The following is a 55324-nucleotide window of genomic DNA, read 5'->3' as shown; positions in this document are numbered from 1 at the left end:
GATCACCGCAATGGTGCCCAGGGCCGCGCCCAGCGCCAGTGCGCCGACGTCGCCCATGAAGACTTGTGCCGGATAGGTGTTGAACCACAAGAAACCCAGGCCGGCACCGATCAGCGCACCGCAGAAGACGATCAGCTCGCCCGCTCCTGGTACGTAAGGAATCAGCAGGTATTCGGCGAACTTCACGTTACCCGACAGGTAGCAGAAGATCCCCAGCGCGCCGCCAACCATCACGGTCGGCATGATCGCCAGGCCATCGAGGCCGTCGGTCAGGTTGACCGCGTTACTCGAACCGACGATGACGAAGTAGGTCAGGACCACGAAACCGATGCCCAGAGGAATACTCACGTCCTTGAGCATCGGAATCAGCAGGGTGGTTTCCACCGGACTCTGTGCGGTCATATAAAGGAAGATCGCAGCGCCCAGGCCGAACACCGACTGCCAGAAATACTTCCAGCGACTCGGCAGGCCACGGGAGTTCTTCTCGATCACCTTGCGGTAGTCATCGACCCAACCGATGGCGCCAAACGCCAGGGTGACCACCAGCACTACCCACACATAGTGGTTGCGCAGGTCGGCCCAGAGCAGGGTGCTGATACCGATGGCGGAAAGAATCAGCGCGCCCCCCATGGTCGGTGTACCGGACTTGGAAAGGTGGGACTGCGGACCGTCATTACGCACGGCCTGGCCGATCTGCCGGTTTTGCAGAGTACGGATCATCCACGGACCCAGGCACAGCGCCAAAGACAACGCAGTCAGTACCCCGAGAATCCCGCGCAGGGTCAGGTACTGAAAGACCGCGAAGCCTTTGTAGAACTGTTGCAGGTACTCCGCTAGCAGCAGCAGCATCAATGTTTCTCCGTGCTCGAGCCGCACAAAGCCGCGACGATGTTTTCCATCACCGCGCTGCGCGATCCCTTGATCAAAATGGTGGTATTTGGGTCTTGCTCGACGTTCAGGGCGGCAATCAGATCAGCCTGGCTGGCGAAGTGGCGCGCGTGTTCGCCGAAGGCGGCAACGGCATGAGCCATCATCGGGCCTAAGGCGTAGAGGGCCGAAACCTTGCCAGCGGCATATGCACCTACTTCGCGGTGCCCCTGCTCCGCCCACTCGCCCAACTCGCCAATGTCTCCGAGCACCAGGACGGTGCGGCCGGAAAAGCCGGCGAGTATATCAACGGCGGCACACATTGAGGTGGGGTTTGCGTTGTAAGTGTCATCGATCACCCGCAGGCCGTTCTTGGCCAGTTGGGCAACGGTGCGGCCCTTGACCGGCTGCACAGCGTTCAGGCCAGTGACGATGCCGAACAGCGAGACGCCCATGGCATGGGCTGCGGCGGCAGCAGCCAGGGCGTTGGCCACGTTATGGGTGCCAAGCAGGTTCAGTTGCACCCTATCCACGCCCTTTGGGCTGTGCAATGTGAAGGACGGGCAACCACGGGCATCACGACCGATATCCGAGGCATGGAAATCTGCTGCGCTGTTGTCCAGGGCAAAGCTCAGCACCTGGCGACCGGCGGCTCGGGTCTTCCAGATTGGGAAGGCCTTGTCGTCCAGATTGAGCACCGCGATCCCGGCGCTATCGAGCCCCTCGAGAATCTCGCCCTTGGCTTCGACGATTTTCTCCGGCCCGCCGAACTCACCGACGTGAGCGGTACCTGCATTATTGATGATCGCCACATGGGGGCGAGTCATGGCTACGGTGTAGGCGATTTCGCCGATGCGTGACGCACCCAGCTCGATCACCGCAGCGGTATGTTCGGGGGCCAGCTCCAGCAGTGTCAGCGGCGCGCCCAGATCATTGTTCAGGTTGCCCCGGGTTGCCAGCACTGGACCACGGGTACGCAGGATGCTGGCCAGCATCTCCTTGACCGTGGTCTTGCCGCTGGAACCCGTCACCGCAGCCACCGGCTGGGTAAAGGCGCCACGATTCAGAGCGCCCAATTGGCCGAGGGCCAGACGGGTATCCTTGACCAGCAACTGAGGCAGGGTGCTGTCGGGAACTTCACGTTCAACCAACGCGGCTACGGCACCTTTGCCTGCCACTTCGTTCAAGTAGTCATGGCCGTCAAAACGGGGGCCCGTCAAGGCAACGAACAACTGGCCCGCCTGAATCGCCCGACTATCGATACTGACACCACTGAAACGCACGTCGCCCGCGATCAAGCGGGCATCCAATGGGGCCGATACTTCACTGAGCAGCAAGGCTTTAAGCATGTGCCACCTCCCATGCGGTCAAGGCCTTGTCGGCTTCAGCAAGGTCGGAGAAGTCATGGCGCTGGCCATTGATCTCCTGATAATCCTCATGGCCCTTACCCGCCAGAACCACCACATCGTCTGCCGATGCGGCGGCGATCATTCGAGCAATGGCGAGGCCACGACCGGCAACAAAATCGACCTTGTCTACCGCGCTGAAACCAGCACGGATGTCGTCGAAGATCTGCGCAGGGTCTTCGCTGCGTGGGTTGTCATCGGTGACCAGCACACCATCTGCCAGGCGCTCTACCACCTCGGCCATCAGCGGACGCTTGCCACGATCGCGGTCACCGCCGCAGCCGAACAGGCAGAGCAGACGCCCCTTGGCGTGAGGGCGCAGGGCCAGCAATACTTTTTCCAGGGCATCCGGAGTGTGGGCGTAATCCACGACCACCAGGGGCTGAGTACCACCACCCAGGCGTTGCATGCGTCCGGCAGGACCTTCGAGCTTGGGCAGCACGGCGAGAATTTCGTCCAGTGCATACTCCAGGCCCAGCAAAGCACCGACCGCAGCCAGCACATTGCTCAGGTTGAAGCGCCCGAGCAGAGCGCTGCGCAGATGGTGCTCGCCCTGCGGAGTCACCAGGGTTGCGCGAACGCCGTCGTCGTCGAAGGTCGCCTCACGGCAATACAGATAAGCAGAGGCATCCTCGAGACTGTAAGTAATCAGCCGTGACTCGTGCTTGTCCGCTGCCAGCTGCCGGCCGAACTCATCATCGAGATTGATCACCCGGCAACGCAGGTCAGTCCAGTTGAAGAGCTTCGCCTTGGCTGCGCCATAGGCTTGCATGGTTCCGTGGTAATCCAGATGGTCACGGGACAGATTGGTCAGCACCGCAACATCGAATGCCAGGGCCGCCACGCGCCCCTGATCCAGGCCATGGGACGAGACCTCCATGGCCACCGCCTTGGCGCCGGCGTTTTTCAGGTCAGCCAGGCTCGCCTGCACAGCGATAGGGTTAGGCGTGGTGTGCAAGCCACTTTCCAGCGCGCCATAGAAGCCAGTGCCCAGCGTGCCCACCAAACCACAACGCTGGCCCAACAGATCCAGCGCTTGGGCGACCAACTGGGTAACACTGGTCTTGCCGTTGGTACCGGTCACGCCCAGCAGATTCAGTTGGCGGCTTGGATCACCATAAAAGCGTCCGGCAATATCCGACAGCTGCGCCGCCAGGCCCTTGACTGGAATCAGCGGCACATCAGTCAGCGGCAATACGGTTGCGCCTTCCACCTCATAGGCCACTGCAGCAGCACCGCGCTGCAAGGCGTCGGCAATATGCGCACGACCGTCAAACTTGGCGCCGGGTACCGCCAGGAACAAATCACCGGCACGTACATTGCGGCTGTCCAGCGTCAACTCGCGGATCAGCAGATCGCGACCAGCGTGGGCGAAAATCTTGTTCAGGCTAAGAGACATTAGCCGCGCCCTCCATTAGCTCGTACTGGGGTACCGGGCACCGCATTGGCCTGTTGCGTGGCCGGCAGATTATCCGGAGTGATGTTCATCAGGCGCAGGGTGCCGGACATCACTTTGCTGAACACCGGAGCCGATACCAGACCACCGAAGTAACCGGCCTTGCTCGGCTCGTCGATCACCACCACGATGGCATAACGCGGATCGCTCATCGGACCGAAACCGGCAAACAGCGAACGATAGGAATTCTCGGCATAGCCTTTGGTGCCGACCGAAGTCTTGCGCGCGGTACCGCTCTTGCCAGCCACGTGATAGGCCGGAACCTGGGCACGGAACACGCCACGGGGCGCCTCGATCACCTGCTGCAGCATGCCCTGCATGGTCTTGGCGACGTTTTCCGGAATCACCTGGGCGGTTTGCGGGGTCTTGTCGGATTTGATCAGCGTCAGTGGAGCGATCCGACCATTGTTGGCCAACGCGGAAAACGCGTGGACCAGCTGGATCGCGGTCACCGAGAGGCCGTAGCCATAAGACAGGGTCGCGGTTTCAGCCTTGCGCCACTCACGGTAGTTCGGCAGGTTGCCGACTCGCTCGCCAGGGAAGCCTAGGCCGGTGTCCTGACCCAGGCCAATCTTCTGTGCCAGACGAAAAATGGCTTCACCACCGATATCGAAGGCGATCTTGCTCATGCCGACGTTACTGGAGTTGATCAGGATGCCGGTCAGATCGAGCACCGGCCCTTCGGTCTTCGACACGTCACGAATGGTGTATTTACCCAATTGCAGGGTGCCCGGATAGACCTCGACAGTATCGCTGGGCTTCCAGCGCCCGGTTTCCAGAGCGGCACTCATGGAGATCGCCTTCATGGTCGAGCCAGGCTCGAACACGTCGATCATCGCGCGGTTACGCATCATCGCCGGCTGCAAGTTGCGGCGGTTGTTCGGGTTGTAGGTCGGCTGGTTGACCATGGCCAGGATCTCGCCGGTCTTCACGTCCATGATCACCAGGCTGCCGGCCTTGGCGCCGTTTTCGACAATGGCATTGCGCAGCTCACGGTTGGCCAGGTACTGCAGGCGCAGATCAATCGACAACGCCAAGGGCTTGCCGGCCTTGGCGTTCTTGGTGACCTGGACATCCTTGATCAATCTGCCGCGCCGGTCCTTGATCACCTGGCGCTTGCCGGGAACACCGGCGAGCCATTCGTCATAGGCCAGCTCGACCCCTTCGCGGCCACGGTCGTCAATGTCGGTAAAACCAACCATGTGCGCGGTCACTTCGCCGGCCGGATAGAAGCGCCGGAACTCCTCAATGCCATAGACGCCCGGCACCTTCAGATCAAGCACCGCCTGGCCCTGCTCCGGAGTCAGGCCCCGGACCAGATAGATGAATTCTTTATTGGCCTGAGCTTCAAGACGCTCGGCCAACGCCTTGGGGTCCTGACCAAGAGCCATGGCCAATGCTGGCCAGCGGTCCTTGGCCAACTGCATTTCCTTGGCATTGGCCCAAAGCGTGGTCACTGGCGTACTCACGGCCAGAGGCTCGCCATTGCGGTCGGTGATCAGGCCACGGTGAGCGGGAATAGGGATGTGCCGGACACTGCGCGCATCGCCCTGCCCCTTGAGGAAGTCACGGTCGACCACCTGCAGATCGATAATGCGCCAGCCAATCGCCGACACCATGATCGCCAGCAGACCCAGCACCACACGGAAACGCCAGGGGTAGAGAGCGCCTTCAAGTTTCATGGCGCCACCATGCGGACTTCAGCCGCGCCAGGGATATGCATCTTCAGCTGTTCGGTGGCCAGCACTTCGATCCGGCTATGAGCGGTCCAGGTGCTTTGCTCGAGAATCAACCGTCCCCATTCGGCCTGGGCCTTGTCGCGTACGCTCAACTCGCCATACAGCGTATTGAGTAACTGGCGATTCCAGTGGGCGCTGTAGGTAACCGCAATCGCGGAGACCAAAACGCCAACGAATAGCAGAAGCATGAAAAAGCTTCCGCCTGGAAGAGGCTTGGCGAAGAGCTTGCTCACCGAAGCTTCTCCGCAACACGCATGACCGCACTACGGGAACGGGGATTGGCTTTGAGCTCGGCCTCGGAGGCGAACTGCGCTTTGCCATGAATCTTGATTTTCGGCACGAAGGCTTCGAAACGTACCGGCAGGTTGCGCGGCAGATTGTCGGACTCGCCCTTCACCAGGCGTCGCATGAACAATTTGACGATGCGATCTTCCAGGGAGTGGAAGCTGATCACCACCAGGCGACCACCCACTTCCAGCGACTCCAGCGCCGCTTCAAGGCCGGCCTCAAGATCGCCCAGTTCGTTATTCACATGGATGCGCAATCCCTGGAAAGCCCGGGTAGCAGGATTCTTGCCCTTCTCCCAGGCAGGATTGGCGACTTTCAACACTTCGGCCAGATCGGCGGTGCGTTCGAAGGGCTGGATTTCACGACGCTCGACCACGGCCCGCGCCATGCGCCCGGAGAAGCGCTCTTCGCCGTACTCCTTGAACACACGGGCAATTTCCTCGACGGGCGCGGTGGCAATGAACTGCGCAGCGCTGATGCCACGAGTCGGGTCCATGCGCATGTCCAGAGGGCCATCATTGAGAAAGCTGAAGCCGCGCTCAGGATCGTCCAGCTGTGGCGAAGACACACCAAGATCCAGCAGAACACCACTGACCTTGCCTGCCAGGCCGCGCTCCGCGACCTCCGAACCCAACTCGGCAAAACTGCGCTGTACAACGACAAAGCGGCCGTCTTCGGCCGCTAGCGCTTGCCCGGTGGCAATCGCTTGGGGGTCCTTATCGAATCCGAGGAGCCGGCCCTCCGTTCCGAGCTTGCTGAGAATCAAGCGGCTATGCCCGCCACGGCCGAAGGTGCCATCCAGATAGCAGCCATCAGGGCGCACGGCGAGAGCCTCGACGGCTTCGTCAAGCAGCACGGTGATGTGGTTAAAGCCGCTATCAATAGTCACAGGATCAAATCACGCAGTTCATCAGGCATCGCGCCCGGTTGTTGAATAGCCGCCAGGTCAGCCGCCGAAACAGCATCCCAGGCATCCTCGTCCCACAATTGGAACTTGTTCAGTTGGCCCACCAGCATCGCGCGCTTATCCAACTTGGCATATTCACGCAGGCGCGGCGGCACCAGAAAACGACCACTGCCATCGAGTTCAAGATCGACGGCATTACCAATCAGCAAACGCTGCAAACGACGGTTTTCTTCGCGAAGCGAAGGCAATGCGCGCAGTTTGGTTTCTATCAGCTCCCACTCATCGAGGGGGTAAACACACAAACAAGGATCAACAGCGTCGATAGTGACGATTAATTGCCCGGAACTTCGCGAAACGAGCTCGTCACGATACCGGCTCGGCATGGCGAGACGGCCCTTCGCATCGAGACTGATAGCGTTAGCTCCGCGAAACACGTCAGCGTTTCTCCAAATTTTAGCGTTTTGCGCTCAAAAAACCCACTTCATGCCACTTTCTGCCACTTGCGCACACTATAGGAATGCGCCCACACCACCGTCAAGGCGCGCAGCGACGGAAAAGCCTTATAGAACGGAGATTTAGGAGACTAAGAGGAGAGATAACGAGAATTCGGAGGGCATTCCAGGGCATCAACTTCAAACAGCTCAATAAGCTGCAGCATGAAGTTAAAGTAATTTATTAAGAGTAAGATTTTTTCGGTATTACAGAAACGCTTCTGCTATTGATTCAAGCAGGGAGGGAAAAGGTGGAGAGTCGATCTGTAAGCCGGGTTCTGTCGAGGACAGTCATTCCTCTACGATGGCCATCACTGGACATCTTTAGCAACCTACCCGGTTCCAGCGCGGGCCACGCCTTGGAACCCTATTTGGTCTTGCTCCGAGTGGGGTTTACCTAGCCACGAACTGTTACCAGACGTGCGGTGCGCTCTTACCGCACCTTTTCACCCTTACCGGCACCGAAGTGCTTAGGCGGTTATTTTCTGTGGCACTTTCCGTAGACTCACGCCCCCCAGGCATTACCTGGCACTCCGCCCTATGGAGCCCGGACTTTCCTCCCCCCTCTAATTTTCATAGAGGGCAGCGACTGTCCAATCGACTCTCCGCCGCGCAGGTTAACGGCAGAGCGCCCCAAGAACAAGCGCTAAAAGCCTTTGGCCACCCTGCCACGCAATTTATTGTTCTTTCTGCTTATTCAGTGCTACCTGATACAGGACATTCTTGCGCTCACCCGTGATCTCGGCTGCCAGCGCCGCCGCCCTTTTGAGAGGCATCTCCTTAAGCAACAGATCAAGAATGCGCATCGACTCACTACTGATTGCTTCATCACTTTCCGGTGCAGTCCATCCCGCCACCAGCACCACGCACTCACCACGCTGCTGGTTGCTGTCAGCCTCTACGAACTGGCGCAATTCGGAAAGAGGCAGCCCCTTGAGGGTCTCAAAGGTCTTGGTCAGCTCTCGAGCCAACAGTGCCGGCCGCTCACCACCGAATACCGCTTCCATGTCTTGCAGACACTCAAGAATGCGATGCGGCGCCTCATAAAAAATCAACGTGCGGGGCTCTTCCTTGACCAACTCCAGGCGCCCACGCCGCCCAACGGCCTTGGCCGGCAGAAAACCCTCGAAGATAAACCGATCCGACGGCAAACCTGCCGCCGACAGTGCCGCGATCAATGCACAAGCCCCCGGCACAGGAACCACATTGATGCCTGCAGCTCGAGCCTGCCGTACCAAGTGATAACCCGGGTCGGAAATCAGCGGCGTGCCGGCATCGGAAATCAAGGCGACATCATCACCCGCCAATAAACGAGTAATGAAACGAGAGCCTTCATCACGCTCGTTATGCTCATGGCAAGCCGCCAAGGGCGTGGAAATGCCAAAGTGCTGCATGAGGCGCTGAGAGTGCCGGGTATCCTCGGCAGCGATCAAAGACACTTCGCGCAACAACTTAAGGGCCCGGGCACTGATGTCGTCCAGGTTGCCGATGGGCGTCGCCACCACATAAAGCGAACCAGCAGCGGTATTCAAAGCACCTGGAGCAGTCAAAGGGCACACCTCTAGATCGACAAAAGCACCATTGTAACGCGTTGAAGCCCTATCAATACGCCTGACGATCACTCAACAACCCAGCCCTTTGGGGCCTTTTAGGCACCACGGCAACATTTGCACCAGCTAAATAGACGGTTTATCACCAGCAACATCGCGCCCCGGCCAGCGCTTGGGTACAATTCCACGCTCATTTGATCGAGTATCAGGAACACTTACATGATCGCTTGCCTGCGGCTGTTTCTTGCCCTCTGCCTGGCTACCCTTTTGGTGGCTTGCGCCAGCTCGCCCTCTTCCAGCCTTGGCGAACTTCCACGGACACCGGATGCCAGCATCGAGCAATTGCTCGAACAGGCCGCCACCAGCAAAAGCCCGGACAAGGCAGCCCTGCTGCGCTTGAGCGCTGCAGACCTGGCATATCGCCAGGGCAACGCAGGACGCGCCGGACAAATCCTTCAGCAAGTGTCGCTGGATCAACTCAAACCTGCCCAGCAGATCTTCGCCAGCACCCTGGCCGCAGAGCTGGCCATGATCCGCAATCAGCCGAAAGCCGCGCTGACTGCGCTGAGCCATCAGAGCCTGCAGCATCTCAGCGAACTACCTGCAACTCAGCAGATCCGCACCGGCGCCGTTTATGCTCGCGCCCTGGAAGCAGACGGCCAAACGCTCTCTGCCGCCAAGCAGCGAATTCTTATCGCCCCCCTGCTGAAAGATGATGCCGCGGCAAAAAACCATGAGGCCATCTGGGCACTGATTGCTGCCCTGCCCACCGACCAACTGCAACCTGCAGGCAACGATGACCTGGCCGGATGGTTGAGCCTGGCCCTGGCAGTCAAGACCGCCGGCACTCTGGAGCAGCAACAGTCGGCCATTGATAACTGGCGCGCGCAGAACCCAAAGCATCCTGCGGCCATTCAACTGCCACAACCGCTGACCCAGCTCAAAGAGCTGGCTAGCCAACCCGTTTCGAAAATCGCCCTGCTTCTGCCACAAGATGGTCCCTTGGCTTCGGTTTCCAAGGCCCTGCGTGAAGGCTTCATGGCCGCTCACTACCAGGCTCAGCAAGCAGGACAAAAGCCGCCCAGCATTGAGTTTTACGACAGCTCGCGCTTGAGCTCCCTGGACGACTTCTATCGCAAAGCCCAGGCCGCAGGCGTGCAACTGGTAGTCGGCCCCCTGGAAAAACCATTGGTCAAGCAACTGGCCACACGCTCGCAACTGCCGATTACCACCCTCGCACTGAACTACAGCGAAGGCGAACAAGGCCCGGCGCAACTGTTCCAGTTCGGCCTGGCTGCCGAGGACGAAGCCCGTGAAGTCTCTCGTCGTGCCCGCGCCGATGGCCTGCATCGCGCCGCGGTACTGATCCCCAAGGGCGAGTGGGGCGATCGCGTGCTCAAGGCGTTCCGCCAGGATTGGGAAGCCAACGGTGGCAGCGTGATCGGCATCGAACGCGTTGACCAGCCTGTCGCCTTAGCTCAGCAAATTGCTGACCTATTCCGACTGCGCCAAAGCGAGAGCCGCGCCAAGAGCCTGCAGAGCACTGTAGGTACTCAAGTCGCCGCACAACCGTCGCGCCGCCAGGATATCGAGTTCATTTTTCTCGCCTCCACTCCACAGCAAGCACAGCAGATCAAGCCGACCCTGAACTTCCAGTACGCTGGCGATGTTCCGGTGTACGCAACTTCCAACGTGTTCAGCGCCAGCGGCGATCAGAATCAATACAACGACATGAACGGTGTAATGTTCTGCGAAACGCCTTGGCTGCTGGATGCCAACGGCCTTCTGCGTCGCCAGGTCACTGCACAATGGCCACAAGCTGGAGGCAGCCTCGGTCGCCTGTACGCAATGGGTGTCGACGCCTATCGCCTGGCGCCACGCCTGGGTCAGCTCAAGGCTCTGCCCGACAGCCGTATCGAAGGCGAATCCGGAAGCCTGGGCATGGCCGCCGGTCAGCGCATTGAGCGTCAACTGCCCTGGGCCAAGTTCGTCAACGGCCAAGTCACCCGCCTGCCCGACACACCGCGCTAATGACTCAAGGATCACGCCAGCAAAGCGGAAGAGATGCCGAGAGCCAAGCACTCCGGCATCTCCAACAGCACGGGCTGCGCCTATTGGCGCAGAACTGGCTGTGCAAACGCGGCGAGCTTGATCTGGTCATGCTTGACGGCGATACAGTAGTATTCGTCGAAGTCCGCTACAGACAACACACGCAATGGGGTGGAGCTCTGGGCAGTATCGATGGACGCAAGCGTCAAAAACTGATTCTTGCCGCGCAGATTTTCCTGCAACGCGAATCATGCTGGTCCAACCACCCCTGCCGTTTCGACGTGGTCGCCATTGAAGGCGCCCCGGGTGCAGAAGCCCGTTTGAACTGGCTACGCAATGCCTTTGATAGCTGAAAGACGCCTTCAGGCCGCACCCATTTTCACTCAACTTTTTTGCTCTTTGCTTTGCGGGCTGCACATTCACGTGCCACCAAGCCGCGCCACTTAAGGTCACACAGATGGACATGCAATCCCGAATTCGCCAGCTTTTTCAGGCCAGCATCGACACCAAGCAACAGGCGATGGACGTACTTGCACCGCACATCGAGCAAGCCAGCCAGGTCATGGTCAACGCCTTGCTCAATGAGGGCAAAATGCTCTCCTGTGGCAACGGTGGCTCCGCCGGCGACGCCCAGCACTTCTCCTCCGAGTTGCTCAACCGCTTCGAGCGTGAACGCCCCAGCTTGCCCGCCATCGCCCTGACCACCGACAGCTCGACCATCACGTCGATTGCCAACGACTACAGCTACAACGAAGTCTTCTCCAAGCAGATTCGCGCTCTAGGCCAACCTGGCGATGTGTTGCTGGCAATTTCCACCAGCGGCAACTCGGCGAACATTATTCAAGCCATCCAGGCCGCACATGATCGTGAAATGATTGTCGTAGCATTGACTGGTCGCGACGGCGGCGGCATGGCCTCACTGCTACTGCCTGAAGACGTGGAAATTCGCGTACCGGCCACCGTCACTGCACGTATTCAAGAAGTCCACCTGCTGGCGATCCATTGCCTTTGCGACTTGATCGACAGCCAATTGTTCGGGAGTGAAGAATGACCCTTAATCGCCTTGGCCTTCTGGCCTTGACCTTGTGCCTCGGCATCACTGGTTGCAGCTCGGTGATTACCGCCACCCGCGACAAACCAATCGATGACGATCGCGGCACCCGCACCTTCGGCAGCAAGATCGACGATTCGCTGATAGAGACCAAAGTCGCCGTCAACGTTGCCAAGGCCAACCCGGACCTGGAAAACAACTCGCACATTGTCGTCACCAGCTTCAACGGTATCGTCCTGTTGGCCGGCCAGACACCGCGCCCCGACCTCAAGGCGACAGCCGAACAGGCCGCCAGCGAGGTACAGCGAGTCAAGAAGGTGCATAACGAACTGCAGGTGCTGCCACCATCAGGATTCCTGGCACGGCAGAACGATGGCTGGCTGACCACCAAGATCAAGACACAGATGCTCACCGACGCCAGCATTCCCGCTTCACGGATCAAGGTGGTGACCGAGAACGGCATTGTCTACTTGCTGGGCTTGCTGACCCAACAGGAAGCCGCCCAAGCCACCAATTTGGTACAGGGCGTCTCCGGCGTACAGAAAATCGTTAAGCTGTTCGAATACATCGACTGAAAAAGCACTGCAGCAGATACAAAAAAGGCGATCCATCCGGATCGCCTTTTTTATTACTTGACCACTTTCAGGCTCGGCCGGCCGCTAGGTCGCGGCGGCTCACTGCCCGGTGGAGGCAGGTCATCATCCGGCTCAATATCGTCCTCCTCATCCAGAGGCGATTCCAGATCAAAGACCATGCCCTGCCCATTCTCGCGCGCATAGATCCCAAGGATCGCAGCAACCGGTACATGCAGGCTGTGAGGCACACCGCCGAAGCGCCCCTCGAAAGTTACTGCATCGTTATCCATATGCAGATGGCGCACGGCACTGGGAGAAATATTCAGAACAATTTGCCCATCGCTGGCGAAACCCTGAGGCACCTGTACAGCCGGGTAATCGGAGTTGACCAGCATGTGCGGGGTGCAATCGTTGTCCACAATCCACTCATAGAGCGCGCGGACCAGATAAGGTCGACTGGAGTTCATAGCGGCTCCTTAAGCCTCAGCGCATATCACGTTCGACACCAGACAAACTTGCCTGGAAAGCCTCACGCGCAAATTGGCGGTCCATATAATCAAGCAGCGGCTTGGCCTGCCGCGGCAGTTCGATACCCAGGATTGGCAACCTCCAGAGTATGGGCAGTAGGCAGCAGTCCACCAGGCTTTGTTCCTCACTGAGGAAAAATGGCTTATCGGCGAACAGCGGGGAAACCCCTGTCAGACTTTCGCGTAACTCCTTACGCGCCTGCACCCGGACCGCCTCCTTGGTCCGCGAATCCAGAATCAGATCCACCTGCCCGCACCAATCACGCTGGATCCGATGGATCAGCAAGCGACTGTTGGCACGCGCAACAGGGTAAACCGGCAGCAATGGAGGATGAGGGTAACGCTCATCCAGGTATTCCATCACCACTGTCGATTCCCACAACGCCAGGTCCCGATCGACCAGCGTCGGCAAGCTCCCGTAAGGGTTCACTTCGATCAGTTTCGGCGGCTGACGCCCCGCCTCCACACTGATGATCTCGGCGCTGACACCCTTCTCCGCAAGCACAATGCGCACCCGGTGGGAATAGTGGTCGGCGGGGTCGGAGTAACAGGCCAACCGATTGGTCACGCCCATGGCGATCCTCCTCGCTTGTTGAAATTATCGGAAGCAGAAAAAACAAGCGCGCCCTCAGGGCGCCTCTGGTAACCCCCGAATGATACAGGGTTGTTACAGTTTCAGAGACGCCCCTAGGCGCGCATGTTCAACAACTGATGCTTAAAACGCTATTAATGCACATCCTTCCAGTATTCGCGCTTGAGCAGATAGGCGAACACGAAGAAGAAGGCCAGATACAAGAGCACGTAAGTACCGATGCGCTGGTGCTGCAGTTTGACAGGGTTGGCCGAGTAAGCCAGGAAGGTCACCAGATTCTTGACCTTCTCGTCGAACTGAGCCTCATTGAGAGTACCGGTACCCTCTTTGACTGTCAGCTGGTCGCACGCCTCGTGAGTCAGGGGCGTACCAGTCAGCGGATCGTATTGTTTCTTACCGTCTTCAACGATTTGCACCTGCTTGCAACCGACAACTTGACGCCCTTGCAGACCGACCAGGACGTTAGGCATACCAACGTTCGGGAAGACCTTGTTGTTCACGCCCCAAGGGCGCGCAGGATCTTCATAGAAGGACTTGAGGTAGCCATAAAGCCAATCGGTACCACGAACGCGAGCCACCAGGGTCAAGTCTGGCGGCGCAGCGCCGAACCAGGTCTTGGCATCAGCCGGCTGCATGCCGATGTTCATGTGGTCACCGATCTTGGCACCGGTGAAAACCAGCTTGCTCAACATCAAGTCGTGAGGAATGCCCAGGTCATCGGCGACCCGCTCATAACGCTGGAACTTGGCGCTGTGGCAACCCATGCAGTAGTTGGCGAAAGTACGCGCACCATCTTGCAGGGCAGCCTTGTCGGACAGGTCGATATCAACCTTCTCCAACTCAGGACCCGCGGTATTCGCGAAAGACAACACAGGCATAGCAGCAAGAATCAGTACAGCAAATAGCTTTTTCATCAGCCAGTCACCCTTTCCGGAACCGGTTTGGTCTTCTCGAGCCTGGTATAGAACGGCATCAGAATGAAGTAGGCGAAGTACAGGAAGGTACACACCTGCGACAACAGCGTACGGCCTGGAGTCGGCGCCAACACACCCAACACACCCAGGATCACGAACGAGACGCAGAACACCAGCAGCCAGATCTTGCTCAGCCAGCCTTTATAGCGCATGGACTTGACCGGACTACGGTCGAGCCAAGGCAGCACGAACAGGACCGCAATTGCAGCGCCCATGGCGATAACACCCAAGAGCTTGTCCGGCACCGCACGCAGAATCGCGTAGAACGGAGTGAAGTACCAAACAGGAGCAATATGCTCAGGTGTCTTGAATGGGTTGGCCGGTTCGAAGTTCGGCTTCTCGAGGAAGTAACCACCCATCTCAGGGAAGAAAAACACGATCGAGCAGAAGATGAACAGGAACACAACTACACCGACGATATCCTTCACGGTGTAGTAAGGGTGGAAAGGAATGCCATCCAGCGGGATACCGTTCTCATCCTTGTTCTTCTTGATGTCTACGCCATCCGGGTTATTCGAACCCACCTCGTGCAACGCCAGAATGTGCAGCACCACCAGACCGAGAATCACGATCGGCAGGGCTACCACGTGCAGAGCGAAGAAGCGGTTCAGGGTAATCCCGGAAATCAGGTAATCACCACGGATCCACTGAGTCAGGTCGTCACCAATAACGGGGATCGCACCGAACAGCGAGATGATCACCTGGGCACCCCAGTAGGACATCTGCCCCCAAGGCAGCAGGTAGCCCATGAAGGCCTCGGCCATCAGCGCCAGGTAGATCAGCATGCCGAACAGCCACACCAGCTCACGAGGCTTCTGGTAGGAACCGTAGAGCAAGCCACGGAACATGTGCAGATAGACCACGATGAAGAACGCCGAAGCGCCGGTGGAGTGAAGCAAACGCAGGATCGCGCCGTACTCGACATCGCGCATGATGTATTCAACGGAAGCAAAGGCTTCTTCCGCCGAAGGGGTGTAGCTCATGGTCAACCAGACACCAGTAACGATCTGGTTAACCAGAACCAGCAGTGCCAGGGAGCCAAAGAAATAGAAGAAGTTGAAGTTCTTCGGAGCGTAATACTTGCTGAGATGGTCTTCCCACATCTTGGTCGCGGGGAAGCGCGCATCAACCCAATCCATGAACTTGCTCATCACGCTTTCTCCGTGTCGACGCCAATGACGATGATGTCATCCGACTCATAGGAATGCGGGGGTACTGGCAGGTTCAGGGGCGCAGGCTGCGCTTTATAGACGCGACCAGCCAGGTCGTAGTGGGAGCCGTGGCAAGGGCAGAAATAGCCACCTACCCAGTCCTTGCCCAAATCAGCAGGCGCCACTTCAGGACGGAAGGTCGGAGAACAACCCAGGTGAGTACAGATCCCGATCAGCAGCAGAATCTCTGGCTTGATCGAACGCACTTCCGGATCGACGTAGGTTGGTTGTACCGAGTTCTTGGAGTCAGGGTCAGACAGCTGGCCCTCGATCTTTTTAAGATTCCCCAGGATTTCCTCTGTACGGCGGACGATGAATACCGGTTGACCACGCCACTCAGCAATCATCTGCTGACCTGGTTCGATCTTGCTGATATTCACTTTCACCGGTGCACCTGCGGCTTTCGCCTTGGCACTGGGAAACCATGACCCCACGAACGGGACCGCAGCCCCCACCGCTCCAGCAGCACCCACCACGGATGTGGCTGCTACTAGGAAGCGACGCCGGCCTGCATTCACGCCGTCATTGCTCATTCAGTCCTCTCCCATCAGCTTTGTGGCCTGTTAAATCAGGCATCTACTAAGTAAAAATCTGAACTTATAAAAATTTTGCCGAATGGTAATGAAAAGCCCCTATTCTGACAAGGTAATTACCAAGCCGACCCAGCCCGAAGCCTTGTAGTATAGGGCCTGCGCGGATGTGGCAAGTTGTCACAGCGCAAATTTCAGACAATAAAAAACGCCCAGCTCCGCGAGGAGACTGGGCGCTTTTGAACGCAGTAGCGAATTAACGCTTGGAGTATTGCGGACGCTTACGCGCTTTACGCAGACCCACTTTCTTACGCTCAACTTCACGTGCGTCACGGGTTACGAAGCCAGCTTTACGCAGAGCGCTGCGCAGAGTTTCGTCGTAATCCATCAGAGCGCGAGTGATACCGTGGCGGATTGCGCCAGCTTGACCACTTACACCGCCGCCGATAACGGTAACGTAGATATCGAACTTCTCAACAGTCTCGGTCAGCTCCAGCGGCTGACGAACTACCATGCGGGCAGTTTCGCGACCGAAGAAGTTATCCAGGGAGCGGTTGTTGATCGAGATGTTGCCAGTGCCCGGACGCAGGAAAACGCGTGCGGTTGCAGTCTTGCGACGGCCAGTGCCGTAATTTTGAGTCGCCGACATAATGAACTATTCCGTTAAATCTTCAGTTCTTGGGGCTGCTGAGCAGTATGAGGGTGAGCAGCGCCCGCATAGACTTTCAGCTTACGGTACATGTCGCGACCCAGCGGGTTCTTAGGCAGCATGCCTTTTACCGCGGTCTCGATCACGCGCTCAGGGGCTTTAGCGATCAGCTTTTCGAAGTTGATCGACTTGATGCCGCCCGGGAAACCGGAGTGGGAGTAGTACATTTTGTCAGTGGTTTTAGCGCCAGTAACACGTACCTGCTCGGCATTGATTACGACGATGTAGTCGCCGGTATCAACATGAGGAGTGTACTCAGGCTTGTGCTTGCCACGCAGACGGCTCGCGATTTCGGTGGCCAGACGACCCAGGGTCTGACCAGCAGCGTCGACGACGAACCAGTCGCGCTTTACTGTTTCCGGTTTAGCAGTAAAAGTTTTCATTCTTTATAGCCTCAGGGGCCGCCCAGCAAAATAGACGGCGGATCTTACTGAATAGTGCGTACTTTGACAAGGTCAAAGGCAGCCGGACACAGACGCTATCGGGGGCTCGGGTCAGCGCGTCTGATATACGGCAAGATTCTTCGGCAGGCGGCGCATCACTTCCACTGCAGAAAGAGCTGCCGAATTATGCAGATTGCGAAAAAAAATTCAACCTGCTTTTATGATTGTTTTGCCAAGGGAGTACCCGATGGACTACCGCCAGCTGGGCCGAACCGATCTGAATGTGAGTGCGATTTGCCTGGGTACCATGACTTGGGGCGAGCAGAACACCGAGGCTGAAGCCTTCGCTCAAATCGAGCGAGCCAAGAACGCCGGAATCAACTTTATCGACACCGCCGAAATGTACCCGGTGCCACCCAAGGCCGAAACCTATGCCACCACCGAACGCTACATAGGCAACTGGTTCAAGCAACACGGCGATCGCGCCGACTGGATCCTGGCCAGCAAGATCGCCGGCCCAGGCAACACCATCGACTACATCCGCGACAAACAACTCAAGCACAACCGCAAACACATAGTCGAAGCCGTGGATGCCAGCCTCAAGCGCCTGCAGACCGACTGGATCGACCTTTATCAATTGCACTGGCCCGAGCGCAGCACCAACTTCTTCGGTCAACTGGGTTACAGGCACCAGGCCGACGAAGACTTCACACCGCTGGAAGAAACCCTCGAAGCGCTGGACGAACAGGTCAAGGCCGGCAAGATCCGCCATATCGGCCTGTCCAACGAAACGCCCTGGGGCACCATGAAGTTCCTCGCCCTGGCCGAAAGTCGTGGCTGGCCTCGCGCGGTTTCGATCCAGAACCCCTACAATCTGCTCAACCGCAGCTTTGAGGTGGGCCTGGCGGAAATCGCCATTCGCGAACAATGCGGCCTGCTGGCTTACTCTCCATTAGCCTTTGGCTACCTGTCCGGCAAGTACGAGGGAGGCGCCCGACCAGCCAAGGCTCGACTGAGCCTCTACAGCCGCTTCAGCCGCTACTTCAACCCTCAGTCGGAAGCGGCCTGCAGCCGTTATGTGGCGCTGGCCCGCGAGCATGGTCTGGACCCGGCACAGATGGCCTTGGCCTTCGTCACTCAACAGCCGTTCGTGACCAGCAACATCATCGGCGCCACCACACTGGAACAGCTGGACAGCAACATCGCCAGCGCCACCTTGAAGTTGTCGGAAGAAGTCCTCGCCGGGATAGAGGCAATCCACAAGGATCACCCCAACCCTGCGCCTTAACTGGTCTACAGGAGCTGGCTTGCCAACGAATGGACACGTCGCACCATTTGCCTGCAAGCCGGTTCCTACAGTGAACGGGCGATAATTTCCTTCATGATCTCGTTGGTCCCGGCATAAATGCGCTGCACCCGCGCATCGGCCCAGGCCCGGGCCACCGGGTACTCCCACATGAAGCCGTAGCCGCCGTGCAGTTGCACGCACTCATCGAGTACCTTGCACTGCAGATCGGTGCCCCAGTACTTGGCCATGGCCGCCGTCGGCACATCGAGTTTGCCCTGCAAATGCAACTCCAGGCAGCGATCGACAAAGACCCGGCCGATCTGAATTTCCGTGGCCATTTCAGCCAGCTTGAAGCGGCTATTCTGGAAATCGGCAATTGCCTTGCCAAAGGCCTTGCGTTCGCGGGTGTATTCCAGGGTCCACTGCAACGCGGCCTCGGCACTGGCCAGGCCACCAATCGCCACGGTCAGGCGCTCCTGGGGCAACTCCTGCATCAAGTAGGCAAAGCCTGCCCCAGCCTGCCCCAGCAGATTTTCCTTGGGCACTCGCACATCCTGGAAGAACAGCTCGGAGGTGTCCTGAGCCTTCATTCCAACCTTTTCCAGGCGCTTGCCCTTGGAGAACCCGGGAGTATCGGCCTCAACCAGAAACAGGCTGGTGCCCTTAGCTCCAGCCTTGGGATCGGTCTTGGCCACGACTATCACCAGGTCCGCCAGGTAGCCGTTGGTAATAAAGGTCTTGGACCCATTGATCACATACTCGTCGCCGTCGAGCACTGCCGTGGTCTTCACCCCTTGCAAGTCAGAGCCCGCACCCGGCTCGGTCATGGCAATGGCCGTGACCATATCCCCCGACACCAGACGGGGCAGGTATTTGCGCTTCAGCGCCTCACTGCCGTAGTGCAGGATGTAGGGCGCAACAATGTCTGAATGCAGAGAAAAACCAATGCCGGTCAGCCCCAGACGGCCGATCTCCTCGATCACCACCGCACTGTAGAGAAAATCCGCCCCCAGACCGCCGTACTCCTCGGGAATGTGCGAACACAGCATCCCCGCCTCCCCAGCCTTGCTCCACAACTGACGGTCGATGAAGCCCTGTTTTTCCCACTCACCATGGAAAGGCACAGCCTCTTTTTCAAGGAACGTACGCACGCTGTCACGAAAGAGTTCATGCTCGGAACTGAACAAGGTTCTAGGGATCATGCAGGCACCTGTGATGTTGATTGATCATGGGTTGGCTGCCAGAGCCTAAGCCCAGGCACCTGCACGGGACACTGGACACATCCGACAAAAAATAAGACGATCCAGCCGTCTGGTGACCACTTTCCCCTATAAGAACAATTGAATTATGTCTAACCAAACCTCCACGCCCTTGCGGCGCGTCAGCATCCTGGCTATCGACCGGGTTTTCGCTTCCACCCTCATGCAGGCCAAGGATTTTTTCCATCTGGCCAGCCTGCGTTACGGCAAACAGCTGGGCCAAGGCCTGACTCCGGCATTCGAAACTCGCCTGGTCAGCCCCGACGGCCAGCCAGTCTGCAGCTTCAGCAATGTGATCATGCCAGTGGACGGTGCGCTGGAAGATACCGATGTGATCATTCTCCCGGCCTTCTGGGATGACTTCGACACCCTGTGCCAGCGTTATCCACAGATACTGCCCTGGCTGCGCGCCCAGCACGCCCGCGGTGCAGTGCTTTGCGGTGAAGCCACCGGGGTTTTCTGGCTGGCTGAAGCCGGACTGCTCGACGGCAAGGAAGCCACCACTTACTGGCGCTTCTTCAACGCCTTCAGCGAGCGCTTCCCCAAGGTCCAGCTCAACCAGGACAAGCACCTGACAGACGCCGACAATCTCTATTGCGCCGGCGGCACCACCTCGGCCTGCGACCTGTACATTTACCTGATCGAACGCTTCTGTGGAGCCAACGTGGCCCAGGCCGTGGCTCGGGACATCCTCTATGAAGTGCAGCGCAGCTACGCCCCCGGACGCATCGGCTTCGGCGGCCAGAAACTGCATCAGGATGTAATCATCCTGCAGATCCAGCATTGGCTTGAAGAGCACTTCGCCGACAAGTTCCGCTTCGAGGACGTGGCTCGCGAACATGGCATGAGCATTCGCAATTTCATGCGCCGCTTTCAGACGGCTACCGGCGACAAGCCCCTGCACTACCTGCAGCGTCTACGCATCGAAACCGCCAAGGGCCTGCTTTCGGGAACGCGCAAGAGCATCAAGACCATCAGCTATGAAGTCGGCTACGACGACGCCAGCTTCTTCGCCCGCCTGTTCCGCCAACACACCGAACTCTCACCCAATCAGTACCGCCAGCAGTTCCAGCAGCAGGCGGCATAAAAAAAGGGCCTGCAATGCAGGCCCTTTTTCATCGACTCGAGATTATGGCTTGTGGGCCCGCGACAGAAACTCGTGGGACTGCATCTCCAGCAACCGGCTGAGAGTGCGCTGGAACTCGAACGTCAAGCGCCCTCCGGTATAGAGGTCCTTGAGCTCGACCTCGGCGGAGATGATCAGCTTGACGTTGCGGTCATAGAACTCGTCGACCATGTTGATGAAACGCCGAGCAATATCATCCGTGGTGACACTCATCTGCTCCACGCCACTGAGCAGCACGGCATGAAAGATCTTGCCCAGTTCGATGTAGTCGTTCTGGCTACGAGGGCCATCGCACAGCTCACGGAAGTCGAACCAGGCCACATCATCACAGGTGCGCAGCGCACGAATTTCTCGGTTCTCGATGATCAAAACATCGTTTTCCACCGCCTGAGTGCACTCTGGCGTCAGCGCACGGAAGCTCTTGCGCAGACTTTCATGGGCAGCTTCATCCAATGGATAGTGAAACAGCTCCGCCTGCTCCAGATGCCGCAAACGGTAGTCGACGCCGCTGTCGACGTTGACGATCTCGGTGTTCTGCTTGATCAGGGCAATGGCCGGCAAAAAGCGCGCACGCTGCAGACCGTCCTTGTACAAGCCATCCGGAACGATGTTCGACGTCGCCACCAGGGTCACACCGTTCTTGAACAACTCTTCCATCAGGGTGCCGAGAATCATCGCATCGGTAATATCAGACACGAAGAATTCATCGAAGCAGATCACCCGCGCCTCTTGTGAGAAACGCTTGGCAATGATGGTCAGCGGATTCTTTTCGCCACCCAGGGTTTTCATTTCTTCGTGTACGCGCTTCATAAAGCGGTGAAAGTGCGTACGAACCTTTTCCTTGAACGGCAAGGCTTCGAAGAAGGTGTCTACCAGATAAGTCTTTCCACGCCCTACTCCGCCCCAGAAGTACAGCCCCTTGACCGGCGCCTGATCCTTCTTGCCAAAGAGCTTGCCGAGCAAACCCGGCTTGTTTTGCTCAGCTGCAATCAGATCCTCATACAGGCGCTGCAGATGACGCACAGCGGTTTCCTGTGCCGCGTCATGAAAGAAGTCCGGGCGTTTCAGATCTGCTTGGTATCGTTCTAGGGGCGTCATAATTCGTTAGCAAGGCAACAAAAACGGGCCGTCACTTTAGCGACGGCCCTGGGGAATGGCAATCAGCCCTTGGTCGGGAAGATTCCGATTAGTCCTGCGCTGGGGTCAGCGCAATCCGCAGCGCTTCAATGGCTGCGTCACGCGCGGCAGCGTCAGCGAAGGCTGGGCTGTCAGCCACGCAGGCGCCATCCAGCCAAACGCTGAAACTGCCGGCTTCGCTACGCAGATCCAGCTCCTGCCCCGATTGCAGTCGTTTGGTCACCGCACCAGCAGCCTTGCCATCGGCGAAGTGACGCGACAGCAGCAACTGCTCGCCATCGGCGGACAGCAAGCGGAAACGGAAACTACCATCGTCTTCACGGAAGCTGATGAAGCGCGCGGCCTTGGCGGCCTTTTTCTTGGTCGTGGCGGCAACTTGCACCTGACTGGCAAAGGAGCGCAGGCCCACGGCCTCACGCAGCTCGGCAAGGAACGGCGTGGCCACAGCCCGAGCTTTGGCGGCGCCGGCACGCAGAATGTCTTCAAGATCCCCGGGACGGGCGATCAACTGATGGTAACGCTCACGAGCCTCGCCCAATTCACCATCCAGCAACTGGAACAGGCGGTTCTTGGCTTCGCCCCAGCCCAGCCCCTGCAACAGCTCAGTACGGAACTCGGCGGCCTGTGCCGGGGTAGAAAACGCCTGGAACAGAGTGAACAGATGGGAGTTGTCCGGGTCCTTGGCCTCACCCGGCGCCTTGGAGTCAGTGACGATCCGCGAGATCGCGTCCTTCATGTCCTTGGCACTGGTGAACAAAGGGATGGTGTTGTCGTAGCTCTTGGACATCTTGCGACCGTCCAGGCCAGGCAGGGTCGCGACACTCTCCTCGATCAGTGCCTCGGGCATGGTGAAGAACTCCTTGCCCTGGCCAAACAGATGGTTGAAACGCTGGCCGATGTCCCGAGCCATTTCCACGTGCTGGATCTGATCACGGCCCACCGGCACCTTGTGCGCGTTGAACATCAGGATGTCTGCGGCCATCAGCACCGGATAGCTGTAGAGCCCCATGGTGATGCCGGCATCCGGGTCTTCACCGGCCTCTAGGTTCTTGTCCACCGATGCTTTGTACGCATGGGCACGATTGAGCAGGCCCTTGGCGGCTACGCAGGTCAGCAGCCAGGTCAGTTCCGGAATCTCCGGAATGTCCGACTGACGATAGAAGGTCACACGTTCCACATCCAGGCCGCCCGCCAGCCAGGTCGCCGCGATTTCCTGGCGCGAACGCTGAATGCGCAAAGGGTCATCGCACTTGATCAGCGCGTGATAGTCGGCCAGGAAGTAGAAGGAATCGGCATTACTGTCACGGCTGGCAAGGATCGCCGGGCGAATCGCGCCAGCGTAGTTGCCCAGGTGCGGGGTACCGGTGGTGGTGATGCCGGTGAGGATACGCGTACGAGTAGTCATGGGTAATCGCTTATCAGACTGCTATCAATTCGAAAGTCGCGGCAGCACCAGATCCTTGAGATCAGTGAGCTTGCCATGAAAAAAGTGCCCGCATTCTGCCACTTTCAGCAGCTCATGGGGGCGAACAAGCGCGTCGGACCAGTCATAGACCGCTTGAGGGTCAATGACTTCATCGGTTTCCGGCTGGATCAGGGTCAGCGGGCAGTTTTCCGGCAACTGGTCGGTATCCCGCAGACGGGTCACCGCCGCCGCCACCATGAACAGGTGCTTGAGCTGCACGCCCTGGGCCTCCAGGCGCCCGCCAAGGCTGGCGGCGACAAAACCGCCGAAGGAGAACCCCAGCAGGGTCAATGGCAGTTCAGGATGTTTGGCCTGCAACCACTGGGCGGCAGCCTGGGCGTCATCGACTTCGCCACTGCCCATGTCGTGACTGCCTTCACTGGCACCAACGCCCCGGTAGTTGAAGCGCAAGGTGATCAGGCCGGCATCCCGCGCGGTGCGCTGCAAGGTGGACACCACCTTGTTGAGCATGGTGCCGCCCTGCACCGGGTTGGGGTGGCAGATCAGTGCCACGCCACGAGGATCGGGCACCTCCAGATACAGGGCTTCCAATTGGCCCACCGGGCCGGCAATCACTACAGGGGTTTCACGCATTAGCAAGGAAGGAACTCCGTGACCTCGAAGGGGGTCGACTCGTCTAGCAAATGGTCTGTGCCAATCTATTGCGAGTGAATCGCGGTATACAGCGCAGGTTCGAGCCGTTAACGTAAAGCAAAGCCGTTTATAGAGGAAGGACTCGTGGAACACTCGCTCTTAGTTTGGTTGTTGCCGACTCTTGCCCTGGTCGCGGGTGTCGCCATTGGATTCCTGGTTGCTCGCCTGCTGCCCAATGCCGCGCCTAACCGCACGCAGCGTCAGTTGGACGATATTCAGGAACGTTTCGACAATTATCAAAATGAAGTGGTCACCCATTTCAACAGCACTGCCACCCTGGTGAAAAAGCTCACCCAGAGCTATCAGGAAGTGCAGGACCATCTCGCCGAGGGTGCCAACCGCCTGGCCCTGGACGAACTGACCCGGCAACGCCTGCTGGCTGCACTGCATTCCGAGTCGGCACAAACTCCACGGGAGCGCCTGACTCCACCGCGGGATCAGGAGCCACCACGGGACTACGCGCCGAAGACGCCAAACGCTCCGGGTATGCTCGACGAGCACTACGGTCTGAAGAAGTAACCGCTTCAGTCATTAAAAAGCCCGCCCGATTTGCATCGGGCGGGCTTTTTTGTACCTGGGATTGCAGTCGAGTCGATCAGTACTGCTGGTAGGGCTGCTGGTACTGCTGACCTTGCTGCTGATACTGCTGGCCCGGAATCGCCTTGAGGTTGACCTCTACACGACGGTTCTGCGCACGGCCATTGACGTCGGCGTTGCTGGCAATCGGATTGTCCGGACCAGCACCGCGAGCGGACAGGTTGGCACTGCTCACCCCCTGGGACGTGAGGTAGGTCGCCACGCTCTGGGCACGACGCTGGGAAAGGTCCATGTTGTGCTGACGGCTGCCAGTGCTGTCGGTGTAGCCGACGATCTCGATCTGGTTCTGGTTGAACTCGCGCAGGGAGTTGGCCAGGTTGTTCAGCGGTTGGTAGAAGCTTGGGGCGATATTCGCCGAATCAGTGGCAAACGTGATGTTGCCCGGCATGATCAGCTTGATCTGATCACCCTGACGCTGCACTTCAACCCCGGTATTGGCCATGCTGGCGCGCAGTTTTTTCTCCTGCTGGTCGGCGTAGTAACCGTAACCGGCAGCGGATGCCCCCACCACCGCGGCACCGATCAACGCGCCCTTGCCACGGTTATTGTGGTCAATGGCAGCACCGGCCAATGCACCAGCCAGGGCACCCAGGCCACCGTATTTTGCAGTTTTGCTCATGCCCGACGAGCCGCCGTCGGCCTGCCCCTGATTGTCATAGGGGTTAGGCGAAGCGCAGCCGGACAACAAGGCCACAGCAGTAGCGACAACAATCAAACGACGCGAGGTGAACATGGAAAACTCCTACATTTTGCATTCTGTGGTGCAGCGGACGTTGGCAACAGACCTTAGCTAGCGTTGGAACACACAGAGTGGCAAAAATTCCGTCAGCAGCCTGGCTAAAAGTCAGGCCCTCACAAACGGATTCTGGCGCATCTCATCGCCCAATCGAGTGTCTGGACCGTGCCCGGCAACCACTGTGGCATCTTCATCAAGGGTATACAGACGCTGCTTGATCGAACGCACCAGGGTGGCCTGATCCCCGCCCCACAAGTCCGTGCGCCCGACCCCGCGCTTGAACAGCGTGTCGCCGGCAATCAGAAGCTTAGCCTCGGAAAACCAAAAACTCATGGAACCCGGAGTGTGCCCGGGAGTATGCAGGGCCACGCCGCAACCGCAGGCCAGTTCCTCATCGTCGCCCAGCCAGCGGTCCGGGGACGGGACCGGGGTGTAGGGCACGCCGAACATGCTGCACTGCATCTCAAGGTTGTCCCACAGGAACTGGTCGTCCTTATGCAGATGCAAAGTGGCGCCGGTCTTTTCCTTCATCTGCCCGGAGGCAAGAAAATGATCCAGGTGCGCATGGGTATGAATGATGCTCACCACCTTCAACCCCAGGGCATCGAGGCGAGCCATGATCAAATCGGGATTGCCTCCCGGATCGACAACTATGGCTTTCTTGGTCAGCGGGTCGCCAATGATGGTGCAGTTGCACTGCAAAGGCCCGACGGGGAAGGTTTCGCGGATAAGGCTGGGTTTGGCGGCGTCCATGGAAGCGTTCCAGAAAAATCGATGGCGCATTCTGGCACAGCTCACCGCCAACACTCACTCAGAACGCCAGTTGCAGCGTCTCCTCCCCCTCCAGTGCCAGCAGGAACTGCTTGGCTTCAAGCCCTCCGGCAAAGCCGGTCAGGCTCCCCGATGCACCGATCACTCGATGACAGGGGGCCACAATCGAGATCGGGTTCCGGCCATTGGCTGCACCCACCGCCCGCACCGCCTTGGGACTGCCAATCTGCTGGGCGATCTGGCTGTAGCTGCGGGTCTCACCGAAAGGGATGGTCAGCAAGGCCTGCCAGACCTTGCACTGAAACTCGGTACCGACGAAATCCAGCTCAAGCTCGAAGCGCTCACGGCTGCCTGCAAAGTATTCCCGAAGCTGGCGCTCGGCTTCCAGCAGCAGGGGATGATCAACCGACTCCTGCAACGGCCCGAGACGTACCCGGTTCTGCCGTTCGTGCTCCCAGAGAATCGCCGCCAGCTTGGTCCCTCTGGCCACCAGGGTCAGTTGGCCAACGGGGGACGGCATCAGTTTGAATACGCAGGACATCTCAGGTCTCCTTCAATCCGCCAGTGGAATCGGACCCGGAACCCAGTGGTCCATGGCCGTCTTCTCAGTACGCCGACACTGTAAAACGAGATTCAAGCGCAAGAACCACGTTTCTTGTGCTTGAATTCGACGGCGAATCGTTCTGAGTGCCGAGCAGACCCGAAACTAGTTGTCCTCATCCACCAGGAAACAGTTGTCACTGCTACTGCGCTGTCCATGAGGGTCGACAATGAAGGCCCCGCGCCCCTGGCCGCATTCGAGCAAGTGCACCGGGGACAATTCGCGCTGCCGGTCGATCTGCGCATTGAAGCGCATGATGTAGATCCCCAGGGAGATCGATACACAGAGAATCAGCACCAGGCACAGCACCAACTGATCGGTGTAGCTGGCGCCGGTCTTATCAGCATGCACTGATGACATGCTCGGATCCCGCCCGCTCAACACTGTGGCCAATCAGTAACCAACTCAGGGGGCCGCCCCCTCCCAGGCGCCCCAAAGGTGCCTGGGAAGGCAGGACGCAGGCCATCAGGACGAGAAGTATCAGGACCAGCAGGATTCCTTTGACTACCGAAATCAGGTTCATGGCTGTGCCACGCTCTGGAGTTAAGAAGAGCCCGAGCTTAGAGACGGCCGGGTTAACACCGGGTAAACATCGGCAGAAACCGGCCTGACTCCGCTATCCTTCGGCCCACCAAGCGCCAAGGGTCCAAGGGGACGTTTCCGTGCATATTCAACTGCTATTGGTCGAGGACAACCTCGACCTGGCCAACACCGTCATCGAGTACCTGGAAATCAGCGGCATCGTCTGCGACCACGCCAGCAATGGCCAGACCGGCCTTAACCTGGCTTTAAGCCAGCACTACGACGTCATCCTGCTGGACATCATGTTGCCGCGACTGGACGGCCAGCAGCTGTGCCAACAGTTGCGCCAGCAAGGCAGCCAGACGCCGATCCTGATGCTCACCTCGCTGGATGCCCTTTCCGACAAACTCGCCAGCTTCGCCGCCGGGGCTGACGACTATCTGGTCAAGCCCTTTGAAATGGCGGAACTGGTGGCCCGTATCCGAGCCCTGAGCATGCGCCGCAGCGGCCAGGCAAGCCGCCTGCAAGTGGCCGACCTGGTGATGGAGCTGTCTACCCGCAAGGTCAGCCGCGCCGGGCAAGAACTGCATCTGTCACCCATTTGCTGGACCCTGCTGGAATGCCTGATGCGTGCCAGTCCGGAACCGGTAACCCGGGAACGCCTGGAGACCATGATCTGGGGCGACGAGCCACCGGACAGCAATACCCTCAAGGTGCACATGCACCGATTGCGCAAGACCGTGGACAAGTCCTTCGGCCAACCGTTGATCCACACCCTCCCTGGTATTGGCATTCAGATGAGGTCACATGCGTAACGGTCTGGGTCTGAAATGGGTGATCAGCGGCAGCTTCCTGCTGCTGATTGCCGTGGTGTTGCTGATCTACAGCCTGCTGCTGCCCGAGTACAGTATCCGTGGCCTGCTCTATACCGCCAGCGCCATGATGGAGGAGGAAGCCCAGTACTTCGCCAGGCATTACAAGAAAGATCCAAACACCCCACCGCCGCACAACTACTTCTATACCAGCGTCATAGGCAAAGAGGCGCTGCCGGAGAAAATCCGTCAGCTGCTGGACACTCCGCCCAGCCTGTCCTTCGGCGCGCTGCAGGCCTTCGGCGACCTGGACTCCGATGACGAGGATGAAGGGCGGGCGGTCCTGGCCCAGCCCCTTAGCGACGGCAAGACCCTGTACATGTTCGACGTCGACCACGACAAGGAAGAAGGCGGCGAAGTGGAGACGCCACTGTCCGACGCCTACATCGAGCGCCAGTTGCGCGGCGTCAACCTCATCAGCCTGGCGGTGTTCGTCCCGGCGCTGATCATCATTGTCCTGCTGGTCTGGTGGCTGGTAAGGCCCCTGGAGCGCCTGGCCCAGTGGTCCTCGACCCTCAAGGATGCGGACGCGGTGTCCGGCCAGCGACCTAATTTTGGTTTCAAGGAGTTCAACGTGCTCGCCGATGCCCTGGCCCAAAGCGTGCAGCAGGTGCAGGCCGCCAGCCTGCGCGAAGGCCGCCTGCTGCGCTACACCAGCCATGAACTGCGCACCCCATTGGCGGTGCTCAAGGCCAATATCGAACTGCTGACCTTGCAATCCGGCGGCGTCCTGCCGCCGCCCCTGCAACGTATCGAGCGCTCGGTATTGAACATGCAGCGCATCGCCGAAACCTTGCTGTGGATGAGCCGGGAACTGCCAGAACCCTTGCCCGAGGAACCCATCGACATGAGCGGCCTGGTCACTGAACTGATCGAGGAACACCGCTACCTGATCGGTACACGGGATATCGAACTGCTGCTGGACATCAGCAGCACCCCTTGCCGCTTGCCTCTGACCGCCTGCCGCATCGTGGTGGGCAACTTCCTGCGCAATGCCTTGCAATACGCCGATGAGGGCAGTGTCGAGATCAATTTCGACTACCCACAACTGCGCATCGTCAACCGCATCCGGGAAGCCAAGCAGTTGGAGCCATCCAACGACTTTGGCTATGGCCTGGGCCTGGAACTGATGCGGCAACTCAGCGCCCGGCTCGGCTGGCGCATTGAGGTGCTGATGGAACAGCAACTCTTCACGGTCACCCTGGACTTCAATGCCGCCCCGCCCGCCGAGGAGCTGCCTGCACCGCAGAGCGCTCCAGAGGCGTAAAGTTGAAAAGCATCGTCCTGGTCGAGATCGTTCAAGGCCAGGAAATACCTGTTCACAAGCGATGAAAAAACTGCCTAGACCCCGCCCTTTCCGACAGCGTTTGTGAGTATCGTTGACGGACAAGAAACCAAGCCCGGGAGGCTTGTCGGTGCATAACTTGCTTGCAGGAAGCGGGCTGCATCTTTCGCAGTGCACTCTAGAGCCGAATCAGAACGAGGTTCGCTGTGGCCGCCTACAATCTGCGTCAACTCAAGTACTTCATCACCACCGTCGAATGCGGCAGCGTCGCTGAAGCGTCACGCAAGCTGTATATCGCCCAGCCGTCGATCTCCACCGCCATCAAGGGCCTGGAGGACAGCTTCGGCGTGCAATTGCTGATCCGCCACCACGCCCTGGGGGTTTCCCTGACCCCAAGTGGTGCACGCTTCTACCGCAAGGCTCAGGAACTGCTGCGCATGGCCAAGGAGTTCGAGCAGAACGCCCTGGCGGACAACGACGTGGTGGCCGGACAGATCGACATCGGTTGCTTTGAAACCGTGGCACCGCTGTACCTGCCGCAGTTGATCGCCGGCTTCAGTGCCCTGTATCCCGGGGTGGAAATCCGCATCCGCGATGGCGAACAGCAGGAACTGGTACAGGGCTTGACCGGCGGTGCGTTCGACTTGGTGATCCTGTACGAGCACGAACTGGACGGCACCATCGAAACCGAACCACTGATGCCACCGCAACGGCCCTATGCGTTGCTTCCCGCCGACCACCGCTACGCCCAGCAGGCCCAGGTTTCACTGCGTGACCTGAGCCTGGAACCAATGATCCTGCTGGATGTGCAACCGAGCCGGACCTACTTCGTCAGCCTGTTCGAGGAACTGGGATTGACGCCACAGATCGCCTTCAGCTCGCCCTCCATCGAGATGGTGCGGGGCATGGTGGGCCAGGGCTTCGGCTTTTCGATTCTGGTAACCCGCCCCCACTCCCAGTGCTCCTACGACGGCAAGCCGGTGGTGTGCGTGGATATTGTCGAGGACGTGACCGGCTCCGGCCTGGTGGCGGCCTGGCTCAAGCGTGGCCAGTTGACCAAGCCGGCGCGCCTGTTCGCCGATTACTGCAAACAGCACCTGGCCCGATAACCCCGGGCCCGACGCTGTATCACGGCGCAGCTGCAGCCGGTTGGCCGACCTCGACGCGGCCGCCAAAAGCCCTGGCCGGCGGGGTAGCGCCTACCCCAGCAACCCCAACTCCTGGGCCCGTGCCACTGCCTGTGTACGTCGCTCAACCCCCAGCTTGCTGTTGATATGGCTGGCGTGGGTTTTCACCGTATGCAGCGAAATGAACAAGCGCTCGCTGATTTCCTGATTGGAACACCCCTGAGCAATCAATTGCAGCACCGACAGCTCCCGGGAACTCAACGACTCACTATGAGCCGCCTCGGGAAGCTCACGGGGGGCAGCAGGCAAACGCTGCAACAGAGCCTGAGTCAAAGCGGTCGACACACAGTGCTGCAATTGCTCGCGCATCCAGCAGGGGTGACTGCGGATCAAGCTCTCGAAAGGTTGCACTGCGCCCCCCACCGCTGCTTCCAGGGCCTGGGCAAAGTCCCGTCGTGCCTCTGCGCCGCGCCCGGACGCCAGCAACAGCAGGGTTTTCTGGGTCAGGGCCATAACGCTCAACAACTGCCGACCGCTTTGCTGGCCATGCTGCACCAATCGACTCAAGCGCTGTTCGGCCCGGGCGGAGTCGCCCTTGATGGTTTCCAGTTGGGCTTGCTGCAATTCGATGTGCAAGGGCAACTGCGGATGGAACTCCGGCGGCGCCGCAGCCTGCTCTCCAGTGTAGGTCTGGCCCAGACGCGCCAGCCAGGCCTCGGCCAGGTCGATGCGGCCCTGGGCCAGCCAGAGCTCGCACTTCACCAGAGTGATCATCGCCAAGTAGTAGATCGGCGGCACGTCCCAGATGTGCATCAGGCGCTCGGCCTCGGCCAACTCGGCAAAGGCCCGGGAAAACTCGCTCCGCAGGCCTTCCTGCTTGGCGATCACGCAATGGGCGATCAACACGCTGATGTCGCGACAGGCCCGCGCCTCCAGCAACCCGGCCTGTAAACGCACCAGGCCGGCCTCAGGCTGGGCACGCAGCGTCAACAGATAACCTTCATACAGGGTCAGCCGGGCCCGCACCGCGTACAGCCGCTGAGCCGACAGTCCCTGCAGCCGTCGCAGCCCTTGGTGCACCTCCTCCAGCGCTCTGAGCACCTCGCCCCGCGCCTGCAGAACCCGGGCCCGATCGTAATGGGCCAGGGCCTCGAACAGCGGATTGCCGACCCGCTGCGCCAACTCCAGGGATTCGCGATTGAGACTGCGGGCGCGCCACAGGTCGGCGTCGGTGATCGCCAGGTTGGACAAGGTCGACAGACACATCAGGCGCTGTCCGTAACGCTTGTGCGGCAGGCTTTCCAGAGCCTCGCCGCAGTAGGCCAGGGTCCGTTCCCGCTGGCCCCGCCCACGAGCGATGATCCCGCTCAAGGCCAGCCATTGCGCCAGCATCGACTTTTGCGCAGTAGCCGAAGGCGCCGGCAGGAAACGACTCAGGTGATCCGCCAGTTCCTCTGCCGCGTCCAACTGGCAGGCCAGGCCCAGGGCCCAGCTGTAGAGCACGATCAGCCGCGGTGTGCTGATCAGCAGGCTATCGGGCAGGTCCATCTTCCAGCGCAGCAGCATGCCGACATTCTGCTCCGCCAGCAGTTGCTCCTCCGACAGGTTCTGCACCAGGTTGGCCGCCACATCCAGGTGTCCGGCACGCAGCGCCTGCTCCACGGCTTCATCCAGCAGCCCCTGAGCGTTGAACCAACGACAGGCACGCAAATGCAGGCTGGCGGCCGGCACCAGGGTATTGGCCGTGGGTCGGGTACGCAGCAGATCGGAAAACAGATGGTGATAGCGATACCAGTGCCCGTGTTCGTCCAATGGCACCAGGAACACTTGGTGAGCCTGCAGGAAACCCAGGATCTCGGCACTGTCATGCGCTTCGCGCAGGGCGTCGCAGAGCTCGGCGCAGAAGCGCTCCTGGGGCGCCGTGTCATAGAGGAAAGCCTGGACCTCGGCGGGCAGGCAGTCGATGACCTCTTCCAGCAGGTAGTCGCGGATCAGCCCTTCGCCCCCATGCAGTCCCTGAGGCAAGGTGCCCAGCGCACCAGCCTCGGACGCTGCCAACAGCCAGAAACGCAGCCCGGCAACCCAGCCCTCGCTGCGCTGGATCAGGCTTTCCAGAGCCTCGCCGCGCAAGGAACTGCTGTGGCGGTCCAACAAGCTCAGGGACTCGTCATGGGTCAGGCGCAAATCCTGCTCATGCAGCTCCAGCAACTGTCGTGAAAGCCGCAGCCGCGCCAGATGCCAATCCGGACGCTGGCGGCTGGTGACCAGCACCAGCAGGCCGTCGGGCAGGTGATTGAGGAAAAACTGCAAGCAACGATCAAGCACCGGCCCCTGGGCCAGGTGATAGTCGTCCAGGACCAGCAACAACGGCCTGCTGCTAGACAGGTGAAGCGCCAGTTCGTCCAGCAAGCCATCCAGCCACTCTTCAAAGGCGAAAGGCTGATGGCGCTGGCGCATTTTCAACAGACCGAGAGACTGCCGGCCCAATTGGGGAAAGTACTGCTGCAAACCGGCCAGCAAGCGTTCGAGGAAACGCCCGGGATCGCTGTCCCGGCGGCTCAACCCCAGCCATAGGCTCTGCCAGTTGCCCGGCAAGCCCTGGCAAAACTCCACCGCCAACGAGCTCTTACCAAACCCGGCCGGCGCACTGACCAGCAACAGCCTGCCCTTCAACCCGGCACTCAAGCGTTCGCAAAGACGCGGCCGCTGCACGTATCCGTCGGGCAGAGGGGGTCGATAGAAACGCCCTTCCAACGCAGGAATCACCGCGCTGGCAGACCGTTGAAGGGGGGACAGCTCAGTCATGGCCAACTCTTATTGATGTAGGGTTGTCGGCGTAGCAGATGCCCGCAGACTAGCGGTAAAAAGCGACCTGTTGAAGATTTTTGCGACCATTCGAGTGAAAAAGACTATGACCAAATGGGTCAGATACAGCTGATTGATCAGTCGTTATTTCGGTTGTTTATCCGGCAACCTACTAATTCATCTGGAGAAAGCCTGCCGGAACAGCCTAGATTGTTGTGCATATCTGCGAATCCACAATCGTCCAGGCAAAAAAAAGCCCCGAGCCAGTCGGGGCAATTTCCGAGGATGCGGCCTCTATTTGCAGCGGATCAGCGAACCCCGTCCTGACGCAAGGCGGCTGGAGTGAAGTCGCTGGTGGTCGCGGTGAAGCCGAAGTCATACGCCTGCTTCTCTTCGTTCTTCATGCCCAGTGCCAGGTAGCGGCCGGACTGCAGGTCGTAGAGAGTTTCCAGGGCATACCACGGCACTTGCTTGTCGTAGTAGTTCTCGGCGTGGGCCTCGGCCACACGCCACAGTTGACCACGACCGTCATAGTGGTCGATCACCGCGGCCTGCCAGGTGTCTTCGTCGATATAGAAGTCACGTTTGGCATAGATGTGCCGCTGACCTTCCTTCAAGGTGGCGACCACATGCCAGACCCGACGCAGCTCGTAGCGAGCCAGGTCCTGGTTGATGTGCCCGGCCTTGATGATGTCGGCGTACTTCAGGCTCGGCGAGTCGAGCTTGTAGCTGTCGGAGGCGATGTACATCTCCTTCTTGCCTTCCAGTTTCCAGTCGTAGCGATCCGGCGCACCGTTGTACATGTCCAGGTTGTCGGAAGTCCGCAGGCCATCGGCGGCGGTACCCGGGCCGTCATAGGAGACTTGCGGGGCACGGCGCACACGACGCTGGCCAGCGTTGTAGACCCAGGCCGAACGCGGCTCCTTCACTTGGTCGAGGGTCTCGTGGACCAGCAGCACGCCACCGGCCAGACGCGCCGGGGCCGTCACCTTCTGCTTGAAGTAGAACAGGATGTTGCCCGGGTTTTTCGGGTCGTAGTCCTTCATCTTGTCGCGGAACACGAACTGGTCCTGGAAGTACACCAGGCTGTAGGAGCCGTTGGCCTGTGGCGTGGCCTGGGTCACCAGACGGGTCACGCTGCCACCGCGATAGCGGGTGATGTGGTTCCAGATGACTTCCACACCGCTTTTCGGGATCGGGAACGGAATCGCGGTTTCAAAGTTCTCCAGGCCGTTGCCGCCGGACACCAGGTTGGTGCTGGTGGCATTGCGTTTGATGGCGGCGAACACCTCAGCAGGCACCGTGGCCCCGCGATGAGACGGGTAAACCGGCATCTTGAAGGTTTCCGGGTAGCGCTTGAACATCGCGTACTGCCCGGGGGCCAACTTGTCCTTGTACTGCTCGACGTTCTGCGCAGTGATCGTGAACAGCGGCTGCTCGCTGCCGTATGGGTTGGACAGGAAACCCTTGCTGTCCACGGTACCGGCGTTGGTTGCCAGGGGTTTCCAGGCGGGAATGGTACCGGCAGCGTTACCGGCCATCTCCGCGCCCATCGGCGTCAGGCTGGTGCCCAGCTTGGCCGCTTCATCGGCCGAGACCGCGGCCATGACCCCGGTGGCCAGCAGTGACAGTCCCAGCACACCGATGTGCAACAGACTCTTGGTGATGTTCATATTGTTGTTCTTCCTGAAAATGCAGTGTGCTTAGAAGTTCACGCCAACGCTCAAGGCGAGGAAGTCCCGGTCATCCACGGTGCTGTAGTCGCCACCAAAGAAGTTGGTGTAGGCCAGGCTCGCGGTGTAGGTGTTCTGGTACTCGGCATCCAGCCCCAGGCTGATGGCCTTGCGGCCTTCCTCGAAGTTGGCGCCAGGACCTGGCGAGTAGCCCTTGACGTCATGGGACCAGGCCACGTTCGGCTTGAGGTTCACACCGGCGAATACATCCGGGTATTCCCAGATCGCCCGGCCGCGGTAACCCCAGGAGGTGGCGGTGGTGAAGCCGTCGTTGTTGCAGTTGGAAGTGAGGTTACTGGCATCGGCTCCTGGGCCTGCGCCGGCAATGGTGGCGGCATTGAGCACCCGGCAACTGTTCTGTCCACCGGGAGTGGCAGGCAGGGCACCAGGACCGAACACAGGATCACGGCCATAACGCACATCCGATTTGCTCTCCAGGCCACCCACACGAGTGATCCCGAGTTCGCCTACCAGGGTCAGGCGGCTGGCACCCATGACCTGGTCGAAGAAGTGCGTGAAGGTGGTCTGGAACTGGGTAATCTCTTTACGGCGATAGCCATGAAGGTCTTGTCCAGGAATCCCATCGAGCAAGGAAGCATTGGTGAAGTTGCCTCCCAGAGGCCGGACAGCGGAGTAGAGGATATCGGTGCTGTTCAACTGAACCGGCGCATTCGGCCGATAACTCAGTTCGCCGCTCCAGGCGGTCCCTGTAGGCAAGGTGGTGGAGAAGCTCAGCCCGTACAGGCGGATGTCTTCCGGATACTCGACAAAGTACTTCGAGTTACCGGCAATCCACACCGGCGCCAACGTGCCAAAGCCCGGGGCGATGGTATAGGCCGACTGAGGTGCACCGGTGGCGCTGAAGATCGGCGCACGGCTGTGATAGTTCATGAAGTAGGCGCCGAACTCGGTGTCCAGCGGCTCGAAGTTGTAACGGAAAGCCACACCGAACTGGCCGCTGTCACGGGCATCGCGGTCGCCACTGCGACGCACCAGCGCACCCTCTTCATTGACATCGACGCCACGCGCCTGCATCGCCGCCAGGGCCGCCCGGCCCGGGGCCGTGGCGGTGATGGTCGAACGCTTGGCGAGCAGACGCAGGTTGTCGTCACAGCCATCGGAAATGTTGTCCGGCTGCGAGAAGAAGGTCCCGCAGTTGTCGGTAACGGTCTGGTCCCATTCCAATTGATAGAAAGCTTCGGCCGACAGGTTCTCGGTCAGGTTCTGGGAAATGTAGAACATGTTGACCGGGATCAGACCTTCCTTGACCTCGGCACCGGGACGGCGGAACGCCGACACGTCGATCGGGTTGATCGAGTTGATACCGCCGCCAATGAAGGTACTTTCCCCCCAACTCACTACCTGCTTGCCCAAACGCACCGAGCCTGGCTCATCGGCGATGGAGTAGTTGTGATAGACAAAGGCATCGAGGATCTGACCGCCGGAGGACTTGGCGCCTTCCTTGCGGTTGTTGTCACTGATGTTCTTGAAGTCCATGTCTTCGTCTTTGAGCTTGAAGTCATACCAGTACTTGCCCCGCACAAACACACCGGTATCGCCGTACTTCAATTCCAGGTCATGAATGCCCTTGAAGATCTTCGAGAAGGTCTGCCCCTTGTTGAAGTTCAAGTGGCCGTCATCGGTGGTCTGGGACAGCCCCTTGCCGCCATTGTTGACCCCGATCAGGTCCTTGTTGCGCCCGGCGGTCGACCAACTGGCCCCCACCGACAGGGACGAATCGAAGCTGCCTTCGATTTCACCGATATTGAAGCTGACGCCGAATGCAGGCCCGGCGAGCGTGGAGGCGAGACCGACGGCCAGGGGCAGTTTCGCCCGGCGCCAGAACTGGTTTGCTGATGTCATCGACGCTACTCCATGTGCATTATTTTTATGGCAGTACGCTCTTCTGAAAACGCTTCGAATACCGGTTGGATGAACACTTGCCCGATTCCGAAGTTGCATGGCGCGAGCACCCCACAGTGCTCCGTTGTTCAGAAAAATCCGTAGGCGGACTATATCCAGCAGGGATTACTGCTTGATCCCTCTAAAGTGTGATTTGCAGCCGACCACCGCATTGGAACAGTCCTTTGCCACAACCGTTGAAAGACGGCGCGGTAAGGATGGCTGAAAATCTCGTGAGCACAAGGCAAAGGCTTGTCGGATGGGCATGCCGTGCCCGGACGGGCACGGCAGAGGACGCTCAAAGCGTGGAGAGGAAGGTGCTGTTACTGGCTTGCCATTCGCTGATGTCGACGCGGATGCGCTTCTTGTCGAGCTTGCCAACGCTGGTCTTGGGAATTTCAGTAACAAGGGCGATCTGGCTGGGAATCGCCCACTTGCTCAGGTGCCCCAGCTCCACGAACGGCTTGAGGTGTTCCTTGAGCTCACGGGCACCAATCTCATGGCCTTCGCGGATCACCAGCAAGGCAAACGGGCGCTCGCCCCACTGTGGATCGGCGATGCCCACCACTGCTACTTCACGTACCGCCGCATGGCGACTGATGAGGTCTTCCAGGTCCAGGGAGGAGATCCACTCGCCACCGGTCTTGATCACGTCCTTGATCCGGTCACGGATGTCGATCACCCCCATGCTGTCCAGGGTCGCCACGTCGCCGGTGTGCAACCAGCCGCCGTCCCAGAGCTCGGCGCCCTTCTGCGGTTCGTTGAAATAGCCTTCAGTCAGCCAGGGCGCACGCAGCACCAGCTCGCCCTGGGACTCACCGTCCGCCGGCAGGAAGTTGCCCTCGGCATCGATGATCGCTGCCTCCACCAAGGGCCCTGGCACCCCGGCCTTGATCCGGTAAGTGGTGCGCTCGTCTTCGCTGCCCGCCATCAGTTCATCGTTGAGGTGAGCACAAGACACCAGCGGACCAGTCTCCGACATGCCATAGGCGGCCGTCAGTTGAATCCCCTTGGCCTTGGCCGCCTCGTACAGCGCACGGTTCAGCGCACTGCCGCCGATGACGATCTTCCAGCCACCGAAATCGGTGTTCTGGGCCGCCTTGGCATTGAGCACCATCTGCAGGATGGTCGGCACACAGTGGGAGAAGGTGACCTTCTCCCGGCGCCACAGCTCCACCAGGTACTCCGGGTCGTAACGCCCGGGATAGACCTGCTTGAGCCCAAGCATGGTGGCCACATAAGGCAGCCCCCAGGCATGCACATGGAACATCGGCGTAATGGGCATGTACACATCGTTGGTGCCTAGCAGGCGCACACTGTCGATGGAGCCCATGATGGTGGAGACGCCCATGGTGTGCAGCACCAGTTGCCGATGGGTGAAATACACCCCCTTGGGATTGCCGGTGGTGCCGGTGGTGTAGAAGGTGGTGGCCACCGAATTCTCGTCAAAGTCCTCGAACTGATACTGGGGGCTGGCGGCGGCCAGCAAGGTCTCATACTCGCCCACCAGATTCGGCAGTTCGGCAGTCTTCTGCGGTGCGTCGGTGAGCAGCAGGGTTTTCTCCACCGTGGTCAAATGCCCGGCGATGGCCTGGTACAGACCGACGAACTCGCTGTTGACCAGCACGAAGCGGTCCTCGGCGTGGTTCATGGTGTAGAGGATCTGCTCCGGTGACAGGCGCACGTTGATGGTGTGGATCACCGCACCGATCATCGGGATAGCGAACATGCACTCCAGGTAGCGATGGCTGTCCCAGTCCATCACCGCCACGGTATCTCCGGCCTTGACCCCGGCCGCAGTCAACACATTGGCCAGACGCGCCACCCGCTCGATCAGGGTCGGATAGGTGTAGCGCAACTGGTCGCGATAGATGATTTCGCGGGTTTTCTCGTAGCGCGCGCCGGACATCAGCAACCGCTTGATCAGAAGCGGGTATTGATAAGCACCTTCGGCGGGGGGAATAACACGAGTCTGCAACATAAGAATCCCTTTTCTGACGGCTCGGTCGTGACTGGAGGATGACCACTCTAAAGTTCCCGTGCGCCGGCTAAATCAGCCAAAGGGATGATTTGCAGGGCCGCACCAATACTAGCTCCAGGCCAGTATTCGCGCGGTTCAGGAGATCCTGCGTGCCCTGTCCGGGGAGAGTGTTCAATGCATCTCGGTGAAGGCCAGTTTCACGCCGATGGCGATCAGCACCGCGCCCATGGTGCGGTCGAACCAGTGGCCCATGCGGGCGAAGCCGGCACGCACCCGTTGCTGGCTGAAGAGCATGGCTACCAGGCAGAACCAGACTGCTGTGGCCGCCGCCAGATACACGCCATAACCGGCCTGGATCGCCAGGGGCGTGTGCGGGTTGATCACCACGGTGAACAGCGAGAGGAAGAACAGGGTCGCCTTGGGGTTCAAGCCATTGGTGACAAAACCGGAAGTAAAGGCACCGCGCGCGGTACGCTCTCCGGCTTCCTTGTGCAGGTCGTCCGCCGCCGGCTTGGCCGGCTGAGCACGCAGGGCCTTGTAGCCGATGTACAGCAGATACGCCGCCGCCAACCACTTCAGGGCGTTGAACAGCACGATGGACTGGGAAACGATCAGGCCGATCCCCAGCAGCGAGTAACCCACGTGCAGGAAGATCGCACAGCCCACTCCCAGGGCAGTCCAGGTACCGGCGCGACGGCCGTGGGTGACGCTTTCGCGCACCACCACGGCAAAGTCCGGGCCGGGGCTGGCCACCGCCAGCAAGTGGATCAGGGCAACGGTCAAGAACTCGGTGAGGTACATGCAGGCTCCTGTGTATGTCTAATTATTTCATCTGTTAGGCTCGGCAGATTACGCCTTAGATCCCTCGTGCAAAAGGTACAGTTCATGATCAACAATCGCCGCGCCGTCTTCCTCGATCACAGCTCACTGGACCTGGGCGACCTGGATCTGAGTGCGCTGCATGAGTGCTTCAGCCCCCTGCAAGTGCATGCCCACACCCCCGCGGAGCAAGTGACCGAGCGCTTGCAGGGTGCCCAGGTCGCCATCAGCAACAAGGTGGCCCTGAGCGCCGAGACCCTGGCGGCCTGCCCTGATCTGCAACTGATCCTGGTGGCCGCCACCGGCACCAACAATGTCGATCTGGCCGCTGCCCGCCAACAAGGCATCAGCGTCAGCAACTGCCAGGGTTATGGCACTCCGTCGGTGGCCCAGCACACCCTGATGCTGCTGCTCAATCTCGCCACTCGGGTTGCCGACTACCAACAAGCCGTGGCCGCCGGCCGCTGGCAACAGGCCAAGCAGTTCTGCCTGCTGGACTTCCCCATCATCGAACTGGCGGGCAAGACCCTGGGTCTGCTGGGCAATGGCGAGCTGGGCAGCGCCGTGGCACGCCTGGCCGAAGCCTTTGGCATGCGCGTGGTATTGGGGCAGATCCCCGGACGCCCGGCTCGAGCCGATCGCCTGCCGCTGGAGGAACTGCTGCCACAAGTGGATGCCCTGACCCTGCACTGCCCACTCAACGAACACACACGAAACTTCATCGGTGCCCGGGAACTGGCCCTGCTCAAGCCCGGCGCCCTGGTGGTCAACACCGCCCGCGGCGGCCTGATTGATGAACAGGCCCTGGCCGATGCGCTGCGCAGTGGTCATCTGGGTGGGGCGGCCACCGACGTCCTGAGCGTCGAGCCGCCGGTGAACGGCAATCCACTGCTGGCCGGTGATATCCCACGCCTGATCGTCACGCCGCACAATGCCTGGGGCAGCCGCGAAGCTCGCCAGCGAATCGTCGGGCAACTGACGGAAAATGCCCAAGCCTTCTTCAGTGGCGCCCCACTGCGTGTCGTGAGTTGATAAACTTCGCCACTTTTTTCGGGTGCGGATCATGGACACACGCAGTGAAGTACTGTTACGCCAGGCTCAATTGTTTCAAGGCTCACTGCTGCTGGCCGGCCTGACCGCGGATGACCTGCTCGGGCGCCTGCCCAATGCCCGTGGCTGGAGCTGGCACGCCGGTGACCACGCGGCCCTGGAGGCACGCTTTCCAGGCCGCAGCCACTTTGGCGTAGAAGCACCGGCAGAATCCTTCGACAGCGCCGTGCTGTTCCTGCCCAAGTCCAAGGACCTCACCGACTACCTGCTCAACGCCCTGGCCTCACGCCTGGCCGGACGCGAGCTGTATCTGGTGGGCGAGAAGCGCAGCGGCGTGGAGAGCGCCGCCAAGCAACTCAACCCTTTCGGCAAACCGCGCAAACTCGACAGCGCGCGCCACTGCCAGCTGTGGCAGGTCACGGTCGCCAACGCTCCCGAACCGGTGGCGCTGGAGAGTCTGGCCCAGGAATACGAACTGCCCCTGGCCGAAGGTCCATTGACGGTCGTCAGCCTGCCGGGCGTGTTCAGCCACGGGCGCCTGGACCGCGGCACCGCGCTGTTGCTGGAGCATCTGGATCACTTGCCCGCCGGCCACCTGCTGGACTTCGGCTGTGGCGCCGGCGTGCTGGGGGCCACAGTGAAGCGCCGCTACCCGGACAACAGCGTGACCTTGCTGGATGTGGACGCCTTTGCCGCCGCCAGCAGTCGCCTGACCCTGGCCGCCAACAGTCTTGAGGCCGAGGTGCTGACCGGCGACGGAATTGATGCCGCGCCCATGGAATTGAACTGCATTCTGACCAATCCCCCCTTCCATACCGGGGTCCACACCGATTACCAAGCCACAGAAAACCTGCTGCGAAAAGCGGCCAAACATCTGCAAAAAGGCGGCGAACTACGGGTAGTGGCCAACAGCTTCCTGCGCTACCAACCCCTGATCGAAGAGCACCTCGGACCCTGCGCAATCAAGGCCGAAGGCCAGGGATTTCGGATTTATCGGGCCAAACGCGGCTGACCTTCTTTTCGCAAACAAGGCTTGCCGAATGGAGTTTGCCTAGGCAGAATCCGCTCCGTCCTAGGGGAGTAGTCTCCCACGAGCGCCACGCTCGTCCGGCATGCGTCAACATACTTGGTCCTCAGACCATGGCGCATGCGACCCAAGAGTCCGCACAGACGGACCGCAGGGTTTGACAAGACCTATGACACGCACACCTTACCCGGGGCGGGAAGGCTGTACGTGTCATAGCCGTGTCGACCCGCCCCTTAGGAAAACCCTGATGATGCTGGATTCTCTCCTCGTTCCCACCGCAATCGTTGCCTTGGCCGAAATCGGCGACAAGACGCAACTGCTCGCCCTGATTCTTGCCGCGCGCTTTCGCAAACCCTGGCCCATCATCGCCGGCATCGTCGCCGCGACCCTGGCCAACCATGCGGCCGCCGGCGCGGTAGGTGCCTGGTTCGGCAGCTTCTTCTCGGACGCGACCCTGCACTGGATTCTCGCCGCCAGCTTCACCGCCACCGCCCTGTGGACCCTGGTTCCAGACAAGATGGATGACGATGAAGCCACTACCGCACGCAAGTTCGGGCCTTTCCTCACGACCCTGATCGCGTTCTTCCTGGCTGAAATCGGCGACAAGACCCAAGTCGCTACCGTCATGCTGGCGGCGCAATATCCGGATCTGTGGCTGGTGATCATCGGCACCACCCTGGGCATGCTGATTGCCAACGTGCCGGTGGTTCTGGCGGGTAACTTCGCCGCGGACAAGCTGCCCCTGACCCTGATTCGTCGCCTGGCGGCGACGGCCTTCTTCATCCTCGCCGTAGTGGCGGTGTACAAGGCCATGCAGATCAGTGGCTGGCTGTAAATGAAATCGCCGGCAAGTCGACTCCTACACAACCTGCAGGAGCCGGCTTGCCGGCGAAAGCCTCAGCGCAAATGAAGCAATGGATCAGGACTTCTTGGCCTGCTCATACAACGGCATCACCTTTGGAATCGCCGCCTGCAAGGAGGCGATACGGCTGGTGGAAGCCGGGTGAGTACTCATGAACTCGGGCGGCGCAGAACCACCGGCAGCCTGGCCCATCTTGTTCCACAAGCTGATGGCCGCGTTCGGGTTGTAACCGGCGCGGGCAGCCAGCTCCAGACCAATCAGGTCCGCTTCGTTTTCATTCTCGCGGCTGTTGGGCAGAGTCATCAGCAGGCTCACCCCGTTGTCGCCCAGGGCTACGGTTTCCTGCGAGACACCGAACAGGGTAGCGATCTGCTTGCCTGCACCGACCGCGTACTGCTTGGACATCGCTTCACGACCATGCTCGCGCAGGGCGTGGGCAATTTCATGACCCATGACCGCAGCGATTTCATCGTCGGTCAGTTTCAGCTTTTCGATCAGCCCGGAGTAGAAAATGATCTTGCCGCCAGGACCGCAGTTGGCGTTGAGCTCGTCGCTCTTGATCAGGTTGACTTCCCATTTCCACTGCGCGCAGTCGGGACGGAAGGTCGGTGCCTGGGCAATCAGGCGATTGGCAATGACCTGCAGGCGCTTGGCATTGGCACTGGTCTTGTCCAGTACGCCTTGGCTGCTGGCCTCACCCAGAGTCTGTTGATAAGACTGGGCGTAGGACTGGTTGACTTCAGCACTGGATAGCATGCTGAACATCGACTGCTTGCGATCCACACCCACCACGCCACCGCTGGTGGTATTGACCGTTTCACAGCCGGTCAGCAGCACAGCAGCGCTCAACGCACATACGAGTAACGACTTCTTCATCATGAAACCTCCCTGAAAACATGGCGCGTATCCTAAGGGCGGAACTGTGTCCGCGCCAGATGCAAAACACGCATTCAGTCGCAATTCAGATACATCCAGATCCAGACGAAAAATCTTCACATTTCGCCCGAGGCCGCCAACGGCCTGCAACACGCCCCCGCCAATAACGACCTTTAACCATCTGAAACAGTCATTTCTCCTCTCCAGGCTAATGACCGGCGAGGCTGCGGCCGATACAGCACGGCAGACCTAAATTCCTGCGCCCGGAGCCTCTATGAAGTTCAAGTCGATCCAGTTTTCCGTCGCCGCCCTGGCCGGTGCCATTGTCCTCAGCGTGGTTGTAGCCCTGGTGCTGTACGCCCTGTTCTCCGGGGCCAAGACCCAGCAAATGGTGCAAGAGCGGACCCAGGCCCAATTCGAGCAAGTCATCGAACAGCGCCTGAGCGGCCTGGCGCAGACTCAGGTCAGCCAGATCCAACGGGAACTGGAAGCGCCACTGCTGATTGCCGGCGGCCTGGTGCGGGTCAATGCCCTGATGGGCACCCAGGACTCCCAAGGCCATGCCGGACTCAGCCTGAACCGTGAACAGCTGATCGCCCTGATCAAGGAGAACGTCACCCAGAATCCGAAGATCCTCGGCGCCTACATCGCCTGGGAGCCGGGTGCCATCGACCACAACGACGCGGCTTACATCGGCACCTCGGTGGTAGGCATGGACGCCGCCAACGGGCGCTTCCTGCCCTGGTGGTTCCGCAACGAAGACGGCAGCCTGGGCCTGGACAAGCTGGCCGACGTCAACGACCGGACCCTGCTCTCCACCGGCGTGCGTACCAGCGAGTACTACCTGTGCTCCCAGGACAGCCTCAAGTCCTGCGTCATCGACCCCGCTCCGTACAAGGTCGGCGACAAGGTGGTGATGCTCGCCTCCTTTATTCAGCCCATCCTGCTCAACGGCAAATTCCAGGGCATCGTCGGCGCTGACCTGTCGGTGAACTTCATTCAGGACATGCTGGTCGCTGCCAATCAGAAGCTCTACAACGGTGCCGGGGAAATGGCCCTGATCGGCGGCAACGGCCGTCTGGTGGCCTACACCAAGGATTCGAGCAAGTTCGGCGAGAAAGTCAGCGACGTGCTGCGCCAAGACACCGTGGCCAGACTGTCCAACCTCAAGCGCGGCGAAGTGACCTACAACGTCGACCAGGCCAACGGCCAGATTGCCCTGTACCTGCCGTTCGGTATCGGTCAGACCGATGCCAACTGGACACTGATGCTGCAACTGCCCCTGGGGGCGGTGATGGCCGATCTGGACAAGCTGCAAGGCGACCTGGCCGAACAGCGCAAGGCCGACACCTTCGGCATGGCCATGGTCGGCTTGGTGATTGCTGGCCTCGGCCTGCTGGTGATCTGGTTGGTGGGGCACGGCATCGCACGTCCACTGCGGCAGATGGTGGCCATGCTCGATGATATCGCCCAGGGCGAAGGTGACCTGACTCGGCGCCTGACCAGCGACCGGGCCGACGAGCTGGGCTCCATCGCCAAAGGGTTCAACACCTTCCTGGCCAAGCTGCAGGCAATGATCAGCCAAGTGGTGACCTCGGTACAGAGCGTCAGCGATTCCTCGGAACATACCGCCGATATCGCCATTCGCACCAACCAGGGCGTACATAAACAGATGGTGGAAATCGACCAAGTGGCCACGGCAGTGCATGAAATGACCGCCACCGCCCAGGACGTGGCCCGCAATGCGACACAGGCCGCGCAAGCGGCCAGTCATGCCGATCAGGCCGCCAGCCAGGGCATGCAGATCGTGCGCGACACCTCCAGCTCGATTGGCGCCCTGGCCGAGGAAATCGGTCGCGCAGTGGGCGTGGTGCAGACCCTGGCCAAGGACAGCGAGAACATCAACGCGATTCTTATTGCCATCCGTGGGATTGCCGAGCAGACCAATCTTCTGGCCCTTAACGCAGCGATCGAGGCGGCACGAGCAGGCGAACAGGGCCGCGGCTTTGCCGTGGTCGCCGACGAAGTGCGCAATCTGGCCCAGAAGACCCAGCAGGCCACGGAAGAAATCCAGTCGATGATCCAGCAACTGCAGCAGGGCACCCGGGAAGTGGTGCGGGTCATGGAAGACAGCCAGCACAAGACCGACCAAAGCGTGGAGCATGCGGCCAAGGCAGCCCAGGCTCTGGAAACCATCACTCAGGCGGTATCGGTGATCAACGACATGAACACCCAGATCGCCAGCGCCGCCGAGGAGCAGAGCGCAGTGGCCGAGGACATCAACCGCAACGTGATCAACATCGGCCAGGTGGCCAACGAGGTAGCAAGCGGTGCCGATGAGTCCAGCGCCGCCAGCGCCGGGCTGACCAAGCTTGCCGAACAGCAACGGCGCCTGATCAATCAGTTCAAGGTTTAATCCGGCAGCACGCCGCCGCTCCATCCCTCTTGGAAGCCGGCTTTTCGGTGAAGGTGGCTCAAGGCCCTTGCGCCGGCAAGCCAGCTTCTATTGCCAGCCAATCAGGCGGGGGTCAGGCACTCGGGGCCGTTGAGCTTGGGGTCGTTGACCAGGTTGGCCAGGACCCGCTCGCGCAACACGGCGGGCGGTTGAGCGAGCAAAGCTTGCAAGGCAGGTAGCGGCGTCTCGGGATCGAGCCAGACTTCCTGGGCAGCGGCATCCAGGATCAACGGACGACGCAGATTGGCAGCCGCCTGAGTCACCACCGCAGTACTCAACCAGACCTGTTCCTGTACCGGATAGGCTTCCCAGATCGCGGCAAAGAATATCGACGAACCCTCACCCGGCGTCAGCCAATAAGGCCGTTTACGACTTCCGCCGCGCCATTCATAGAAGCCGTTGGCCGGTAACAGACAGCGGCGTTCACGGAACGCCTGACGAAACATCGGCTGCTCCGCCAGGGTTTCCGCCCGGGCATGAGCCGGGGTACGCGACAGGTCCGTCAGCCAGGGCGGGGTCAGCCCCCAACGGGCCCGGGCCAGCATGCGCTGGCCGTTTTCGACCCGCTGGATCAGCACCGAATCATTGGGCGATATATTCCACTGCGCGCGCTGATCCTCGGGAAATCCCGGCAAGGCGGCAAAAGCGGGGTTCCAACGAAACAGGGCATAACGTCCACACATGGGGCAATACAACTCTCGGCAAATCGGCGCTCAGCCTAACAGACCAGCACCCCGGTAAAACTATCCGGTTCTTCAAAGGGCAATGGCTGGGCCGCATTGTACGCAGCGATCAGTTCCAGCGCCTGCTGCGCCTGATCATTCTCCACCGTCAGCCCCAGCAGTCCGAACAGCGGTAACTCCCCCGCCCCGCCCAACAAATCGCGCCCTTGCAGGTGTGCCTCGATACCCTCGCTCGCCAGCATGCACTGGAGCAACTCGCCTTCCATCAGATTTTCCGGCTCATAGATGCGCTGCATAAGAACCACGCCCCACTCAGTCATTTTCACTGTGGACATCGAGCATCCACTCCCGACCATCGGTTTGCAGCGTGAAGACAATGGGCCGGCAGCACACCGGGCAGTCTTCGATATAGGTCTGGTCGCCGGCGGACAGGTCCAATACAGCTTCTGCCTGTTCGCCACAGTAAGGGCATTGATAATGGTCGGTTTCCAGCATCGCCGTCTCCAGAGTGACTTATGCGTATAATCGCCGGTCTATTTGCAGGGCTTTTTTTGTTTGAGCTGAACTTTCAGACCATGCCCGGCTTTTTTCGATACAGACCTTTTCTTACCCTAGCCGTTTCTAACAAGAGAGCATGATGGGCGAATTCGATGCCATCCGACCTTACCACGACAGCGAAGTACCAGCGGTGCTGGCCCGGCTGCTCAGCGACAAGGCGTTTCTAGATATCCTCACCCACTTCCGCTTCCCGCGTTTTGCCAATACGTTCGGCTGGCTGCTCAAACCCCTGATTGCCCATCGCCTGCGCCGCGAATTCGCCGGGGTCACTTCGGTGGCGACCCTGCAGGACAAGGTCGAGTTCTACGTCGACCACACCATTGAACGTGCCACCGACGGCGTGACCTATACCGGCGTCGAGCAGTTCAAATCCGGCACCGCCTATGTCTTCCTGGCCAACCATCGCGACATCGTCATGGACCCGGCCTTCGTCAATTACGCGGTGTATCACGCCGGACTGCCGACACCGCGCATCGCCATTGGCGACAACCTGCTGCAGAAGCCGTTCGTCAGCGACCTGATGCGCCTGAACAAGAGTTTCATCGTCCATCGCTCCATCAGCGGGCGCCGGGAAAAACTCGCGGCCTATCAACTGCTCTCGGCCTATATCAACCATTCGATCCGCAACGACGTCCAGTCGATCTGGATCGCCCAGGCCGAAGGCCGGGCCAAGGATGGCGACGACCGCACCGAGTCAGCGATCCTCAAGATGTTCCACATGAGCCGCAAGGACGAGCCGTTTGGCGAGGTCATCCAATCGCTGAACCTGACCCCGGTGTCCATCAGCTACGAATATGACCCCTGCGACCAGGCCAAGGCCCGGGAGCTGTACATCCGCGCCACCACCGGCAGCTACACCAAAGCGCCAGGGGAGGATGACGTGAGCATCGCCAAAGGCATCACTGGCTATAAGGGCCGGGTCCACGTGAACTTCGCCGCCCCCATCAGCGAACTGTTCGAAGACACCAAGCAATTGGCCATGGAAATGGACCGGCAGATTCTCGGCGGCTACCGCCTGTTCCCGGTGCATTACCTGGCGTATGCCCAGTGGAGCGATGCCGACCCGCAACTGCAGGTACCGAGCGCCGCCGAGGTCTTCGCGCCACAGGAACTGGCCAAGGCCGAGGAAGAATGGCAGCGCCGGCTGGACGCCTGCCCACCGGAGCACCGCCCTTACCTGGTGCTGCAATATGCCAATCCGGTGCGCAATCAGTACCGGGTCAAGGCAGGCCTGGCGCTGTAATCGCGGCACTGCAACGCACAACGGCGCCCGCGGGCGCCGTTGTCATGTCTGCGGTTCAAGGATCGGTCAGAAACGCGTACTGATCCAGGACACCAGCAATGCCAGCCCCAGGCAAGCGAAACCGAAGCGGTAGAAGAATCGGTTCATTCGTAAAGTAGCGGGGTCCAGCATGGGTTGACCCAGCCCCCGGTCTTCACTCTGGACGGCCAGGTTGGCCAGGGCCCGCCGTTCACGGCAACGAGTGGCGTGCAGCAGCCAACTGCCCGGGCAAGCAAACAGCAGGGCCAGCAGGTTGATCAATTTGGCAGGGTGGGCGTTGAACATCGACCAGATCAGTTGCAGCGACATCATGAACCTCGAATGAAACCTGTATTCGGGTCGTCGAGTGCACCCGCGGCGCGGATTCTACTCAATCCCCGGATAAACGCGGGGGCTTTCCGACCAGTAACGAGGTGTCGACCAATTAATTTGAAACGTCATCTTTTCGTCATCTAAACAAGCCAGTCTGTTGCCCCTCGATGCCCCACGGAGCTTGTCATGCTGCACGCAGAAAACCAGGATCGCCTTTACCTGATAGCCCCCAGTGAAGAACAGCAAGCGCTAGTGGGCGCCCTGGCCTTCAACGTTCAGGACCGGCATTGGCTGGTGTATTGCGCCCTGGGCGGACATCAGCATGCGGACTTGCCGGAAACCGATCTGCTGACCGGCGTCAGCATGCTGGACTTCTACGTCGAGGCGGCCTGACACGCGAACAGCAAAAAGCCCGGCTGCCTGATGGGCAGCCGGGCTTTTTAGTGACGGAGCCAGTAGCGGGCATGAAGCCGCAGCGGCGCCTTACTCGCCGAGGATCTGGCCGACGGTCGGGTCCTTGAACAGACGGGTCAGCGCATCGCTCAGTACGTCGCTCACCAGCTTGGTATTGGTGTCCTGGTTCGGCGCCATGCCGAAACGCTGGTCAAGGGAGGCGCCATAGCGACCGCTGTAGCGACGGTTGGCGTTCTGCACATCGGAACGGAAAGTGGCGCCAATGGTGGCCTCGGTCACGTACAGGCCCTCTTTGGGCGACTGGTACTTGAGCTCGGCCAGGGTCACGGTCAACTGCGGAGCATTGCTGCCGCCAGCGGTCGGGGTGAAGCCCAACAGACGTACCGCGGCTTCGGCCTGGGCCTGCAGTTTCGGCAGGATCTGCGCGCTCTGCACAGTAATGGCGCTGGTTTCCGGGTACAGACCGCCACGGGTACCCAGGGTCGGCGATGGACGTCCATCAACCACTTTCACCACCACCGGCTGGCCATGGCCGACGGGGGCCAACTGGGTCGTGAGCTTCGGCTCCGGGCTCAGTTGTTGCGGGCTGTGGGCGCAACCCACCAGCGACAGGCTGGTCACAGTGATCAAACCGAACAACAGGCGTTGCAACATGCTCATCTCTCCAGGAATCAGGCACAAACAGGGCCGCAGTATAGCGGTGCATAACCGCGACGAACCAGCGTCAGGCAAGAGTTAGTCAAGTCTCAGACAGGTGCCGTACAACCAGGTTCCTGTAACCTGCCGTTCACTCGCAATACATCATGATGTAACGGCTCAAGGGCACTCTTATCGTCAATGACCCACTCACAGGTGTTCGGTTATGAACTTCCTTCGCTCCCTGTTCGCCCCGCGTCAGCAGTTCCGCAGCTTTGCCCTGCTCGATGGCCAAGGCCGTTGCCGCGCCTTCAAACACTGCCCGGCGGCTCCCGTGGGTGACGGTTGGGTGGAAATCCAGGAGATTCGCCTGAACTGGTTGCACCAGGTATTACCCGCCAGCGCCCGGATCAGCCCACGCTGCGCCAGCTCCTTGGTGCGACCGATACTGGCCACCTGACCAACAGCCTAATAAAAGTCACGAAACAGGATCATTTCTGCGCATTTCTTCGTTACAATCTCCCCCCGATTATAAGGACGTCTCCTGATCGGGCCTCGCAGTACCGCCAACGCCACTGCATTGGCACCCCGCACCGCCCACAGAGAGCCGCCCACACAGATCGAGTGAAGCTGGCGTGCTTGCTGTACCACCTTGCAAACCTCCACTTTTCGCGAATCTGCAGAGCTGCCATTGCTCGGCCACTGAATTTTGCCCGTTGTGCCCGCGTGCCTTGCATGCCGGCAACACCGCTCGGGCCAGGTGCCAGGCCGAGGCAGCCCTTTTTTGAGGTTCACGTCTTCAAAAGAGCGTGAAAAAACGGGTTTTCACAACTTCACAAGAGTGTGGCGAGCAAATGAATAGTTTTGCGTCTGAACTGGCACCATTGGCCTCTACAACAGCCCGATTACACAGGACCGAGCACTCCTCAAGAACTGGTGCTTGAAGCCTGTCCGCTGACGGATTTGGTTGCACGAGCGGATGTATCGACCATAAGTCGAATTGCCTGAGGCGCCCCGAGATGCGTTCATATGCACCTTGAGGCCCGGTTGGCAGCGTCCGCAGTAGTTGCAAAGAATTGCGAAGATTCGGACATGGCGATCCTGGCCATGGGTAACCTGGGGCATTACGTGAACCGCCCCGTCACTCCTGGCAGCCATGCCGTCAATTTGGTGCTGCAGATTTTGGAGACGCGTTAATGGCGCATAACGAAGCAGTAGACGTCGTATTGGTTGGGGCCGGCATCATGAGTGCCACCCTCGCTGTACTGCTCAAGGAGCTCGACCCCGCAATCAAGCTGGAAGTCGTCGAGCTGATGGATTCGGGTGCCGCGGAGAGTTCCAACCCGTGGAACAACGCCGGTACCGGCCACGCTGGCCTCTGTGAGCTGAACTACACGCCACAGGCCGCCGATGGCAGCATCGACATCAAGAAAGCCGTACACATCAATACCCAGTTCGAAGTGTCGAAACAGTTCTGGTCCTACCTGACCAAGAAAGGCACGTTCGGCTCGTCCAAGTCCTTCATCAGCCCAGTGCCGCACCTGAGCTTCGTGCAGGGCGACAAGGGTGTGTCCTTCCTCAAGAAGCGTTTTGAAGTGCTGAGCCAGCACCATGCCTTCGCGGACATGGAATACACCGAAGACAAGGCCAAGATGGCCGAGTGGATGCCGCTGATGATGCCGGGCCGTCCGGCAGATGAAACCATCGCCGCGACCCGGGTGATCAACGGCACCGACGTCAACTTCGGCGCCCTGACCAACCAGTTGCTCAAGCACCTGACCAGCGCACCCGATGCCCAGGTCAAGTACTGCAAGCGCGTGACCGGTCTCAAGCGCAACAAGGACAACGGCTGGACCGTGAGCATCAAGGACGTCAACAGCGGCAACAGCCGCGAAGTCGACGCCAAGTTCGTGTTCCTCGGCGCCGGTGGCGCGGCCCTGCCGCTGCTGCAGGCTTCCGGCATTGAAGAAAGCAAGGGCTTCGGCGGCTTCCCGGTGAGCGGCCAATGGCTGCGTTGCGACAACCCGGAAGTGGTCAAGCAGCACCAGGCCAAGGTCTACAGCCAGGCCGCCGTGGGTTCGCCACCGATGTCGGTGCCGCACCTGGACACCCGCGTGGTCGACGGCAAGAAATCCCTGCTGTTCGGACCTTATGCCGGCTTCACCACCAAGTTCCTCAAGCACGGCTCGTTCCTCGACCTGCCAATGTCGGTTCGCGCCGGCAACATCGGTCCAATGCTGGCCGTAGCCCGGGACAACATGGACCTGACCAAATACCTGGTCAGCGAAGTCATGCAGTCCATGGAGCAGCGCCTGGAGTCCCTGCGCCGCTTCTATCCACAAGCCAAGGCGGAAGACTGGCGCCTGGAAGTGGCTGGGCAACGGGTGCAGATCATCAAGAAAGACCCGAAGAAAGGCGGCATCCTGCAGTTCGGTACCGAGCTGGTGGCGGCCAAGGACGGTTCTCTGGCCGCCCTGCTCGGCGCTTCGCCAGGTGCATCGGTGACCGTGTCGATCATGCTGGAACTGATCGAACGCTGCTTCCCGGCCAAGGCCAGCGGCGAATGGGCTACCAAGCTCAAGGAAATTTTCCCGGCGCGGGAGAAGGCCCTGGAAACCGACGCAGCGCTGTATCACAAGATCAACAGCGAAAATAACCTGAGCCTGGAACTGGTCGAGCCCAGCAAGGAAACCGAAAGCTGCGCCTGATCTGACGCCCATAAAAAACGCCCCGGCCTGCAAAGGACGGGGCGTTTTTTTATGCCTTCCGAACGGGTCAGCCGCGGGCGTTGTCCATCAGCTCGATGTAGTCGGCGGCGTTGCGCTGATCCTTGATCAGATCAACGAAGGTCTGGCCGTGCTCATCCTTGCCATCCAGATCCAGACCGGCTGCTACGAAGAAGGTCAGGAAGCGCTCGAAATCGTCGATGCGCAGGCCACGGTAGGCCTTGATCAGTTTGTGCAGGGACGGCGAAGTGGCGTCGACCGGCTCGAAATCGAGGAACAACTTGATCTGCTCGTCGCTGATCTCGTCACCAATCACTTGTTTCTTATCTTTACGCATCGCCGACTCCAGCTCGCAGACATTTCACGGGGCGGGCAGTTTACCCTCAGCCCGCCTCGGGCCTCAACGCGGACGCACGCTGCCGGTGTGCAAGTCAGCCCAGATATGACCATTGGCATAACTGAGAAACTGGCAATACACCGTGTCGTTACGCAGCAGGTCCATCACTGCCCGGTACTGGGCCAGGGGGTAATACAGGGTCAAGGTCCTGGACTTGGCGTCGTACTGGGGCTTTTTCAGGCTTTTGCTTTCACCGTCGAAATTCACCAGTACCTGGCTGATGGTGGCCCCCTTGTTCAGCGGCTTGCCCTTGAGGCGCACCCACACCGGTGATGTCACCGGAATCGGCTGCTGATTGGATTGGCGCTGGCTGCCGATCACCACGGAATACTCGGTCACCTGCAACAGCTGCTGCTGTTCAGGGACCGAGTCGCGCAGGGTCAGGTCGTCAGGCGGCAAGAATTGCCCGTGCAGAGGCGCCGGAGCGGCTGCCAGGGGCAGGCTCAAGCTCAGAAGAAGGGCCGCGCTAGTGCGAATCAACAGGCTCATGACAGGCTCCAATCAAGGGCTGAACACTCTAGCATGGGTTTTTGCCGCAAATCCTGCACCGCAGTCTGAGGCGCCTGCCGCAGGCTGCGGATACGACAAACGGGGGAACACAATCAGTCGAATTGCGCACGCATCCAGGCGTGGTATTGCGCCACTCCCGGCTCGCCTTCCCGAGGCGCCCAACTGGCCTGTTCGCCCTCGCCCACCGGACGGTAAGGCCCGGCCTTGCATTCGAACATCAGGCTGTCGGCTTCAAGCACCACCAAGCCATGGAACACCCCGGCCGGCAGATCGACACCGATGCAGTCACCACCGGCCTGCAAGACGCGCTTGCCCTGGACCTGGCCCGCCTCATCGAAGATCAGCACGCCCAACCGCCCCTTGAGCACCAACAGGGTCTCGGCCTTGTCGGCGCTCAGGTGCCGGTGCGGGGGAACATAGGTCGAGGGTTGCAGCGCCACCGCCATGCGATGGCAAGGCTCTTCCATGGCGTGGAAGTTGTGGTGCTGACGACCACGGGGATTGGCCGCCGCCTTCTCAGCCAGGTCACTGAACAAGGCTTGATCGAGAAAGCTCGGCACGCTCATGTCTTACATCCCCTTCACGGCATAGATGCCGGCGGCGTTACGCCAGTAGCCCTTGTAGTCCATGCCGTAGCCGAAAACGTAACGGTCGACGCAAGGCAGGCCCATGTAATCGGCCTTGAGGTCCGGACGGGCCTTGCGATCGTGTTCCTTGTCGATCAGCACTGCCGTGTGCACGGCACGGGCACCGGCATGTTTGCAGAAGTCGATGATGGCGCCCAGGGTGTGCCCCTCATCGAGAATGTCGTCGATGATCAGCACGTCACGGTCGATAAAGGAGACTTCCGGCTTGGACTTCCAGAACAGCTCGCCGCCGCTGGTTTCGTTGCGATAGCGCGTGGCGTGCAGGTAGGAGGCTTCCAGGGGGAACTGCAGGTGGGTCAGCAGCTTGCCAGCGAAGATCAGGCCGCCGTTCATGACGCAGAACACCACCGGATTGCGCTCAGCCAGTTCTTCAGTGATTTGTGCACCGACCCGGGCGATGGCCGCCTCGACTTCAGCTTCGGTGTACAGGCAGTCAGCCTCGCGCATGATTTGACGGATATGCTCGAGATCAGCGGACATGGCGCTCTCCAAGGGGGTGGCAGTTTCGGAAAAGCGGGCAAAGGTACGCATCCGGCCCGATCAGATCAAGCGTTTCTGGACTAACGTACTTTATGTCTATAGGACAACAACCCCGGATAGATTAATCTAGGCCGTTTTTTTTGCCCGCCGCCGGAGCCTTTCCCTATGCCCATCCGTGAGATCCGCCATCCGCTGATCCGACACAAACTTGGCCTTATGCGCCGCGCAGACATTAGCACGAAGAACTTTCGCGAGCTCGCTCAGGAAGTCGGTGCCCTGCTGACGTACGAAGCCACCAAAGACCTGCCCCTGGAAAGCTATGAAATTCCAGGCTGGTGCGGCCCTGTCCAGGTCGAGAAAATCGCCGGCAAGAAGATTACCGTGGTGCCGATCCTGCGCGCCGGTATCGGCATGCTCGAAGGCG

57 protein-coding genes, 1 other RNA gene and 1 riboswitch (2 of these 59 only partly in view) are annotated in these 55324 nt (G+C 59.8%); of the genes, 19 read left to right on the top strand and 39 right to left on the bottom strand.

Annotated elements, in window-relative coordinates; all coding sequences use genetic code 11:
• From mraY to rsmI, 9 genes are all read right to left on the bottom strand, one after another.
• A protein-coding gene (gene mraY / locus J5M73_RS18590) for a phospho-N-acetylmuramoyl-pentapeptide-transferase (protein WP_102860321.1) crosses the window boundary here: on the bottom strand, positions 1-849 show its 5' portion. The gene continues 234 nt to the left of window position 1, outside the view; only the first 849 of its 1083 coding nucleotides appear in the window; its start codon is at positions 847-849; the stop codon falls past the left edge of the window.
• Entirely contained in the window at positions 849-2216 is a 1368-nt protein-coding gene (gene murF, locus J5M73_RS18585; RefSeq protein ID WP_207815956.1) for a UDP-N-acetylmuramoyl-tripeptide--D-alanyl-D-alanine ligase, read from the bottom strand. Before murF ends, mraY begins: the two co-directional genes overlap by 1 nt.
• Positions 2209-3672, bottom strand: a complete 1464-nt coding sequence (locus J5M73_RS18580; RefSeq protein WP_102860319.1) for a UDP-N-acetylmuramoyl-L-alanyl-D-glutamate--2,6-diaminopimelate ligase — start codon at positions 3670-3672, stop codon at positions 2209-2211. Before J5M73_RS18580 ends, murF begins: the two co-directional genes overlap by 8 nt.
• The gene (locus J5M73_RS18575; protein WP_102860318.1) at positions 3672-5411 is read right to left on the bottom strand and encodes a penicillin-binding protein 2; all 1740 of its coding nucleotides are present in this window, start codon (positions 5409-5411) and stop codon (positions 3672-3674) included. The genes J5M73_RS18580 and J5M73_RS18575 overlap by 1 nt, the downstream gene beginning before the upstream one ends.
• Positions 5408-5701, bottom strand: coding sequence for a cell division protein FtsL (ftsL, locus tag J5M73_RS18570; RefSeq protein ID WP_102860317.1), 294 nt, complete (start codon positions 5699-5701; stop codon positions 5408-5410). Before ftsL ends, J5M73_RS18575 begins: the two co-directional genes overlap by 4 nt.
• Positions 5698-6639 (bottom strand): 16S rRNA (cytosine(1402)-N(4))-methyltransferase RsmH, encoded by a 942-nt coding sequence (gene rsmH / locus J5M73_RS18565; RefSeq protein WP_102860989.1) that lies wholly within the window; start codon positions 6637-6639, stop codon positions 5698-5700. Before rsmH ends, ftsL begins: the two co-directional genes overlap by 4 nt.
• Before the next feature lie 2 nt (positions 6640-6641).
• Positions 6642-7097, bottom strand: coding sequence for a division/cell wall cluster transcriptional repressor MraZ (mraZ, locus tag J5M73_RS18560; RefSeq protein WP_019693566.1), 456 nt, complete (start codon positions 7095-7097; stop codon positions 6642-6644).
• A gap of 308 nt (positions 7098-7405) precedes the next feature.
• Positions 7406-7759, bottom strand: an RNA gene (rnpB, locus tag J5M73_RS18555) — RNase P RNA component class A.
• 72 nt (positions 7760-7831) lie between these two features.
• Entirely contained in the window at positions 7832-8686 is an 855-nt protein-coding gene (gene rsmI, locus J5M73_RS18550; protein ID WP_180988441.1) for a 16S rRNA (cytidine(1402)-2'-O)-methyltransferase, read from the bottom strand.
• Positions 8687-8923: 237 nt separating this feature from the next.
• Here rsmI and J5M73_RS18545 point away from each other — a divergent pair, with 237 nt between their 5' ends.
• The 4 genes from J5M73_RS18545 (at position 8924) to J5M73_RS18530 (ending at position 12379) form a co-directional block, all read left to right on the top strand.
• On the top strand, positions 8924-10735 hold the full coding sequence (locus J5M73_RS18545; protein ID WP_102860315.1) for a penicillin-binding protein activator: 1812 nt from the start codon (positions 8924-8926) through the stop codon (positions 10733-10735).
• Positions 10735-11106: a YraN family protein gene (locus J5M73_RS18540; RefSeq protein ID WP_102860314.1), complete on the top strand. Its 372-nt coding sequence runs from the start codon at positions 10735-10737 to the stop codon at positions 11104-11106. The genes J5M73_RS18545 and J5M73_RS18540 overlap by 1 nt, the downstream gene beginning before the upstream one ends.
• A gap of 104 nt (positions 11107-11210) precedes the next feature.
• Entirely contained in the window at positions 11211-11804 is a 594-nt protein-coding gene (locus J5M73_RS18535; protein ID WP_015636934.1) for a phosphoheptose isomerase, read from the top strand.
• Positions 11801-12379, top strand: coding sequence for a BON domain-containing protein (locus J5M73_RS18530; RefSeq protein ID WP_102860313.1), 579 nt, complete (start codon positions 11801-11803; stop codon positions 12377-12379). Before J5M73_RS18535 ends, J5M73_RS18530 begins: the two co-directional genes overlap by 4 nt.
• A 53-nt stretch (positions 12380-12432) precedes the next feature.
• On the opposite strand, the gene J5M73_RS18525 is transcribed toward J5M73_RS18530, so the two are convergent.
• From J5M73_RS18525 to rplM, 7 genes are all read right to left on the bottom strand, one after another.
• Positions 12433-12846: a ClpXP protease specificity-enhancing factor gene (locus J5M73_RS18525; protein WP_102860312.1), complete on the bottom strand. Its 414-nt coding sequence runs from the start codon at positions 12844-12846 to the stop codon at positions 12433-12435.
• 16 nt (positions 12847-12862) lie between these two features.
• Positions 12863-13480, bottom strand: a complete 618-nt coding sequence (locus J5M73_RS18520) for a glutathione S-transferase N-terminal domain-containing protein (RefSeq protein ID WP_102860311.1) — start codon at positions 13478-13480, stop codon at positions 12863-12865.
• Positions 13481-13632: 152 nt separating this feature from the next.
• Positions 13633-14412 carry a cytochrome c1 gene (locus J5M73_RS18515; protein WP_102860310.1) on the bottom strand — a complete coding sequence of 260 codons (780 nt, stop codon included), beginning with the start codon at positions 14410-14412 and terminating at the stop codon, positions 13633-13635.
• Complete coding sequence (locus tag J5M73_RS18510; protein ID WP_102860309.1) at positions 14412-15623, bottom strand: cytochrome bc complex cytochrome b subunit; 1212 nt, start codon at positions 15621-15623, stop codon at positions 14412-14414. Before J5M73_RS18510 ends, J5M73_RS18515 begins: the two co-directional genes overlap by 1 nt.
• Positions 15623-16216 carry a ubiquinol-cytochrome c reductase iron-sulfur subunit gene (petA, locus tag J5M73_RS18505; protein WP_102860308.1) on the bottom strand — a complete coding sequence of 198 codons (594 nt, stop codon included), beginning with the start codon at positions 16214-16216 and terminating at the stop codon, positions 15623-15625. Before petA ends, J5M73_RS18510 begins: the two co-directional genes overlap by 1 nt.
• Before the next feature lie 253 nt (positions 16217-16469).
• Positions 16470-16862, bottom strand: coding sequence for a 30S ribosomal protein S9 (rpsI, locus tag J5M73_RS18500; protein ID WP_003228056.1), 393 nt, complete (start codon positions 16860-16862; stop codon positions 16470-16472).
• 14 nt (positions 16863-16876) lie between these two features.
• On the bottom strand, positions 16877-17305 hold the full coding sequence (rplM, locus tag J5M73_RS18495) for a 50S ribosomal protein L13 (RefSeq protein ID WP_007928449.1): 429 nt from the start codon (positions 17303-17305) through the stop codon (positions 16877-16879).
• Positions 17306-17552: 247 nt separating this feature from the next.
• On the opposite strand from rplM, the gene J5M73_RS18490 reads away from it, so the two are divergent.
• Positions 17553-18593: an NADP(H)-dependent aldo-keto reductase gene (locus tag J5M73_RS18490; RefSeq protein ID WP_102860307.1), complete on the top strand. Its 1041-nt coding sequence runs from the start codon at positions 17553-17555 to the stop codon at positions 18591-18593.
• 65 nt (positions 18594-18658) lie between these two features.
• On the opposite strand, the gene J5M73_RS18485 is transcribed toward J5M73_RS18490, so the two are convergent.
• Entirely contained in the window at positions 18659-19795 is a 1137-nt protein-coding gene (locus J5M73_RS18485) for an acyl-CoA dehydrogenase family protein (protein ID WP_102860306.1), read from the bottom strand.
• A gap of 244 nt (positions 19796-20039) precedes the next feature.
• On the opposite strand from J5M73_RS18485, the gene J5M73_RS18480 reads away from it, so the two are divergent.
• Complete coding sequence (locus J5M73_RS18480) at positions 20040-20939, top strand: GlxA family transcriptional regulator (protein ID WP_170001537.1); 900 nt, start codon at positions 20040-20042, stop codon at positions 20937-20939.
• Between the two features lie 42 nt (positions 20940-20981).
• Here the strand turns inward: J5M73_RS18480 and zapE are convergent, their stop codons facing one another.
• From zapE to J5M73_RS18465, 3 genes are all read right to left on the bottom strand, one after another.
• Entirely contained in the window at positions 20982-22076 is a 1095-nt protein-coding gene (zapE, locus tag J5M73_RS18475) for a cell division protein ZapE (protein WP_102860304.1), read from the bottom strand.
• Between the two features lie 88 nt (positions 22077-22164).
• Positions 22165-23520, bottom strand: a complete 1356-nt coding sequence (locus tag J5M73_RS18470) for a tryptophan--tRNA ligase (RefSeq protein WP_102860303.1) — start codon at positions 23518-23520, stop codon at positions 22165-22167.
• A 24-nt stretch (positions 23521-23544) separates the two neighbouring features.
• Entirely contained in the window at positions 23545-24174 is a 630-nt protein-coding gene (locus J5M73_RS18465; protein WP_102860302.1) for an alpha/beta fold hydrolase, read from the bottom strand.
• Positions 24175-24318: 144 nt separating this feature from the next.
• Here J5M73_RS18465 and J5M73_RS18460 point away from each other — a divergent pair, with 144 nt between their 5' ends.
• A complete protein-coding gene (locus J5M73_RS18460; RefSeq protein ID WP_102860301.1) occupies positions 24319-24753 on the top strand; it encodes a DUF1043 family protein in 435 nt (144 codons plus the stop codon).
• A 76-nt stretch (positions 24754-24829) separates the two neighbouring features.
• On the opposite strand, the gene J5M73_RS18455 is transcribed toward J5M73_RS18460, so the two are convergent.
• The 4 genes from J5M73_RS18455 to J5M73_RS18440 form a co-directional block, all read right to left on the bottom strand.
• Complete coding sequence (locus J5M73_RS18455) at positions 24830-25564, bottom strand: OmpA family protein (RefSeq protein WP_102860300.1); 735 nt, start codon at positions 25562-25564, stop codon at positions 24830-24832.
• A gap of 111 nt (positions 25565-25675) precedes the next feature.
• Complete coding sequence (locus tag J5M73_RS18450) at positions 25676-26320, bottom strand: MBL fold metallo-hydrolase (RefSeq protein WP_015636939.1); 645 nt, start codon at positions 26318-26320, stop codon at positions 25676-25678.
• A gap of 58 nt (positions 26321-26378) precedes the next feature.
• Positions 26379-26879: a methylated-DNA--[protein]-cysteine S-methyltransferase gene (locus J5M73_RS18445; protein WP_102860299.1), complete on the bottom strand. Its 501-nt coding sequence runs from the start codon at positions 26877-26879 to the stop codon at positions 26379-26381.
• A 165-nt stretch (positions 26880-27044) separates the two neighbouring features.
• Positions 27045-27299 carry a hypothetical protein gene (locus J5M73_RS18440; RefSeq protein ID WP_102860298.1) on the bottom strand — a complete coding sequence of 85 codons (255 nt, stop codon included), beginning with the start codon at positions 27297-27299 and terminating at the stop codon, positions 27045-27047.
• Positions 27300-27601: 302 nt separating this feature from the next.
• Between J5M73_RS18440 and J5M73_RS18435 the strand changes: the two genes are divergently transcribed.
• From J5M73_RS18435 to J5M73_RS18425, 3 genes are all read left to right on the top strand, one after another.
• On the top strand, positions 27602-28276 hold the full coding sequence (locus tag J5M73_RS18435) for a response regulator transcription factor (protein WP_102860296.1): 675 nt from the start codon (positions 27602-27604) through the stop codon (positions 28274-28276).
• Positions 28269-29600 (top strand): HAMP domain-containing sensor histidine kinase, encoded by a 1332-nt coding sequence (locus J5M73_RS18430; RefSeq protein WP_102860295.1) that lies wholly within the window; start codon positions 28269-28271, stop codon positions 29598-29600. Before J5M73_RS18435 ends, J5M73_RS18430 begins: the two co-directional genes overlap by 8 nt.
• Before the next feature lie 224 nt (positions 29601-29824).
• The gene (locus J5M73_RS18425) at positions 29825-30727 is read left to right on the top strand and encodes a LysR family transcriptional regulator (RefSeq protein ID WP_102860294.1); all 903 of its coding nucleotides are present in this window, start codon (positions 29825-29827) and stop codon (positions 30725-30727) included.
• 90 nt (positions 30728-30817) lie between these two features.
• On the opposite strand, the gene J5M73_RS18420 is transcribed toward J5M73_RS18425, so the two are convergent.
• From J5M73_RS18420 to J5M73_RS18400, 5 genes are all read right to left on the bottom strand, one after another.
• Complete coding sequence (locus J5M73_RS18420; protein WP_207815953.1) at positions 30818-33550, bottom strand: LuxR C-terminal-related transcriptional regulator; 2733 nt, start codon at positions 33548-33550, stop codon at positions 30818-30820.
• Positions 33551-33858: 308 nt separating this feature from the next.
• On the bottom strand, positions 33859-35223 hold the full coding sequence (locus tag J5M73_RS18415; RefSeq protein ID WP_102860292.1) for a DUF1329 domain-containing protein: 1365 nt from the start codon (positions 35221-35223) through the stop codon (positions 33859-33861).
• A 30-nt stretch (positions 35224-35253) separates the two neighbouring features.
• Entirely contained in the window at positions 35254-37146 is a 1893-nt protein-coding gene (locus J5M73_RS18410) for a DUF1302 domain-containing protein (RefSeq protein WP_102860291.1), read from the bottom strand.
• 337 nt (positions 37147-37483) lie between these two features.
• Positions 37484-39166 (bottom strand): fatty acid--CoA ligase, encoded by a 1683-nt coding sequence (locus J5M73_RS18405; protein WP_102860290.1) that lies wholly within the window; start codon positions 39164-39166, stop codon positions 37484-37486.
• Between the two features lie 171 nt (positions 39167-39337).
• Positions 39338-39967 carry a LysE family transporter gene (locus J5M73_RS18400; protein ID WP_102860289.1) on the bottom strand — a complete coding sequence of 210 codons (630 nt, stop codon included), beginning with the start codon at positions 39965-39967 and terminating at the stop codon, positions 39338-39340.
• An 84-nt stretch (positions 39968-40051) separates the two neighbouring features.
• On the opposite strand from J5M73_RS18400, the gene J5M73_RS18395 reads away from it, so the two are divergent.
• The 3 genes from J5M73_RS18395 to J5M73_RS18385 all read left to right on the top strand — a co-directional run bounded on the left by J5M73_RS18395 (position 40052) and on the right by J5M73_RS18385 (position 42897).
• The gene (locus tag J5M73_RS18395) at positions 40052-41017 is read left to right on the top strand and encodes a 2-hydroxyacid dehydrogenase (protein ID WP_102860288.1); all 966 of its coding nucleotides are present in this window, start codon (positions 40052-40054) and stop codon (positions 41015-41017) included.
• Positions 41018-41048: 31 nt separating this feature from the next.
• Positions 41049-42047 carry a class I SAM-dependent methyltransferase gene (locus J5M73_RS18390; RefSeq protein ID WP_102860287.1) on the top strand — a complete coding sequence of 333 codons (999 nt, stop codon included), beginning with the start codon at positions 41049-41051 and terminating at the stop codon, positions 42045-42047.
• 51 nt (positions 42048-42098) lie between these two features.
• Positions 42099-42220: riboswitch (yybP-ykoY riboswitch) on the top strand.
• Between the two features lie 92 nt (positions 42221-42312).
• Positions 42313-42897 (top strand): TMEM165/GDT1 family protein, encoded by a 585-nt coding sequence (locus J5M73_RS18385; protein WP_102860988.1) that lies wholly within the window; start codon positions 42313-42315, stop codon positions 42895-42897.
• A gap of 84 nt (positions 42898-42981) precedes the next feature.
• On the opposite strand, the gene J5M73_RS18380 is transcribed toward J5M73_RS18385, so the two are convergent.
• Positions 42982-43800, bottom strand: coding sequence for a M48 family metallopeptidase (locus J5M73_RS18380; RefSeq protein ID WP_102860286.1), 819 nt, complete (start codon positions 43798-43800; stop codon positions 42982-42984).
• Between the two features lie 274 nt (positions 43801-44074).
• On the opposite strand from J5M73_RS18380, the gene J5M73_RS18375 reads away from it, so the two are divergent.
• Positions 44075-46216, top strand: a complete 2142-nt coding sequence (locus J5M73_RS18375) for a methyl-accepting chemotaxis protein (RefSeq protein WP_102860285.1) — start codon at positions 44075-44077, stop codon at positions 46214-46216.
• A 101-nt stretch (positions 46217-46317) separates the two neighbouring features.
• Here the strand turns inward: J5M73_RS18375 and J5M73_RS18370 are convergent, their stop codons facing one another.
• The 3 genes from J5M73_RS18370 to J5M73_RS18360 are packed head-to-tail and all read right to left on the bottom strand — an operon-like array spanning position 46318 to position 47433.
• On the bottom strand, positions 46318-46938 hold the full coding sequence (locus J5M73_RS18370) for an SOS response-associated peptidase (RefSeq protein ID WP_102860284.1): 621 nt from the start codon (positions 46936-46938) through the stop codon (positions 46318-46320).
• Positions 46939-46973: 35 nt separating this feature from the next.
• A complete protein-coding gene (locus J5M73_RS18365; protein ID WP_102860283.1) occupies positions 46974-47234 on the bottom strand; it encodes a DUF2007 domain-containing protein in 261 nt (86 codons plus the stop codon).
• A 16-nt stretch (positions 47235-47250) separates the two neighbouring features.
• Positions 47251-47433 (bottom strand): CPXCG motif-containing cysteine-rich protein, encoded by a 183-nt coding sequence (locus tag J5M73_RS18360; protein WP_016967048.1) that lies wholly within the window; start codon positions 47431-47433, stop codon positions 47251-47253.
• A gap of 139 nt (positions 47434-47572) precedes the next feature.
• On the opposite strand from J5M73_RS18360, the gene J5M73_RS18355 reads away from it, so the two are divergent.
• Positions 47573-48739: a 1-acyl-sn-glycerol-3-phosphate acyltransferase gene (locus tag J5M73_RS18355; protein ID WP_102860282.1), complete on the top strand. Its 1167-nt coding sequence runs from the start codon at positions 47573-47575 to the stop codon at positions 48737-48739.
• Between the two features lie 66 nt (positions 48740-48805).
• On the opposite strand, the gene J5M73_RS18350 is transcribed toward J5M73_RS18355, so the two are convergent.
• On the bottom strand, positions 48806-49087 hold the full coding sequence (locus J5M73_RS18350) for a hypothetical protein (RefSeq protein ID WP_162884090.1): 282 nt from the start codon (positions 49085-49087) through the stop codon (positions 48806-48808).
• 189 nt (positions 49088-49276) lie between these two features.
• Here J5M73_RS18350 and J5M73_RS18345 point away from each other — a divergent pair, with 189 nt between their 5' ends.
• On the top strand, positions 49277-49483 hold the full coding sequence (locus J5M73_RS18345; protein ID WP_011063378.1) for a hypothetical protein: 207 nt from the start codon (positions 49277-49279) through the stop codon (positions 49481-49483).
• A 90-nt stretch (positions 49484-49573) separates the two neighbouring features.
• On the opposite strand, the gene J5M73_RS18340 is transcribed toward J5M73_RS18345, so the two are convergent.
• Entirely contained in the window at positions 49574-50158 is a 585-nt protein-coding gene (locus tag J5M73_RS18340) for a YajG family lipoprotein (RefSeq protein ID WP_102860280.1), read from the bottom strand.
• 208 nt (positions 50159-50366) lie between these two features.
• Between J5M73_RS18340 and J5M73_RS18335 the strand changes: the two genes are divergently transcribed.
• Both J5M73_RS18335 and mqo read left to right on the top strand, forming a co-directional pair.
• Entirely contained in the window at positions 50367-50600 is a 234-nt protein-coding gene (locus tag J5M73_RS18335) for a hypothetical protein (protein ID WP_102860279.1), read from the top strand.
• A gap of 736 nt (positions 50601-51336) precedes the next feature.
• Complete coding sequence (gene mqo, locus J5M73_RS18330; RefSeq protein WP_102860278.1) at positions 51337-52848, top strand: malate dehydrogenase (quinone); 1512 nt, start codon at positions 51337-51339, stop codon at positions 52846-52848.
• A gap of 67 nt (positions 52849-52915) precedes the next feature.
• Here mqo and J5M73_RS18325 read toward each other — a convergent pair whose 3' ends face one another.
• The 4 genes from J5M73_RS18325 to J5M73_RS18310 all read right to left on the bottom strand — a co-directional run bounded on the left by J5M73_RS18325 (position 52916) and on the right by J5M73_RS18310 (position 54900).
• A complete protein-coding gene (locus J5M73_RS18325) occupies positions 52916-53203 on the bottom strand; it encodes a PA4642 family protein (RefSeq protein ID WP_102860277.1) in 288 nt (95 codons plus the stop codon).
• Between the two features lie 63 nt (positions 53204-53266).
• A complete protein-coding gene (locus J5M73_RS18320; protein ID WP_102860276.1) occupies positions 53267-53752 on the bottom strand; it encodes a hypothetical protein in 486 nt (161 codons plus the stop codon).
• A gap of 113 nt (positions 53753-53865) precedes the next feature.
• Positions 53866-54339: a WbuC family cupin fold metalloprotein gene (locus J5M73_RS18315; protein ID WP_102860275.1), complete on the bottom strand. Its 474-nt coding sequence runs from the start codon at positions 54337-54339 to the stop codon at positions 53866-53868.
• A 3-nt stretch (positions 54340-54342) separates the two neighbouring features.
• Positions 54343-54900, bottom strand: coding sequence for a hypoxanthine-guanine phosphoribosyltransferase (locus J5M73_RS18310; RefSeq protein ID WP_042941423.1), 558 nt, complete (start codon positions 54898-54900; stop codon positions 54343-54345).
• 165 nt (positions 54901-55065) lie between these two features.
• Between J5M73_RS18310 and upp the strand changes: the two genes are divergently transcribed.
• A protein-coding gene (gene upp, locus J5M73_RS18305) for a uracil phosphoribosyltransferase (protein ID WP_011063386.1) crosses the window boundary here: on the top strand, positions 55066-55324 show its 5' portion. 380 nt of this gene lie beyond the right edge of the window; the window shows 259 of its 639 coding nt (coding positions 1-259); the start codon lies at positions 55066-55068; the stop codon falls past the right edge of the window.

The organism is Pseudomonas sp. 50_B (genome assembly GCF_017491625.1).
Classification (GTDB): Bacteria; Pseudomonadota; Gammaproteobacteria; order Pseudomonadales; family Pseudomonadaceae; genus Aquipseudomonas; species Aquipseudomonas danubii.
Note: the sequence above shows the minus strand (reverse complement) of the source record. Positions and strands in the feature narration are given on the sequence as shown.

Excerpts from the sequence above, each read along its gene's own strand:
- murF (WP_207815956.1), bottom strand. The coding sequence starts at position 2,216 with ATGCTTAAAGCCTTGCTGCTCAGTGAAGTATCGGCCCCATTGGATGCC.
- J5M73_RS18580 (WP_102860319.1), bottom strand. The coding sequence starts at position 3,672 with ATGTCTCTTAGCCTGAACAAGATTTTCGCCCACGCTGGTCGCGATCTG.
- J5M73_RS18575 (WP_102860318.1), bottom strand. The coding sequence starts at position 5,411 with ATGAAACTTGAAGGCGCTCTCTACCCCTGGCGTTTCCGTGTGGTGCTG.
- J5M73_RS18545 (WP_102860315.1), top strand. The coding sequence starts at position 8,924 with ATGATCGCTTGCCTGCGGCTGTTTCTTGCCCTCTGCCTGGCTACCCTT.
- J5M73_RS18540 (WP_102860314.1), top strand. The coding sequence starts at position 10,735 with ATGACTCAAGGATCACGCCAGCAAAGCGGAAGAGATGCCGAGAGCCAA.
- J5M73_RS18535 (WP_015636934.1), top strand. The coding sequence starts at position 11,211 with ATGGACATGCAATCCCGAATTCGCCAGCTTTTTCAGGCCAGCATCGAC.
- J5M73_RS18530 (WP_102860313.1), top strand. The coding sequence starts at position 11,801 with ATGACCCTTAATCGCCTTGGCCTTCTGGCCTTGACCTTGTGCCTCGGC.
- J5M73_RS18525 (WP_102860312.1), bottom strand. The coding sequence starts at position 12,846 with ATGAACTCCAGTCGACCTTATCTGGTCCGCGCGCTCTATGAGTGGATT.
- J5M73_RS18520 (WP_102860311.1), bottom strand. The coding sequence starts at position 13,480 with ATGGGCGTGACCAATCGGTTGGCCTGTTACTCCGACCCCGCCGACCAC.
- J5M73_RS18515 (WP_102860310.1), bottom strand. The coding sequence starts at position 14,412 with ATGAAAAAGCTATTTGCTGTACTGATTCTTGCTGCTATGCCTGTGTTG.
- J5M73_RS18510 (WP_102860309.1), bottom strand. The coding sequence starts at position 15,623 with ATGAGCAAGTTCATGGATTGGGTTGATGCGCGCTTCCCCGCGACCAAG.
- petA (WP_102860308.1), bottom strand. The coding sequence starts at position 16,216 with ATGAGCAATGACGGCGTGAATGCAGGCCGGCGTCGCTTCCTAGTAGCA.
- rpsI (WP_003228056.1), bottom strand. The coding sequence starts at position 16,862 with ATGTCGGCGACTCAAAATTACGGCACTGGCCGTCGCAAGACTGCAACC.
- rplM (WP_007928449.1), bottom strand. The coding sequence starts at position 17,305 with ATGAAAACTTTTACTGCTAAACCGGAAACAGTAAAGCGCGACTGGTTC.
- J5M73_RS18490 (WP_102860307.1), top strand. The coding sequence starts at position 17,553 with ATGGACTACCGCCAGCTGGGCCGAACCGATCTGAATGTGAGTGCGATT.
- J5M73_RS18485 (WP_102860306.1), bottom strand. The coding sequence starts at position 19,795 with ATGATCCCTAGAACCTTGTTCAGTTCCGAGCATGAACTCTTTCGTGAC.
- zapE (WP_102860304.1), bottom strand. The coding sequence starts at position 22,076 with ATGACGCCCCTAGAACGATACCAAGCAGATCTGAAACGCCCGGACTTC.
- J5M73_RS18470 (WP_102860303.1), bottom strand. The coding sequence starts at position 23,520 with ATGACTACTCGTACGCGTATCCTCACCGGCATCACCACCACCGGTACC.
- J5M73_RS18465 (WP_102860302.1), bottom strand. The coding sequence starts at position 24,174 with ATGCGTGAAACCCCTGTAGTGATTGCCGGCCCGGTGGGCCAATTGGAA.
- J5M73_RS18455 (WP_102860300.1), bottom strand. The coding sequence starts at position 25,564 with ATGTTCACCTCGCGTCGTTTGATTGTTGTCGCTACTGCTGTGGCCTTG.
- J5M73_RS18450 (WP_015636939.1), bottom strand. The coding sequence starts at position 26,320 with ATGGACGCCGCCAAACCCAGCCTTATCCGCGAAACCTTCCCCGTCGGG.
- J5M73_RS18445 (WP_102860299.1), bottom strand. The coding sequence starts at position 26,879 with ATGTCCTGCGTATTCAAACTGATGCCGTCCCCCGTTGGCCAACTGACC.
- J5M73_RS18440 (WP_102860298.1), bottom strand. The coding sequence starts at position 27,299 with ATGTCATCAGTGCATGCTGATAAGACCGGCGCCAGCTACACCGATCAG.
- J5M73_RS18430 (WP_102860295.1), top strand. The coding sequence starts at position 28,269 with ATGCGTAACGGTCTGGGTCTGAAATGGGTGATCAGCGGCAGCTTCCTG.
- J5M73_RS18420 (WP_207815953.1), bottom strand. The coding sequence starts at position 33,550 with ATGACTGAGCTGTCCCCCCTTCAACGGTCTGCCAGCGCGGTGATTCCT.
- J5M73_RS18415 (WP_102860292.1), bottom strand. The coding sequence starts at position 35,223 with ATGAACATCACCAAGAGTCTGTTGCACATCGGTGTGCTGGGACTGTCA.
- J5M73_RS18410 (WP_102860291.1), bottom strand. The coding sequence starts at position 37,146 with ATGACATCAGCAAACCAGTTCTGGCGCCGGGCGAAACTGCCCCTGGCC.
- J5M73_RS18405 (WP_102860290.1), bottom strand. The coding sequence starts at position 39,166 with ATGTTGCAGACTCGTGTTATTCCCCCCGCCGAAGGTGCTTATCAATAC.
- J5M73_RS18400 (WP_102860289.1), bottom strand. The coding sequence starts at position 39,967 with ATGTACCTCACCGAGTTCTTGACCGTTGCCCTGATCCACTTGCTGGCG.
- J5M73_RS18395 (WP_102860288.1), top strand. The coding sequence starts at position 40,052 with ATGATCAACAATCGCCGCGCCGTCTTCCTCGATCACAGCTCACTGGAC.
- J5M73_RS18390 (WP_102860287.1), top strand. The coding sequence starts at position 41,049 with ATGGACACACGCAGTGAAGTACTGTTACGCCAGGCTCAATTGTTTCAA.
- J5M73_RS18385 (WP_102860988.1), top strand. The coding sequence starts at position 42,313 with ATGCTGGATTCTCTCCTCGTTCCCACCGCAATCGTTGCCTTGGCCGAA.
- J5M73_RS18380 (WP_102860286.1), bottom strand. The coding sequence starts at position 43,800 with ATGAAGAAGTCGTTACTCGTATGTGCGTTGAGCGCTGCTGTGCTGCTG.
- J5M73_RS18375 (WP_102860285.1), top strand. The coding sequence starts at position 44,075 with ATGAAGTTCAAGTCGATCCAGTTTTCCGTCGCCGCCCTGGCCGGTGCC.
- J5M73_RS18370 (WP_102860284.1), bottom strand. The coding sequence starts at position 46,938 with ATGTGTGGACGTTATGCCCTGTTTCGTTGGAACCCCGCTTTTGCCGCC.
- J5M73_RS18365 (WP_102860283.1), bottom strand. The coding sequence starts at position 47,234 with ATGCAGCGCATCTATGAGCCGGAAAATCTGATGGAAGGCGAGTTGCTC.
- J5M73_RS18360 (WP_016967048.1), bottom strand. The coding sequence starts at position 47,433 with ATGCTGGAAACCGACCATTATCAATGCCCTTACTGTGGCGAACAGGCA.
- J5M73_RS18355 (WP_102860282.1), top strand. The coding sequence starts at position 47,573 with ATGATGGGCGAATTCGATGCCATCCGACCTTACCACGACAGCGAAGTA.
- J5M73_RS18350 (WP_162884090.1), bottom strand. The coding sequence starts at position 49,087 with ATGTCGCTGCAACTGATCTGGTCGATGTTCAACGCCCACCCTGCCAAA.
- J5M73_RS18345 (WP_011063378.1), top strand. The coding sequence starts at position 49,277 with ATGCTGCACGCAGAAAACCAGGATCGCCTTTACCTGATAGCCCCCAGT.
- J5M73_RS18340 (WP_102860280.1), bottom strand. The coding sequence starts at position 50,158 with ATGTTGCAACGCCTGTTGTTCGGTTTGATCACTGTGACCAGCCTGTCG.
- J5M73_RS18335 (WP_102860279.1), top strand. The coding sequence starts at position 50,367 with ATGAACTTCCTTCGCTCCCTGTTCGCCCCGCGTCAGCAGTTCCGCAGC.
- mqo (WP_102860278.1), top strand. The coding sequence starts at position 51,337 with ATGGCGCATAACGAAGCAGTAGACGTCGTATTGGTTGGGGCCGGCATC.
- J5M73_RS18325 (WP_102860277.1), bottom strand. The coding sequence starts at position 53,203 with ATGCGTAAAGATAAGAAACAAGTGATTGGTGACGAGATCAGCGACGAG.
- J5M73_RS18320 (WP_102860276.1), bottom strand. The coding sequence starts at position 53,752 with ATGAGCCTGTTGATTCGCACTAGCGCGGCCCTTCTTCTGAGCTTGAGC.
- J5M73_RS18315 (WP_102860275.1), bottom strand. The coding sequence starts at position 54,339 with ATGAGCGTGCCGAGCTTTCTCGATCAAGCCTTGTTCAGTGACCTGGCT.
- J5M73_RS18310 (WP_042941423.1), bottom strand. The coding sequence starts at position 54,900 with ATGTCCGCTGATCTCGAGCATATCCGTCAAATCATGCGCGAGGCTGAC.